This window comes from Clostridium sp. UBA1652, from assembly GCF_002320975.1.
GTDB lineage: Bacteria > Bacillota > Clostridia > Clostridiales > Clostridiaceae > Clostridium_T > Clostridium_T intestinale.
The window spans coordinates 1-55,479 of record NZ_DCLI01000050.1; the positions used below are offsets into that span (position 1 = coordinate 1).

The window sequence follows — 55,479 nt, forward strand, 5'->3', positions numbered from 1 at the left end:
CCTTTATAAAATTTGCATATTTGTTCATTTGCGAACCTCCTTAAAAATCTATATATTTAAGGGGCTTCGCCACATTTTCCTAACTATTTGTCAAGCTTTTTCTATTATTTTGATAAAAATTATTGTACGTAAATTGTTATGCAAAAAAAAGAACAGGTATGTATTTGTAAACATACTCTGTCCATAACTATAATATTTATTTCTTAACTTAATGACATTGCAGTCTAGGCTATCTTTTTTTATTCATAATAATACTAAAAGGGTAAATACTAGAATAGAAAATATTCAAACTTTTAGGAGGTTAGTATGAAAGTTACAAATGTTGAGGAACTAATGGAAAAACTAAGATTAGTTAGGGAAGCACAAAGAAAATTCTCATCTTTTTCTCAGGAAAAGGTTGATGATATTTTTAGGGCAGCAGCTATTGCAGCAAATAATGCAAGAATTAAATTAGCTAAAGCAGCTGTAGAAGAAACTGGAATGGGTATTGTAGAGGATAAGGTTATAAAAAATCATTTTGCATCTGAATACATATACAATCAATACAAAGATATGCACACCTGTGGTATTTTAGAGCATGATGCTTCTTTTGGAATAACTAAGGTAGCTGAGCCTATAGGTGTTGTTGCGGCAATTGTTCCAACAACAAATCCAACTTCAACGGCTATTTTTAAAGCTTTGATTTCATTAAAAACTAGAAACGGAATAATCTTTTCACCTCATCCAAGAGCTAAAAATGCAACTATACAAGCTGCAAAAATAGTTTTAGAAGCAGCTGTAAAGGCAGGAGCACCAGAGAATATAATTGGGTGGATAGATGAACCTTCTGTGGAGCTCTCACAGCTTGTAATGAAGGAAGCTGATATAATACTAGCTACTGGAGGTCCAGCCATGGTAAAGGCAGCTTACTCCTCAGGAAAACCAGCTTTAGGAGTAGGTGCAGGTAATACACCAGCAATAATTGATGAAACAGCACACATCAAAATGGCTGTAAATTCAATACTATTATCTAAAACCTTTGATAATGGAGTTATATGTGCCTCAGAACAATCAATTATAGTTATGGAGTCAATATATGATAAAGTTAAAGCAGAATTAAAGGAACGAGGAGCTTACATATTAAAGGGAGAAGAAGTTGAGAAAGTAAGAAATATAATTTTAAATGATAAAGGTGGATTAAACTCAAACATAGTAGGCCAAAGTGCTTATAAAATAGCAGAAATAGCTGGAGTTAAAGTTCCGGAAGAAGCTAAGGTATTAGTTGGAGAAGTTGAATCTGTAGAAATGGAGGAACCCTTCTCTCATGAAAAGTTATCCCCAATATTAGCTATGTACAAAGTTCAAAATTTTGAAGAGGCATTAATAAAAGGGGCAAGACTTATAGAACTTGGAGGGTTTGGTCATACATCAGTTTTATATACAGATCAGTTAAGATCACAAGACAGAATAGAGAAGTTTGGGATAGCAATGAAAACTGCTAGAACCATAGTAAACATGCCAGCTTCACAAGGAGCTATAGGAGATATATATAACTTTAAACTAGCTCCATCTCTAACTCTAGGCTGTGGTTCGTGGGGAGGAAACTCTGTTTCTGAAAATGTTGGACCTAAGCACCTATTAAATATAAAACATGTGGCTGAGAGGAGAGAAAATATGCTTTGGTTTAGAGTTCCAGATAAGATTTACTTTAAATATGGTTCTCTAGGAGTTGCATTAAGAGAACTTGGAGACATGGGTAAAAAGAGAGCCTTTATAGTTACTGATAAGGTGTTATATGATTTAGGATATACTACTAATCTAGTTAGGATATTAGAAGAAGGTAAAATAGATTATAAAATATTTTTTGATGTTGAGCCAGACCCAACCATAGCTACAGCTAAAAAAGGTGCTGAAGAAATGGAGAGATTTAAACCAGATGTAATAATAGCATTAGGTGGAGGTTCTCCAATGGATGCTGCTAAAATAATGTGGGTATTATATGAGCATCCATCAGTTAAATTTGAAGATTTAGCCATGAGGTTTATGGATATTAGAAAGAGGGTATATAAGTTCCCAACCATGGGTGAAAAAGCTTATTTTGTAGCCATTCCAACCTCAGCAGGAACAGGGTCAGAAGTAACTCCATTTGCAGTTATAACTGATGAAAAAACAGGAGTGAAATATCCTTTAGCAGATTATGAGTTAACACCAGATATGGCTATAATAGATGCAGAACTTATGATGAACATGCCAAGAGGACTTACTGCAGCTTCAGGAGTAGATGCCCTAACTCATGCTATAGAGGCTTATGTGTCTGTATTAGCATCAGAATATACCAATGGATTAGCATTAGAATCCATAAGGCTTATATTTAAGTACCTACCTTTAGCTTATAATGAAGGAAATGATAATGTAAAGGCAAGAGAAAAGATGGCACACGCAGCAACAATAGCTGGCATGGCATTTGCAAATTCCTTTTTAGGAATATGCCATTCAATGGCACATAAACTTGGATCTATGCACCATGTTCCACATGGAGTTGCCAATGCACTGTTAATAAATGAGGTAATTAGATTTAATGCTGTGGATGATCCAAGAAAACAAGCTGCTTTTCCACAATATAAATATCCAAACGTTAAATGGAGATATGGAGTAATAGCAGATTATCTAAACCTTGGAGGAAATACTCAAGAAGAGAAAATAGAGAGACTAATAGAAAAGATAGATGAATTAAAGGCTCAAGTTGGAATGCCAAAAACAATCTCAGAATTTGGAGTGTCAAAAGATAAATTCTACTCAAGCTTAGATGAAATGGTAGAGCAAGCTTTTGATGATCAGTGTACAGGAGCTAATCCAAGATATCCACTTATGAGTGAAATAAAACAGATGTACATAAATGCATTTGAAGGAAAGAAATAATAGTAAAGGGCAGCAATGAGGCTGTCCTTTAATTTAGAATTAAGTTGGTTATATCTTTTTCAAAAGGGTCTAGGCTGTTATATAAGTGATACCTTATTTCACCATTGTCATTAGTTCTAAATAACATAAGATATTTATTAGGATTTCCTAAACTTGGACATACATCTATGTTTTCAATATAAGGTAGGTTATAACATAAAGTTTCGTAGCTAGAGTCTAAGGGATTATAACTAATTATCTTTCCAGAGGAATCATAAGAACTAAAAACTATCTTAGTTCCAGCATAGGTTTTATAACCTGATGCAATAGGAGTTTTAGAGCTTTTTATATTTAAAGAATCTGTAGTATTATCTGAAAAAAGTTTAAGGTTATAAAGGTTGTTTTCTTCTTTAGAAATACTTAATAAACCTCTTGAATAATTATCACTAAATAGCTCTGAAGAATAATATATGTTTTCATGAGCTAAGGTTTCTTTTTCTAGAGGACTAAGAGTATAGCTTGTATTTAGGGGATAGCTATACAGGTTCATACCTCCACTTTCAGGTTTATTATAGTAAATAGTAGTATTGTTTAAAGTATCAATAGAAACTATGTTGTGAATATTCAATATGAAATTATTATCATCTTTTGGAGTAAGTATATATTCTATGTTAAAATCCTTAGAGTTTGATTTCAATATGTTAGGAGAAGATTCATAAACAAAAAAGTTATAATAAGATGTTGGATATAAATCTTTATAAGGTTCATTAAGGGATGACACATTAATATTTCCCGGACTGAAAGTTGGTAAAGTTATAATGTGAGTTGAATTAAATAAATAAATATTAGACATAGGAAAATTAGAAATTCTTATTTTGAAAGGTTTGCCATCAGATATATAACCTAGATTATTATCTAAAGTGTAAGAAGATTTATTAAAATCATAAACTCTAATATTAACATTCTCTTGATCTTCAGTTAAAATCAAAAGTTTTGGCTCTTCTTCTGAATTTATTAGTTTGGTATATACTCTTTTATTATCTATAGTAGAAAATAACATATCGCTATCTAAATATTCATAATTTAGTTGTTTTTGTTTCATTGTATTTGTAGTTATTAACGAAATAATAGAGATAATTAATAATAAGGGCAAAACAAATCTCTTCATAAATTCTCCTTAAGACTATGGTAAATATATGGTATAATAACATTATATACTAAAAAATAGAAATAAAAAAGGATGCTAATTTATGAGTAGATATGTAAAAGAGGGATTTGAAGAGTTAAAGGATAAGATATTATTTATTATTTGTATACCTCTGTTCGTAGATATATTAGGTTTGATATTATATGGAAAAATATTTAATGAAAAATTTGAAAGAAGTATGAATTTCATTAATTTTAAATTTGGAGTTATAGGAGTACCACCTTCTGCATCATATCTAATTGATGGATTTCCAAGTGAACTTGGTATATATTTATCAACTACTTTAAACACAGAGTTTCTTCTTACATATCTAATTTTTATACTCATAATGACATTTATAATAAGTGGATACGGAAGTTTGTTAGTTAATTCTCAAAAGGCATCTATAAAAATGTTTTGTAGAGATGGATTTAAGAATTGGAATAAATTTTTTGTAGTTTATTGTCCTAATTATATCTTTGCAATATTATATATGATTGAAAGCCCATATAAGTGGTTAGCATTAGTAGTATATTTTATATATAATATAGTTATATTTTACATAGTGCCAGTCCTTATACTGGATTATGAAAATATAGCTAAAAGTTATTCTAAGTCTTTTAGAATGTTAATCAATAATTTAAGTAAAACCATAGGGTTGTTATTTGAAATGAGTATATGTTTTTTAGTATTAAACATACCCGTATCAATTTTGGTGAATAGTTTTGAATATATAGGAGTATATATTTCAATAATTCCCATAATAACATTAGGAGTAATATCAAATAAAAGTTTTATTAAGCTATATGAATTACACAAGGGGGATATAAATGATAACTAAACTTAAAAGAGTATTTGGCATATTAGGTGAATTTGAGAAGGGTAGACTTAAGGTTGAACGTATAGGTTTCTTCAAAGCTTTAGGGGTATTATTTATTTGGCAGCTATTTGCCATGCTACCTGAGCTTATTTCAACAGGAATATATGCAATAAAAAAAGAATACTACATGATACCTGTAAGTTTTATACTTCAATTTATATGTAATTTATTTTTTGTATATATAATTTTTAGAATTTTTACTCTGCCTAACACCGAAGAAGTAAGGAAAAAAGCAGTTAAAACAAAAAAAATGATACTTTTTAGTATTTTAATATTATTTGGATATAGAATTTTTTATGTTGGAACCTTAGAACATATAATGAATATACTTCCTATACCACAGTTTATAGAAGACATATTTAATATGCTACAAATAGATGATATTCAAGCCTGGGGATTTTTACTTAGCAGTATATTTATAGCTCCTATAGTTGAAGAGGTTGTATGTAGAGGGATAATATTTAATGGTCTTAGAAAGCGTTACTCAGACCTATGGGCTATATTAATATCATCATTTTTATTTGGGTTTATACACCTTAACTTACAACAAGGAATTAATGCTTTTATTATTGGTGTATTGTTCTCTTGGGTGTATGTTAAAACAAATTCACTATATCTTTGTATAGCCCTTCATGCTTTTAATAATTTCATTATAAACCCTATGTATTATGTAATAGGCGAAGATGAAAAGGGAGTCATTGTATCTATAATATTTGCTGTCTTTGGATTACTGATATCAGTTATAGGTATTAGATATTTTATAAAAGAAACAGACAAAATGAAAGAAGAAGATTCCATAGAAATAATTGAATTTTAGATAAATGAAAAAATCTTGTTATTTTAGCAAGATTTTTTTTGTTTGTAACCTTAGTTACCGAAAATATCTTTTATACCCTCTATAATAAAATTGTCGATAGGGACAAGTGATTATGAAAAAAGAATAATTTATATAAATGGAGGAGTTTTAAAAGATGAGTATGTTTTGTTATCAATGTCAAGAAACAGCAGGATGCAGCGGATGTACAGTAAGAGGAGTTTGTGGTAAATCACCAGAACTTGCAGGTCTACAAGATCTACTAATATATACTACTAGAGGTTTATCAGAAATTACTACAAAAGCTAGAGAACAAGGGATAGAAGTATCTCAAGATGTAAATCACTATATAACAATTAACTTATTTACAACAATTACAAATGCTAACTTTGATAATGAAGTATTTTACGGCAGAGTTAGAGAGACTCTTAAGATAAAAAATGAATTATTAGCTAAATTAGCTAACAAAGAAGGTTTATCAGCAGCAGCATTATGGACAGCTGAAACTAACGAAGAGTTTGAAGCAAAAGCTCCTAGCATAGGTGTATTAGCTACTGAAAATGAAGATGTAAGAAGTTTAAGAGAACTTGTAACTTACGGATTAAAAGGTATGTCAGCATACATGAAACATGCTAACGCATTAAACTACAATAATGAAGAAATAGATGCTTTCCTACAAAAAGCTTTAAGCAAAACTTTAGATGATAGCTTAACAGCAGATGAATTAGTAGCTTTAACTTTAGAAACTGGTAAAGTTGGAGTAGATGCAATGGCATTATTAGATGGTGCTAATACTGGAACTTATGGACATCCAGAATTAACAAAAGTTAATATAGGAGTTGGAACTAACCCTGGAATATTAATTTCTGGACATGATTTAAAAGATATAGAAGAATTATTAAAACAAACAGAAGGAACTGGAGTAGACGTTTATACTCACTCAGAAATGCTACCAGCTCACTACTACCCAGCATTCAAGAAGTATTCACACTTTGTAGGAAACTATGGAAATGCATGGTGGAAACAAAATACAGAATTTGAAAGCTTTAATGGACCAATCCTTATGACAACAAACTGTATAGTACCTCCAAAAGCTTCATACAAAGATAGATTATTTACAACTGGTGCTTCTGGATTTGAAGGATGTAAACACATAGAACAAGGTAAAGATGGAGCAGCTAAAGATTTCTCAGAAATAATTGAATTAGCTAAGAAATGTGCAGCACCAACAGAAATAGAAACTGGAGAAATAATTGGTGGATTTGCACATAACCAAGTATTTGCATTAGCAGATAAGGTTGTAGATGCAGTTAAATCAGGAGCTATAAAGAAATTCTTCGTAATGGCAGGTTGTGATGGAAGAGCTAAATCAAGAAATTACTACACTGACTTTGCAAAAGCAATTCCAAGTGATACAGTAATCCTAACAGCTGGTTGTGCTAAATACAAATACAATAAGTTAGATTTAGGTGATATCGGAGGAATTCCAAGAGTATTAGATGCAGGTCAATGTAACGATTCTTACTCATTAGCATTAATCGCTCTAAAATTAAAAGAAGTATTTGAACTTGAAGATATAAATGAATTACCAATAGCATTCAACATTGCTTGGTATGAGCAAAAAGCTGTAATAGTATTATTAAGCTTATTATACTTAGGAGTGAAGAACATTCACTTAGGACCAACATTACCAGCATTCCTTTCTCCAAATGTAGCTAAAGTTTTAGTTGAAAACTTTGGAATCGGTGGAATAACAAACGTTGAAGATGATGTTAAAATGTTCATGGAAATGTAATTAATATAGAAGGAGCTATCGTAAGGTAGCTCTTTCTTTTATTTTATAGAAAAGCTAAACAGGCTAAAGATTAGGTTAAAATAAGATAAGGCCCAAGATAAGGTGCAAGACAGGGCCCAAGATGAGGCCTAAGAAGAAGATAAAAGGAATTTAATGAGACTTGCACATTCGGTAGGCACGTCTTTCAGCGCCAGTCTAATCCTTTAATAGAAGGAATTTGATGGAGCTTGAGAAGAAGCTCCTACAGTGCAGAAGTGCAGAACATCAGAAACGTACAAAATTAGAAAATTAGAAAGATATTGAAAAGAAGAATTCCTACCGTATAGTGGAGTATAAAATAGGCTGAGTCTCCTTAATAATAAGTTATCATAAAGGAGGCACAGCCTATTTTATTAATAAATTTAATTCGGAGCTGAAGTTATTTCTCCTTAACAGGTATCCAAACTTCACTTATATAATCTTCTGATTTAGCACCACTAGGTTTCTACAGAATAGAAAATAAAAGGGGGTTGATAGAGACACGAATTTATTCTACAGGATTATGGCTTAAATTATACGCAATTGAGCAAAAGACTATAGAAATAAGAAAATACAAGATTAGAAAAACTTAATGAAGTTCTTGAACATTTCAAACTATTGCAATATGCAAAACATATGGTATAGTAATGATTATAGATTAGGGTAGGAATTAAAACTTATATAGATTGAGAGGAAAATATATGGCTACAATTAAAGAAGTGGCAATGGCAGCAGGTGTGTCAGTAGGAACAGTTTCAAATGTTATTAATGGAAAGACAAATAATGCTGAAATAATTGAGAAAGTTGAAAAAGTCATAAGAGAGTTAGGTTTTAGACCTGATGCAAAGGCAAGAAGTCTTAAGAGTACTGAAACTTATCTTATTGGTGTAATTGTAAACAACATGGAAGATAGAAGTATACAACTTATGACTGCTGCAATTGAAAAAGAACTTCGTAGCTTTGGTTATAGTATTGTAATAAAGACCACCGATAATAATGAAGTTTTAGAGAATAAATATATAGAATATTTCATTCAATTAGGTGTGGATGGAATAATTGTTAATACTTCAGTTAAGAGAAAAAAATGGCTTGAAAAACTAAAAGAACTTAAGATACCTGTAGTATTAATGAATAAGTCTGTTCATTTGGAAAGCAGTATGGATATAATTCAGGTAAATTATGAACCTGCATTTATGGAGTGTTTTGAGTGGAGTAGGAATTTAGGATTTAAAAGAATAGGGATTGTTTTAGAAAAAGGTATTATAAATAAGGAGAAACTCAAAGATTTAGTAAGAAAAACTGACATAGATATAATATATAAGTTTGTAGGAGATCACAGTGCAGAGAGCGGGTTTAAAGCAGCTTATGAGATTTTATATGAAAATGAGGATATTGATGTTATAATCATTGGAGGTTATATGCTCTCAAAAGGTGCTAATAAGGCTATTGAGGTATTTGAAGAGGAGAAGAAAATACATAAAGTATGTATAAAGACAGAGAATTGGATTGAAGATGATAACGTATTTGATGCTTTAATAGAGGTTTCAAATTATGAAATTGGTTATATAGCTTCTCACAGGATGATTGAAATTATTGGATTAAAGGGAAGAAGCGGCACAAACATAAATACAGTGAAAGCTTCATTTAAGATAAAAGAAAAAGCTTTTTATAATGGTAGTAAATTTTCCGTAGATAGCAGTAACACTCTTCATGTAGCTATATTAAATGCTGAAACTGCCAATGTGCTTACGAAGCTATCTAAAGTATATGAAAAGGAAAATGGCATAAAGATAGAATATCATAGTATGAAGTATAGAGAGTTGTGGAAATTGGTATCAAATCCTGAAAAGCTAAAAGAAAGCGGGATTGATATCTTTATGTATGACGTAATATGGAAGGAAGTTTTAGCTAATACCAATGCTTTAGAGGATATATCAAATATAAAAGATAAGAATTTAAGTTACTTTTCAGATTTTATAGATGATATAGTAGATAATTACGGAGTTTATGATGGCAAACTGTATGGACTTCCTTTTCTAACAGGAACTCAGCTTTTATTTTATCAGAAAGATTTGTTTGAAGATAATTCTATTAAGCTTCAATTTCAAAGAAGATATGGATATGAATTAAATGTTCCATCAAATTGGAATGAGTTTAATGAGATTGCTGAATTTTTTACTAGAGAATTTAATGATAGATCTCCAGTAAAATATGGAACTGCATTAATAAATCAAGGGAATTTATACAATAGTATTGAATTCTTAAATAGACTATGGTCCTACGAAGGAAAGTTTGTTGAAGATAATAAGATAGCTTTAAAGTCTTTATTAGTTAAGATTGCTATAGAAGACTATAAAAAAAGTTTTAAATACATAAAGAAAGATGAAATTATAGAGAGTTGGGAAGATATAGCTAGTATATTTAAAAGTGGTGAAGTAGCTATGACTATTTTATATGATTCCTATGCCTTTGGAATAAATGATTCCATGGAGTCTAAAGTTGTGGGAAATATAGGAAGCGCAATGATACCAGGGAAATCTCCGGTACTAGGGGGTTGGGGCCTTGGTTTAAACAGTAATAGTGAAACAAAGATTCTAGCACTTGATTTCATGATGTGGGCTTGTGGTAAAAGAATTGGAAATCCCTTTGCTGTACTTTCAGGTATTTCAAGTAGAAAATCTTTTTATTTAAATAAAGATTTAGATGGACTATATCCTTGGAAGAGCAAAGTTCTTGAAAGTTATGCCCAAAGCAAGATTAGAGGACTACTTAAAGGATATGATAAATTAAATATAAACATTAAGTTATATGATGAAATATTAGGAAAATATCTTGGAAAGATAGTAAGAGATGAAATTAATATTGATGAAGCTATAAAAATAATGGGTGATGAAATAAATAACATAATGAAGTAGAGGTCTCGAGAATAAAATCTCGAGATTTTTTTTATTTATTAAAAAGGTATTGATTAACAATTTCTTTAATGATATATTATATATAGATTCATGAAACGATTCATGAAATAATTAAAAGCACAAGGAGAGGTAACCATGATTGATTTTAAAGATAAGAGTCAAGTAGCAAAAGCTATACAATTTACAAATGTAAATCCTAATTTAACTAGAGAAGGACTATTAAAGCATTTAGAAATATGCATGCAGTATAATTTTCAGGCAGCTATGATTGCTCCGTGCTATATAAGGCTTGCAAAAGAAGTTTTAAAAGGTACTGGAATAGAAGTTGCTTCAACTCTAAATTTTCCACAGGCAAATGATACTTTAGGTATGAAGCTTGCTGCTTTAAAAGAAATGATTAAGGAAGGTGTAGATCAATTTGATTTTCCTCCTAATCCAGGCTTATTAATAGGAGGATATGAAAAAGAGTATTTTGAGGAAATGAAGCAAATAGTAGAGATATCTCATGCAAATGGAGTTATAGTAAAATCTATGCTAGAATTTGGTTTTTTAAATGAAGAACAAAAGGTTAAAGCATCAAAATTAGCATGTGAAGCTGGGATAGACTGGGTTAAACAATCAAGTGGATGGGGAATTGGTGGCTGTGCTGCAACTGTTCAAGATGTGAAAATCTTAAAAGAAAATATCTCATTACCTTGTAGAGTAAAGGTTTCAGGCAAAGTAAATTCTTTAGAGAAGATGAGAGAAATGTTTGAAGCTGGAGCTGAATTGGTTGGTACAAGCTCTGGACCTGCTATTGTAGATGGACTTATAGGAGATCCAAATGCATATTAAAATATATTAATGTGGAAAGGGGAGAAGAAAATGAAGGTTTGTATTATAGGTAGCTATGCCAAAGCTTTAGTTATGACAGTTGATAGAATACCTATAGCTGGTGAGACTTTAATAGGATGGGATTATAGAGGAACTTTTGGAGGAAAAGGTTCTGATATGGCTGTACAAGCTACGAGATTAGGGGCAGAGGTAACCTATATAGGAGTAGTGGGAAGTGATTTTCACGGACAAGAGTTTATAGAACTTATGAAAAATGAAGGTATTGATATATCTGGACTTAGAGTAACAGATAAAGAGACAACAGGAACAGGGTTTATTGTAAAGGATGTTAATGCAAAAAATATGATTGTAGTTGCCCCAGGAGCAAATAATCTTTTTAGTAAAGAAGATATTGATATTAATTTAGAATTAATCAATGAGTCTAAAGTAGTATTGGCACAATTAGAAATACCCATAGAAACAGCACTATATTCTCTTAAAAAAGGAAAAGAGTCAGGAAAGATTACTATTTTAAATCCAGCACCAGCAGTTAAGCTTGTAGATAAGGATTTAAGTTTTGTAGATATTCTTACTCCTAATGAAACTGAGGCAAGAATAGTGGCGGGAATACCATTAGGTTCTTCACTTTCTAACCAAGCGGTTGCAGATATAGTATTAAAAACAGGATGTAAAGCTGTAGTTATGACTTTAGGAGATAAGGGTTCAGAAGTATTTACAAAAGAGGGTTCTTATAAAGTCGATTCTTACAAAATAGATGTTGTGGATTCTAATGGAGCAGGTGATTCATTTAATGCCTCTTTAGCTACAGCATTATCAAGGGGAGGTACTTTGGAGGAAGGCGTTAATTATGGAAATGCAGTAGCTGCTCTTTGCTGTACAAAATGGGAAACTGTACCCTCTTATCATAAATCAAAAGAAGTAGAAGAATTTATAAAATCTTATAAAAAGGAGAGTGAGGTTTAAATGAGACCTAATAGAATTTTACATCCAGAACTTGCAAAAGCAATAGCTACTTGTGGGCATACAGATATTATATTGGTTACTGATGCTGGTTTCCCAATACCTAAAGATGCTAACAGAATAGATTTAGGTTTTTATGTAGGGCAAGCTGACGTGTTAGAGATTTTAAAAATGCTTCGTAAAGAAATATTTGTGGAGGAAGTTAGTTTTGCAACAGAAGTAAAAACTCATCATCCAGCTTTGTATGAAGAGGTTCAAAGCATATATACGGGTTCTGGTGCGTTATTTAAGGGTACAACTCATGAAGATCTAGTGGAGAATATTGCACCAAAGGCTAAAGTAGTTATTCGTTCAGGGTCATTAAATGCTTGGGCTAATTTTGCACTTACATGTAGTACAGATCCATTTGCATGGTTTACGGAAGAGGACATTACTATTCTAGATTCTTATGTGGAAAGAAGAAAAAAGATTAGTGATAATGAAGTTCCAGAATTATAATAAATATATAAGGGTTAGAAAGGATGGGATTTATGGACAATATTAGAGAAAAATTAGAAAAAGCTACTTTGCCAGTAATGCCCAAGAGAATGGATTATAAAATAGGAGTTATTGGTGCTGGGTTTATAGTTAGAAATTGTCACTTAGTAGCGTATAGAAAAGCTGGATTTAATCCTTACGCAATTACTTCGTTAAATATGGAGCAAAGTAAGGAGGTTGCTGAACTTCATGGTATAAAAAAAATATATAGAGATTGGCGTGAACTTGTAGATGACGAAGAGATAGAGGTTATAGATATTGCAGTTCCTCCTCATGTACAGCTTGAAATCGTTAAATATATCTGCAGTAAAAAACATATAAAGGGAATACTTTGTCAGAAGCCAATAGCTATGTCAGTTGAGGAAAGCAGGGAAATAGTAAGAATAGGGAAAGAAGCTGGTATACCAATTGCCGTAAACTCAAATATGAGATATGACCAAGCTATGAGGGCCCTTAAATATATATTAGATGAAGGATTAATAGGAAAACCAGTAATAGCAAGCATAGATATGAGAGCTATTCCAGATTGGCAGGCTTTCTTAAAGGAGTACAAAAAACTTGAGATTTATGCAATGGGGGTTCATCATATAGATATATTCCGCTATCTGTTTGGAGATCCAGAAAAAATTACAGCAATTTGCCGTACAGATCCTAGGACAAAGTATGAGCATACAGATGGAATAGTTCAGTATACCTTCAAATATGATGATGGAATGATGGCAACTAGTTTAGATGATGTATGGGCTTGGCCAGAAGAACCCTGTAAAAAAAATAATTATATAAATTGGCGAGTTGAGGGAACGGATGGTTTTGCAGAAGGCGATATAGGATGGCATAAGAGAGAACCTGAATTTGCTGGCAGTACCTTGCGTCTTGCATGTAAAGGTTATCCTAATCAGTGGGTAGAACCTAAATGGGAAACACAATGGTTTCCAGATGCTTTTGTTGGAACCATGTCAAATCTTCTTTGTGCTATAGAAAATGGAACTGATCCTGAAATTAGCGCAGAGGATAATGTAAAAACTCTTGCTTGCGTTGAGGCTTGTTATAAATCCATAAAAGAAGAGAGAACAGTATATTTATCAGAAATATTAGAGGGGGAAAAATAATATGATTTCAGTTGGTATTTTTACTGGTTATTATCCTTATAGTTTGGAGGAAACAATAGAAAAGGCTAAAAAAGATGGAATGAGCTGTGTTCAGCTAGATCTAGAATTTAAAGATATAGATTTAAGCAGAGGAAATATTACAAAAGAAAAGGCAAACAAGGTACGAGATGCCTTTCGTGATGCTAATCTTCCAATTGTGGCTATATCAGCCTATACTAATTTAGTACACCCAGATCCAGTAGAAAGAGAGAAAAATATAAGCTATATAAAAGAAATACTTGCTAATGCTAGAGAATTTGGAACTCCATACGTGGTTAGTGAAACTGGAACGTATAATACAGAAAGTGACTGGTTATATGATCCTAAAAATTCTACAGAAGAAGCTTATCAAGAATTTAAGGCAATAGCTATTGACATTGCAAAATTTGCTTATGAACATGATTCAGTATTCTTGGTGGAAAACTATGTTAATAATATAGTAGGTTCTGTGGATCAAGTTGCAAGGCTTCTTCAAGAGGTTAATCATCCTGGTTTAGGACTGTTATTAGATCCTACAAACTATTTTGATGACTCAAATATTGATGACGTAAACCCAACTATAGAAAAGATGTTCCATGTTCTTGATGATAAGATAAAACTAGCTCATGCAAAAGATTGTAAGAGAGCAGTGGATCAAGGAGAAAAATTTGGAGGTGGGTCAGCAGAGCATAATAGCTTTAGAGGAGCAGGTGCAGTAGAACTTCCAGCAGCTGGGCTTGGAGTTTTAAATTATGAGCTTTATTTAGAAAAACTTGCAAAGAATCATCCTAATATTCCTCTAATAATAGAGCATTTAGATGAAAGTGATATTCCAAGAGCTAAGAAGTTTGTTGATGAAACTTTGAAAAAAGTTGGTTCATAATGTAAAGGATTAAAATAAAGAAAAATGGCTGGGACTCTTTAAGATAGGATATGAAGCTTAAAGAGTCCCAGTTTATATTGTTAGAAAGTTAGATGCTTTGGATTTAATTACTATTTTTCGGATTTTAGTGAGAAGTTTTCTTCTTTATCATTCCATTTTACAGTGAAGTTAATTTGATCTGTATTTCTAAGAGGTAGACCAGTTCCACCACTAATTCCAAGTGGTTCAGCATAGCCTTGATTATTTAGTGTTGCACCGTTAGAGCTGCCTTTTTGACTACCAGCTTCATACTCAAATGTAAGTTCACCAATGTTATTTATATCAGACTTTTTATATTTAAGTGATGGATAGGTAGTACTATAACTATCATAATGAGAAACTCCATTTTCGTCCTCAAACCAATTTTCATAATATTTTACTTTAAAAGTTCCTTCCCAGTTTTCACTTTCACCAGTAAAATTTAGTATTTTACCATCATTTAGATATTTAAAAACAGTATCATCTATTAAGTTTAGGGTTTTAAGTAAACTATTGACCTCATCTTCTGCTTCAGGTATTTTTGAAGGTTTATATACTAAAAAAGAATTATTTGCTTTATAAGAAATAGACTTAAGAGAAGGTATATAATCATTTTTAATATCTTTATTTACTATATTTTGACGTATTATAAAGGAATCAAAAATATATATTAGAAATTTATCAGATGTATTATTTACATTATAAACAGTTGGTTTAATTCCACCTATATAATCTTCATCATCTATAGGGGAATTATCTTTACTTAATATTATACCTTGATTCTGAAAAGTTTTAACTATAGATTTTGATGTTAAAAGCTTATTTTTAGAGTTTTCTCCTATTTTGTATCCAATTGTTCCGATAGCTATAAAAATAGTTAATACTATAGCCACAACAGCTATACTCCACTTCTTAAGCCTTTTTATAAGTAATTTAAATGTATTAGGATTAGGTAGGGTATCTTCAAAACTTCCTATTTTTATTTCTTCTTTTGAATACTCTTGAAGTAATGTGTTACAGTTTTCACACTCATTTAAGTGAGTTTCAATTATTTCTTTTGTTTCATAATTTACAGCATCTTCGATATATAAAGGGAGTAAATCTTCAATTAAATTACAAGGAATTTTATTCATTTATATTACCTCCTTCACTATAGATTTTTTTAAAAGCCACTCTTCCACGGTGTATATTTACTTTTACCCAAGACAGAGAGTGGTTAGTTATTATGGCTATCTCTTCATAGGAAATGCCTTGCCAATCCCTAAGCCAAAGTACTTCACGTTGATTTTTTGGTATTTGTTTCAGACAATTTTCAATCATCTCAGATTGTTCTTTTTTGTTATATTCATCTTCAGGTGTACTTTTGTCAGGAATATTATAAATTTCTTCATTAATAGAACTTGTCTTTAGATTTACTTTTTTATAATGTTGGCTGTAGACATTTCTAGCAATTTTATATATCCAAGTGGACACGTGAGAATCACCTCTAAATCTGTGAAAAGATCTTACAACCTGAAAAAAAGTTTCCTGAGTAAGCTCCTCAGACAAATGGAAATCTAAAGTTAATCCATACAAATATTTAAAAATAAACTTCTCATAAGATTCATAAAGCTCCCTTACCCTCTCCAAAAAATCACCCCCTAAATATATAGTGGAAAAGTCCGGGTAAAAGTTACACACCTTAATCCTGTAGAGGCTTCTTCTCAAGCCTCATTAAATTCTTGTTTAGCCTTATTCCTGTAGGAGCTTCTTCTCAAGCTCCATCAAATTCCTTTTAAACTTATTCCTGTAGGAGCTTCTTCTCAAGCTCCATCAAATTCCTTTTAAACTTATTCCTGTAGAGGACGTTCCTCAGGCCTCATCAAATTCCTTTTCACCCTTAATCCTGTAGAAACTCTATGCACTTGTCCAAATTCACTAATTAACCCATTTTACCTACCTCTATTTTTCTATAAATTGAACCATACCTGCACCATAATTGTCAGTTGGTCTTGTCCAAAAACCAAATTTTTTATAAAACTCTTCTTTACCTTTAACAGACATCAAACCAACCACAGCTTCATTACAAGCATTTTCATATATGTAGTTCATTATTTTTTCCATGATTCTAGCTCCAATTCCCTTTCGTTGGTGATCAGGATGAATAATCACATCTTGTATGTAAAAGCAGGTGCTATTATCACCAACAACGCGTGCAGTACCTACTACATCTCCATTAAGAAGAATACAAACACTGTATAAGGAGTTATCCAAGCCTAGCTTTAGAGAATTTTCATTAATTTCTCCCCATCCAACTAAAGTTCTTAATTGATTTAATTCATTTACTGCAGGAAGTTTTTCTATTAATTGATAGTTTTTCATATTTACATCCCCTTTATTTTAAAGTAATAGATTATTTAAGAAATTATAGCATAAATAATTACAAATATGAGGAAGATTATTGAGATTGAAGCGTTTATCAGCTTAAAGAAATTCAGTAGAACTTGAGATAAAAACCTAAATATAGGTGGATGAATACTTCTTTTTTCTATGGAGAACTATACTTAATAAAGGAAGTGAAGAGAATGAAATTATTAATATCTATGATTATTGCTTTCAATTTAATAACCAATACTAGTACATTAACTGAACCTAACACTACTAAATTTTCTAATCTCATAGATGTATACATATTAGCCTATGATACTATGCTTACAGGGATTAATGAACCTATATTGGATTACATTATATTAGATATGGAGTCGATATACTTTAAGGATATCACCTATGAAGATAGACAAAAAGCCATACAATATTTTCAAAAGTATAATAAGCCAGTTTTAAATGCATCATTATTTAAGTTGCAACAAATTGGTTTGGCAGATAAACTGAGTAATCTTAAACTGAAAGGTACTTTGTTAATGATGACTAATATTGAAGCGAGTGAAAATAATGCAATGATTATAGAAGGGTACAGATATAACAGCCCTACTGGTGCAGCTAGATTTAGAGTAACACTTAAAGTAAAAGATGATAAGTGGAAGGTTGATAAAGTTGATTTAGTATCAGTATCTTAATTTTAGATAATCTTTTTTTAAATTTAGAATATTAAAAGGAAGTGATATTAATGAAACTATTAATCTCTCTAATTACAGCTTTTCAATTAGTAACAATCACAGCGCCAGTTAAGGTATCAAGACAAAATGAGGGAATGGGAATAATTGAACCCCTTATTTTAGCTTACGATGCTATGTATACTGGAAACAAAGAACCTGAGAAAGATTACATTATATTGGATATGGAGTCTTTATTTTTTACTGATACTACAGTAGAAGATAGACAAAAAGCTATACAATATTTTCAAAAGTATAATAAGCCAATTTTAAATGCTTCAGTGGTTACTTTGCAACAAATTGGTTTAGCAGATTCTGTTGGAGAGCTTAAAATAAATGCTCACTTGTTAATGCTATCAAAAGTTGATTCAGTGTCTTTAGGAAATTTAGTTATAGAAGGGTACAAGTGGTTTAGTCCTAATTCATATACTCATTTTAGAGTAGGGATAGAAAAAGTAAATAATAAATGGAAAGTTACAAAGGTGGATATACTTAAATAATTTATCAGAAGAAAAATTTTATACATATTTAAATAATAAGCAAAACTAAAAAGCTACTACTAGATTTTTAGTTTTGCTTTATTTTTTATTGGACTAGTCAATTTCTTAGGAATATATATAGATATATTCTTTTCTATATTTCTATATTTCTATATAACTATATAACTATATATAGTGTTTATGCAGCTTTGGAGGGTTTTATTGGACCTAGGTCAATATCTTGGACACATTTTAAGTCTCAAATTGTCATTCTAAAAAGATCTTCTTTCATTTGCGGAGTTATGTAATCAATAGAACTATGAATTCTTTTACGGTTATACCAAGACTCAATGAAAATAAATAAGTCTAACTTTGCACTTTCATAATCATAATATTGAACATTGTTAACTTGTTCTTTCTTTAAAATAGAATGAAAAGACTCTATACAGGCGTTATCATAAGGGCATGCTTTTCTGCTATTTGAAGCTTTTATTCCATATTTTTTTAGTCTATTAATAAACTCTGTACTTGTGTATTGAACTCCAAGATCAGAGTGGAAAATAAGCGATTCAGTTGGCTTTTGGATTTTATATGCATTATCTAAAGCAGCTATTACTACAGAAGAATCCATAGTTCTTGAAAATGAGTAGCCAACTATCTTTCTCGTATACAAGTCCATAATAGAAGCTAAGTAGCACCAGCCGTCCTTTAATGTATGAATGTAAGTTATATCTCCTACCCATTTTTCATTTAGTTTGGTAGTTTTAAAGTCCTGTTTGAGTAAGTTTACTCTTTCCAATACTTTCTTAGTAGATTTCGTTGGTCTAAATTTTTTAATTACTATAGAACGAATATTTAGCTCCTTCTTTAATCTCTGAACTCGTTTAATACTTATATAAGTACCTGACTTTTCAAGAGTTTTTTGTATTTTGGGAGCACCATATCTACATTTGTTTTCATTATAAATTTGTAGTATTCTTTCTTTCAATATTATGTTTTCCGATTCCCTCCGGGACGGAGTATGGTGATGAGATTGGTAGTAAGTACTCTTAGGCATATTCAGTAATTTACACATGAGTCTTACTGGATAAATTCCATGATTATCATCAATAAATTTAATTATATCTCTTGGTCCTTTGAGAATATGGCGATAGCTTTTTTTAATATTTCAAGTTCCATTTTAATTCGTTCATTTTCTTTCTTTAATTTTGCGAACTCTTTAGAGTCTTCTTTACTCTTTTCTTCAGTAGCTTTACTCTTTTTAGCTATAATAGGCTTTTTCGAGATTTTCTCTTTCACTTGAACACTATTAGTCCAGTTATTCAGAGTAGCTGTTGACACGCCATATTCTTCACATATCTCTTTAATTGGTTTTCCAGTATTGTATACTTCAATTACCATCTTCTTAAAATCATCTGTATAAGTTTTTCTTCTCACTTGAACACACCTCTCTTAACTTTATTATAAATAATTATTAAAATGTGTCCATAAAACTATACTAGCACCATATCAATAAAAGCGAACACTACATGGATGGAGTGAATACTATGTAGTGAGTAGTAATAATAATATTGATAAAGGTTGTGATAAGCAATAGTATCTTAAAGGAAGCTATAAGAGAGTGATTTCCTAGGCTGAAAGAAATTATTAGTAAAATTTAAGGGAATGCAGCTTTGAACTCTAAGCTGAAATTTTAGTAAGCAAAAGCAGGAGTGCCTGTTATAGCACTAGAGCATTAATGTGCTTTAAATGGAGATAAACTTATCACTGGATAGGTTTAAGAAGAGTGGAATCGTGGACTTACTGCCTCTTTAAGGTAGGAGGTCTTTTTTTATTTCTTTATTAATGAATGACTGTGTCTAGAGAAGAGGCACAAGATAAATTTTAATTTTATAGGAGGAAATCATATGAAAAAAGATTCTTTAGTTATACATGGGGGAGAGACAATAGATAAATTTACTGGAGCTGTTAATGTTCCTGTATATCTATCATCAACTTTTAAACAACCAGAGTTTGGAGTGAGTTTGGGATATGAATATGCAAGAACCAATAACCCTACAAGGGAAGCTTTAGAAAAATTAATTGCAGATTTAGAAGGTGGTAGTAGAGGGTTTGGATTTTCTTCTGGTATGGCCGCTATATCAACCATCTTAAATCTTTTTAAATCAGGAGATAAAATACTTATAAATAATAATGTGTATGGAGGAACTTTTAGGGTAATAAGTAAGGTGTTTTCTAACTATACCCTAAATTATGATATTATAGAGGACTTTAATGAACTTGATTTTTCTAAATTAAGTGAAGCGGTTAAAGGCATATTTATTGAGACTCCCACAAATCCATTATTATCAATAACTGATATAGAAAAAATCTCAGAAGAGGCCCATAAGAAAAATATTTTAGTTATAGTTGACAATACCTTTATGAGTCCATATTTTCAAAATCCATTAAACCTAGGAGCAGATATAGTAATTCATTCAGCTACTAAGTATTTGGCAGGACATTCTGATATTGTAGCTGGACTTGCAGTTGTAAAAGATAAGGAGTTAGGTGAAAAAATAGGTTTTTTACAAAATGCTATTGGAGCTATATTATCTCCATTTGATTCTTATATGTTAATAAGAGGAATTAAAACCTTAAGCGTAAGATTAGAAAAACATGAGGAGAATGCTAAAAAGATAGCCAGGTATTTAAATAATCATGAACTAATTGAAAAAGTTTATTATCCTGGACTAAAAGAACACTTAAATCATGAAATTCAAAAGAAACAGGCTAGTGGGTTTGGTGGAATAATTTCCTTTAAATTAAAAGAAGGTTGTGACTTTAAAAAGTTTATAAACTCATTAAACCTAATAACTTTTGGAGAAAGTTTAGGAGGAGTTGAGTCCCTTTTATGTCATCCAGCAACAATGACTCACGCATCGCTGCCTAAGGATTTAAGGGATAGGATTGGCATTGATGAAAGACTACTGAGACTTTCTGTAGGAATAGAAAATTCGGAGGATTTGATAGAGGAAATAGGAAGAGCTTTAATTATTAGCAAAGGAGAGGATTAATTTGAAATATGCTAATGGAATTAGAGAGTTAATTGGAAATACCCCTATTATAAAGCTGAATAATTTTGAGGTGAAAAGTGGGATAAATATATTTGGAAAATTAGAAGGACAAAATCCAGGTGGAAGTTGCAAAGATAGAATCGGCTTATATATGGTAGAAAAAGCAGAAAGGCAAGGTAACTTAAAAAAAGGATCAACTATAATAGAAGCAACTGCAGGTAATACAGGGATAGGGATAGCCTTGGCAAGTTTAAATAAAGGTTATAGAGTTATATTTGTTATTCCTGAAAAATTTTCTACAGAAAAGCAAACTTTATTAAAGGCATTAGGAGCAGAACTTATAATAACACCTAAAGAAAAGGGAATGATGGGGGCTTGTGATAAGGCAGAGGAGCTTTTAAAAACTATTCCAGATAGTATATCACTAAAGCAGTTTGAAAATAACGCTAATCCCTTGGCCCATTATGAAACTACAGGAAAAGAGATATACGAGCAATTAGATGGGGAGATTGATTATATTGTTGCAGGTGCTGGAAGTGGAGGAACTATTACAGGCGTTTTAAAGTATTTAAAAGAGCGGAATTCTAAGATAAAAGGTGTACTTGGTGATCCATATGGGTCTACTATTGGTGGAGGTATAGAAAGCTGTTATAAAATAGAGGGTATAGGGAATAACTTTATACCTAAGACTATGGACTTAAGCTATATAGATATAGTAAAAAAGGTTAAGGATGAGGAAGCTTTTTATTATGTTAAAGAACTTGCAAGAAGAGAGGGGATAGTGGTTGGTTCTTCATCTGGTGCAGCTATGGCAGCTGCTATTGCTTTAAGTAAGGATATAGATAGTGGAAATATAGTTGTTATTTTCCCTGATAGAGGTGAACGATATTTTTCTAAGAATATATTTGATTAGACGAATTTAACTCTTAATTAAAAACTGTCCAATAAGAGAATTTAAAACCCTATTGGACAGTTTCATTATTTCTTAATAGTTTTCATCTAATAATCTAAAGTATTTTTTATCATGAAGGCAAGCTGGGCATTTTTCTGGAGCTTTAGTTCCTTCAAATAAGAATCCACAGTTACCACATTTCCAGATAACAACTTCATCTCTTTCAAAAACTTTATTAGTTTCAATATTCTCTAATAATTTTTTATATCTTTTTTCATGGAAGCTTTCAACCTTAGCTATATTTTCAAAAGCAGCAGCTATTTGTGGGAAACCTTCTTTTCTAGCTGTTTCAGCAGCTTGTGGATAAAGTTCAGTCCATTCTTCATTTTCACCTTCAGCGGCATATTTAAGGTTGTCCATAGTTTCGTCAGAAAGGGCCACTGGATAAGAAGCTGTGATTTCTATAGCTTCATTCTTAAATTCTTCTTTTAAAAATTTATAGAATCTTTTAGCATGTTCTTTTTCTTGCTCTGCAGTTTCTAAGAATATTTCAGCTACTTGTAAGTATCCTTGTTTCTTAGCAACACTTGAATAATAAGTGTATCTTGTTCTTGCTTGAGATTCACCTGCAAAAGAAGCAAGTAGATTTTTTGCTGTTTCAGTTCCTCTTAATGATGGCATAAAAATTCCTCCTCTTAAATAAATGGTATATTTTATAACACTAATTATTGTAACATAATAAATGGTAAATTTCAAAGAGCAATTATCTTTTAATAATGCTTCTAAAGACTGCTTTTAGGGTTTCATATTAACCTATTTTATTTTATAATTAGTCTGATATAAAATAAATAAAGGAGTAAAAATGAAAAAGAGATTAAACAAAAGCCAAAAACTAAAAATAACACTATTTATAATATATTGCATATTTATGATTTATTCCTTTTTTATAAATTTAAATAAGTTAATAAGTATACTTATGTTTATATTATTTAGTGGAATTTATGTACTATATAAGAAAAGAAGAGAAAATAATCTTAAGAATTCTACCATTAAGAAGATAGATAACATGTCAGGTGAGGAGTTTGAAGAGTTTTTACAAGTTGTTTTTAAGAATAAGGGCTATAAAACAATGTTAACACCAATAACAGGAGATTATGGAGCTGATTTAATAGTTAAAAAAGGGGGAGTTAAAACTGTAATTCAAGCTAAGAGATGGAAAAATACAATTGGGGTGGAAGCTGTACAACAAGTAGTTGCATCAATGAAGTATTATAAAGCAACAGATGCAATGGTTATTACTAATAACTATTATAGTCAAAATGCAATTAATCTTGCAAAAGTTAATAATGTTACGCTATGGTATAGGGGAGATGTTATAAAATTAATAAAAAGTGGAGAGTGTCCTAAATGTGGGGCAGATTTATTAGTAAGAAAAGGACCGTATAGTGAGTTTTTAGGATGTTCAAATTATCCTAGATGTAAATATACAGAAAAAATTAATTAAGGAGAGAAAAAATGGAAGTGAAAGTTTTTTTGATAGGAAAAGTAGATCCAATAATATATAAGGCTGATAGAATTGATGTTTTAGATTTTGAACTTAATGGAATTAAATATAAGCAGATAAGATGTTTTAAAGGAGGATTTAGCAAAAGTGAGTTGTTAAAATTAGACCTTATTAAAGAAATAAGGTAGTTATAAACAAATTTTAGTGAAAAAGTTACCAAAAAGTAATATCTTAAGAAAGTTTTAATAAATTTCTTCGCTAAAAGTATGAAATCTCTAGTAGAATTAAATTACAGGAATTGTTAAGAGGTGAGAGAATGAGAAAAAAAGTGTCGATATTATTTATATTTCTATTTATCTTTTCGATGTTACTACCTTACAAAGCTGTAAAGGCTGCAAAAGGTGCAGAGGAAGTAATAACAGTTAAACCGACATTTGGAGTTGACGGTGTTTATAAATCATACAGAGAGATGCCTATAACTTTAGAAGTGGAAAGTTTAGGGAAAGACATACAGGGAGAGCTAGACGTTATTTACCCAATACAAGATGGAAGAGGAATGGATATTTCTCAAGAAATTAGTATTGCTTCTGGTGATAAAAAGACATTAGTTTTAAGTATTCCAGTATGGGATAGTCTAAATAAGATAGTGGTAAGAATAAATCAAAAGGATAAAGTTATATATGAACAAGAGTTCCAATTAGGCAATAGTAGAAGAATTTCAGAGAATAAGCTAATAGTAGGAGCTTTATCTGAAGATAGCGAAAGTCTGTCCTATATGAACTCATTAAGTTTAAGTCAGAGTCAAAATAATGCTTCTAAAGTTAGTGGGATTAATTTTGAGACTACAGTTATGGCGGTTCCAGTGGAATTTTTGAAGGAAAATTCTAAGATATTAGATATTTATGATGTAATAGTAATTGATAACTTTGATACTTCTAAATTATCTAAGGGACAGATTACAGCAATAAAGCAATGGGTAGAAAAAGGAAAATTACTTATTGTAGGAACTGGAGTATATAGTAACAAGACATTATCCATGTTCAAGGACGGTTATCTAGGAGTAAGTACAGATACGCTAAAAACTATAAATGGTTATCAACTTTTACCTTTTACTATAAAAAATGGGGAAAAAATTGTTGATGATCAAGGATATTTTCAAAAAGAAACTAAAAACTCTGGAGCTATAGTAGTTTCTTCATATGCCTTAGGCTCAGAACCCTTTAAAACTCAAATAGGTAAAAGTAGTATGACTAAAGCTCTTGAAGACTCAATAAGTTCAGATATGTTAGAGGCAAATTACCAATATGGTGATATAGATAGCAGAGTTCAAACAATGGTTGGTAACGTAGTTGATATTAAGTTACCAAATTTAAAAGTAATCTTTGGGTTATTGATACTTTATGCATTAATAGTTGGGCCAATAATGTTTATAGTATTTAAGAAATTAAAAAAAAGCAGTGCATTATGGATTGCTATTCCAGCTATGGGACTAGTATTTACGGTAATTATATCATTGGTAGGAGGAACTACGAGACTTAGAAATCCTATAATAAACATAAAAAACTTTATACAAGTAGATGATGCTGGGGAAGGTAAACTTAACTCTGTAGTTGGAATTATGTTTCCTTATAAAAGCGATTTATCTGTTGAAGAACCAGAAAATTCTAAACTTGATAATTTACTTATTAATCAATGGTATGGACAGGGAGATAAGGATTCATTTAAGAAAAATATAGCTCAAAAAGTATCTTATATTGATGGCAAAAGAATATATAAAAATAATGGTATGTCTCCATTTTCACCAGCTTATTTTTCGCTAGCAGGAGAAAATAAGAAAATAGGTAAAATAGATAGTAATATTTACTTTAGAGAAGGAAAAATAGAAGGAAACCTAAAAAATACTTTAGATTTCGAACTTGAAAGCAGCTATCTATTAACTGCTTCTGGGATTTATGATTTAGGGGATTTAGAAAAGGGTCAGTCGATTAATTTATCTGAAGTAAAGGTTAGCTATAAGAATCTTAATGATTTTAATTCGGCAATTAATAATTTTAGTGGAGCTCAAACACCACAAGATATGGAAGAGAGATTAAGAAACACTATAAAATATTCAGATTTAGAATACTTTACTAATAAGTATCTAAAAATCTATGGAGGTAATACTATAACCATAGGAAAAAACTACCTAATTGGATATATTGATGGAGTAATGGCTGAGAACTTAAATATCGGTGTAGCTAAAGTTGACAAAAAAGAGAAGACATTAGTAGCTATTCCCCTAAATTTAAGTTATGAGAATAATGGCGTTATAGAATATCCATTTGGATTAATTTCTCCAGAACTTAATTCTAAAAGTACTGTACGTGGTTTTGATAGTTATAATGGGTATATTTATGAAAATGGAGATGCTTATCTCGACTACACTGTGGAAAAAAATTTAAATGTTGAAACCATATATTTTATGCAAGATACTAGTTCAAATAATAATTATGGAGGAACTCTTCAAAAGATAAGTAAATTTGAAGTTTATAATTATAAAACTAATTCTTATGAGGAACTTAATATAGATTTAGGAAAAGTAGAAGTAAAGGGAGACTCTTATTCAAAAGATGGTAAAATAATGACTAAGGCAACTATAAATAATGCTAATAATGGACCAGTAGCTACACCTCAAATAGCAGTTAAGGGGAGGGCTAAATAATGTTAGAAATTAAAGATTTAGAAAAATCATATGGTAAATTTAAAGCGCTAAATGGTCTTAGTATGGAGATAAATAGAGGAGAGATATTTGGATTTGTTGGACCTAATGGAGCAGGAAAAACAACTACCATGAAGATAATATCAGGACTTTTATACCCAGATAGTGGTGATGTTTTTTTAGATGGTGTGGATGCAGTAAAAAATAATAAGTTATTAAAAGATAAGATTGGATATATGCCTGATTTCTTTGGAGTTTATGATAATTTATCAGCAATAGAATATTTAGAGTTTTATGCTTCTATTTATGGAATATTAGGTGATAAAGGAAGAAAGCTTGGTTATGACTTACTAGAATTAGTTAACTTAAGTGATAAAAGTGATTCAAATGTAAATGGTCTTTCTAGAGGAATGAAGCAAAGGCTTTGCTTAGCAAGGTGTCTTGTTCATAATCCAGATTTATTAATATTAGATGAACCAGCCTCAGGAATGGACCCAAGAGCTCGTTTTGAAATGAAAAATATTTTAAAAAATCTTAAAGATATGGGAAAAACAATATTAATATCATCTCATATACTACCTGAATTAGCTGAGTTATGTACTAATTTAGCAATTGTAGAAAGAGGCAGGGTAATAGTTCAAGGAACTGTAGATGAAATAATGGTTAATATGAATCATGTAAGACCAATAAAGGTAAGAGTACTTACTAAGGTAGAAGAGGCTTTAAAAGTTTTAGGAGAAATACCAGGATTAGATAAACCGATATTAAATGAAAAAGAATTGGTATTTGGATTTAGTGGTAGTGAAGAAGAATCACATGGTATATTAAGGACGTTAATTGAAAAGAAAATAGATGTAGTTTCATTTACCCAAGGTAGTGGAAATTTAGAAGAAGTATTTATGAAAATTACTGAAATGAGTGGAGGAGGAGAGAAAAAATGAAAATTAATCCTGTGTGGAGAAAAGAACTAATGCTGTCTATGAGAAGCATTAAGTTTCCGTTAACTCTATCCATTTCAATTGGTGTTTTAAGTGGGTTACTTATACTAGTTTTTGATGGCATTTTATCAAGTGTAAGATATAGGGGAAATTTAAGTGGACTTGTAGGACTTTATTTTACAGTTACTTTAATAGAGTTCATATTAATAGGGATGATTAGTCCTACACTTACAGCTTCAGCTATATGTGGGGAAAGAGAAAGAGGTACATTAGATATATTACTATCTACTAAAATGTCGCCTTTATCCATAATATTAGGTAAACTGTTGGCATCTTTAAGCAAAGTAGTATTACTTATAATTGCATCTACACCTGTATTTGCAATAACTCTATCTTTAGGTGGAGTTAGTATAATAAATATAATTCAAATGATACTTTTATATATAATGACAGCTATATTCTGTGGTAGTGTTGGGTTGTTTTTTTCATCAGTCCTAAAAAGTACAAAATCCTCCACAGCAGCATCCTATGGATTATTGATATTTTTAGCTATAGGAACCTTGATTATAACTGTTTTATATTATTCAATCAAATCAAGAGCTGCAAGTATGGCAGGACAAATATTTGAACCTAATATACCTTTTTGGTTATATCTAAATCCTGGACTTGGATATGGATCAGTAGTTTATAATCAGTTAGGAATAGGAGCAACAAGTATAATAAATGGATTAAACCAATTTAAAGCTATAGGAAACGCTTGGATATATAATATAGCTGTTGAAATTGTGTTAACTATATTACTTTTATGGGGTGCGGCTGTTAAGCTAAATCCATTAAAGAAAAGGAGAAAGAAAAAATAATGGAAGATAAAGAAAGGCAGATATTAGGGTATATAAAAAAAGCAGGCAAAAGAATTAAAGTACAAATACTTATTGATAAGACTTTACTTGGAATTTTTGTAGGCGCTCTTTTAGGAGCAGTTCTAACTTTATTAGCCCTTTTTACGCCTTTTTATGAAGGTATCTTCTTAGGTATATTTTTTCTGACATCAGGTTTAGTAGGAGGGCTAGTTATAGCCCTTTTTACATTTCCTAATATAAAAAAGCAGGCTTTAATATTAGATTCAAAGGGGCTAAATGAAAGAGTTACTACTTCTTTAGAACTTATGGGTCAAGAAGAGGGATACGCTAGGCTTCAAAAAGAGGATACAATAGAGGCACTTAAAAAATTAGATATTAAAAAAATATTTCCTATAAAAGTTAATAAAAAAATGATAACCTACCTATTAATTGTGTTAACTTTATTTTCTTTAGGTGTATTTTTACCTACAAGTGCAAAGAGTCAAGGCAGGGAATTATGGAATTTAAAAAAAGAACAAAAGGAATTAACTAAAAAAATAGAAGAAGAAAAAAAGAAGGTAGAAGAAAATAAAAAACTAACAGAAGAAGAAAAGACAAAACTTAAAGAGATTTTAGAAAAAAATAAGATGGAAATAGCTAAAGCTCAAAATAAGGAAGAGCTTAAAAAAACTATGGAAAGAATAGATAAAAAATTATCTCAAGAAAAAAAGGAAAGTAAAAATGAAGAGGTTAAAAAAAGTCTAGACTCCATAAGAAACTCTTTAAATCCTAAAGCAGAAGAAGAGCGAAAAAAGAATAATGAAAAAGACTTAGAAGCATTAAAAGAAGCTTTAAGTAAAAATAAAGATACAAAAGAACTTGCAAAGGCGTTAGAAAGTAAAAATCAAGAGGATATAGATAATGAACTAAACAAATTAAGCGACGCACTAAAGAACATGGGGGATTTAGAAAGAGGAGAAATTTCTAATACCTTAGGTGAAGCTAGTTCAGAAGTATCTGATGAAGATTTGAAAGAGTTACTAGAAAATTTATCGAATGAAGCTAGACAAGGACAGCTAAGTGATAAAAACAAAAAGGCTACTGCAAAAGCTATTAAAGATGCTCAGGATGGAAGCTTATCTGAATCTAATGGTTCTTCAGAAGGTGAAGGAGAAGGTAGTGGGAACGGACAGGGAAATGGTCAAGGAAACGGTTCAGGCTCAGGTCAAGGGTCAGGAAGTGGTTCTGGAGCTGGTCAGGGCTCAGGATCAGGCCAAGGATGGAATTATGGAAGTAAAAATGGGAATCAGGGAGATTCATCGGATAAATCTGGAGAGCAGGTATATATACCAGGCAGAAATGAAGGAGGAGATGAAAATCTCACTGGAGAAAAAGGTCAAACAGGAAACTCTCAAACAGGATATTCTAATAATGGAATTAATGAAAGAGGTGGATCTGTTAACTTAGATAGTATAATAGGGGATTATTCTAAGGAAGCAATAGAAGGATTAGAAGGAAATTCTATACCTGATTATTTAAAAGACATAATAAAAGAGTATTTTAAAGAATTACAGTAGTGGAGGGTAAATATGGACGTAGATAACATAAAAGGTGTATTAGAAAAAATAGAGGAATGTAAAAGAGAAATAGGTAAGGGAATAGTTGGCCAAAAAGATATAATAGATGGAGTTTTAATGGGGATATTTGCAGGCGGAAATATCCTTTTAGAAGGAGTACCTGGACTTGGAAAAACCCAGTTAGTTAAGACTTTATCTAAAGTTTTAAATCTTTCTTTCTCAAGAATACAGTTTACTCCTGATTTGATGCCAGCAGATGTTGTTGGAACAAATATCATAGTTAATGAAGAAGGAGTAAATAAATTCAAATTTGAAAAAGGACCTGTTTTTACAAATCTTTTATTGGCAGATGAAATAAATAGAGCAACTCCTAAAACTCAGTCTGCGCTATTAGAAGCTATGCAGGAGAGGACAGTAACTGTTGGTAATAATACCTATAAGCTTTCAGAGCCATTTATGGTTTTAGCAACTCAAAATCCTATAGAAATGGAGGGTACTTATCCTCTACCTGAAGCACAGTTAGATAGATTTTTATTTAAACTACAAGTGAAATTTCCAAACCTTGATGAGCTTATGCAAATAATGGATATAACAGTAACAAACAAAAAAGTGGAGTTAACTGAGATAATATCCGGTGAAGATATATTAAATATAAGAAGTTTAGTTAAGGATTTACCTATGGCAGAAGGGGTTAAGGAGTATGCCTTAAAGCTTGTACTTGCCACTCATCCAGAGCTAGAAGATTCTCCAGAAATAACTAAAAAATATGTGGCTATAGGTTCAAGTCCAAGAGGAGCTCAAGGGATATTTAATGCATCTAGAGTTAGGGCTTTGATGGAAGGGCGATATAATGTAAGTTTTGATGATATTAAAAACGTAGCTTATCCAATTTTAAGACATAGGATACTCCTTAACTTTGAAGGGGTTTCAGAAGGTATAACTCCAGATTATATAATAGATAAAATTATAGAAGAAATTAAGGTCATATAGCTATGGAGGAGAAAATTTTTGACAAAGATTTTTTTAATCAGCTTAAAAATCTAAAAATTATCATGAAAACTCCTATTAATTCTGCCTATGCAGGTGGAAGAAGGTCAAAAGAAAAAGGAGTTAGTGTAGAGTTTTCTGATTTTAGAGAATATAGCCCAGGTGATGACTTTAGAAGAGTGGATTGGAATGCTTATGGAAGGTTTAATAAGTTATATCTTAAGATATTTATGGAGGAGAGAGAAGCCTTATTTAATATTTTTATAGATACAAGTAAATCTATGCATTTTGGTGCTCTTAATAAGGGGACTTTTTCTTTAAGACTAGCAGGAGCTATAAGTCATATTGTATTAAATGGAAATGATAGAGTTAAATTATTCACTTTTAATAGTGAAGAAAATAAAGAAGGTATAACTATTTCAGGAAGAGCAGGTATAAACAGAATACTTAAATACTTAGAAGCTATAGAATTTAATGGGACTACTAATTTTGGTAGAAATATTAAAACTTTGCCTATCAAGGGGAAAGGCATTAGTGTAATTTTATCTGATTTTTATAATTTAGAGGAATTAAAAGAAACTTTGATTTTTTTAAAACATAAGGGTCAGGAAATAATATTAGTTCAGGTATTGAGTCAAGAGGAGCTTGAACCAACCTTAAGAGGTGATTTAAAGCTAAATGATATAGAAGAAGATAATAAAATGGATATAAGTCTCTATGGAAGAGCTATAGAAATATATAAAGATAAGCTTGATGAGTTTATTACGGATATAAAAACCTTGAGTAGAAAATATGGAGCTACTTATATTTTGGCTAATACTAAAGATAATTTAGAAAAAATAATATTCAAAGAATTTACCTCTAGGGGAATAATTAATAGAAAATAAGGAGGAGAATATGAGCTTTGTAAGACTATGGCCATTGTTATTTTCTCTAAGTATAGCAGGTGTTATCTTATTATATATGCTAAAACAGAAGAGAAAAAATGAAGATGTTCCCTCCTTAGCTCTTTGGAGGGAAGTATTTAGAGATGTAAAAGCAAAAACCCCTTGGGAAAAGCTAAGAAAAAATATTCTTATGTTTTTGCAAATTTTAATATTAATTTTTTTAATATTTTCTTTTTTAGAGCCACTAACCCTTTTTGGAGGTAGAGAATTTAGGAATCTAATTTTAGTATTTGATACTACTGGTAGTATGAAAGGGAAAATAGGAGAGCTAACAAAGTTTGAACAAGGAAGAGAAGAGATAAAAAAGCTTATTAATTCAACTAAAGAAGGCGCAAATATCACTATAATAACCTCAGGAAAAGAAAGTAAAGTTGAACTTTCAAATGGAAGAGATAAAAATGAAATTATAAAGAAAATAGATGATCTTAAAGTTACAGATAGCTCAGGTAATATAGAAGATTCATTATCTTTAGTAAGAAGTCTAAGCAATTCAGGAGAAGGTAGTGAGGCTATATTCGTAACTGATAAAGAATTTTCTTTAGAGGATGTTAAAGGGAGTATATATAATTTAGCCAAGAAAGGGAAAAATACGTCAATTGATTTAGTAAGCTATAAGTTAGAAAAAGACAATATTTCTGTTGTTGCTAGGATTAGTAATAGGGGAGCAGAGAATTATGAGGGAGATTTCTCACTTTATGGAGATGATAAAATTCTTGAAGTAAAGTCTTTAAACTTATCTTCAGGAGAAAGTGTCAATGTTTCATTTAAGGTTGCTGACAGGAATATATCTATATTTAAGGGAGAACTATCAGAAAAAGACGATCTCATGGAGGACAATGTATATTATTCATTGGTTAGAACAGAGAAAAGTCAAAAGATATTATTGCTTTCAGAAAAAAATATTTTCATGGAAAAAGCATTAGCTACTGTCCAAGGAATAGAGGTATTTAAAGTTAATTCTTTAGATAATTACAATGAAAAAGATGAATATGATATTTATATATTTGATGGAATTGTTCCAGATTCACTACCTGCAAAAGGAAATTTAATATTTATAAATACTCCTACAAATGATTTGTTTACAGTAGGAGAAGATGTTGAAGGTGGGGAAGGTAAGGTAACAGAAAGTAACACTATAACGGAGAATATAAAAAATATTAAGTTTGGGGTAAGAAGTTTTAAGGATATACAAAAAGCAAGTTATTTAAAAAGCTTTTTAAACATAGGGGAAAAAGAAGCAGCCTTTTATGGTGAAAAGGATGGAAGAAAATTAATAGTACTTCCATTTAAGTTAAATGACAGTGATATAGTATTAAAACCTCAGTTTCCTATTATGGTTCATAATATGATTAATTACTTGAGTCTTAGTGGAATATTAGAAAAGGGAGATTATATAGCCGGAGAAGAAGTAGAGCTTACCCCTAATATTAACGGAGAGGATATAAGAATATACACTCCTGACAACGAGGAAAAAGTAATGGCACTAAGATTTCCTATGAAAAATTATGATGGTACATTAAATACTGGGATATATAAGGTAAAACAAAAGGTTTTGGAAGAGGAAAAAGAAGAAATTTTAGCTGTAAACTTCCCTTCTCAACTAGAGTCTGATATGAAGGAAGAGGGCGTAACATCTGAAGGTAAAGAAGAATTTAAAATTAAAGGTGGAAGAAATCTGACACCTATACTTATTATTCTGTCCATTATAATTCTTATGATAGAATGGTATATCTATGGGAAAAGGAGCTGAGGTAATTAATTATGAGTATAGAGTTTTTAGCACCGTTATATCTTTTATTAATACCTTTGTGTCTGATTTTCCTTATATATTTTAGTAAAAACATAGGAGAGACAAAGGATAGAAAACTTTTAATTGTTATAACAAGATGTTTAGTTGTACTATTTTTAATATTATCTTTAGTTAATATTAGAATAAGTAAGATTACAAAGGATACCGCTACAGTTTTTCTTTTAGATTTATCTTATTCTAATGAAGAATTTAAAGATAGTGGAGAAACTTTTATAAAAGATGCACTTAAGGAAATGGGAACAAGAGATTATTCTGGAGTAGTTGTTTTTGGAGAAGATGCTAAGGTTGAAAAATTTATTTCAAATAGCAAAGGGATAAACTCTATAGAGTCAAAACCAAAGGCTGTTGCAACTAATATTCAAAATGCAATAAATACCTCCCTTTCCCTTTTCCCAGCAGATAAGGGAAAAAGAATTGTTCTTATAACTGATGGAGAAGAAAACCTAGGAGAGCTAGAGAAGACCGTTCCATCAATAATAGAACAAAACATAGATATGAAAGTATTTAAGGTTGAAAAAGCAGTAAAAAATGAGGTTTATGTAGATGCTTTAAAACTTCCTGAGAAAATAACTATGGGTGATGAATTTTCTATAGGAGTTAACATATACTCGAATATTCAAACTAAATCTAAGGTGTTTTTATATGCTGGAAGAAATCTTAAAGGAGAAACTGAAGTAAATCTTCAAAAAGGTAACAATAGCTTTGTATTTAAAGATGTGCAAACCACAGGTGGTTTTAAAAATTATAGAGTAGTAATACAACCAGAGGAAGATACGGAGCTTAAAAACAATGAATATATAGGGTTTACTAACGTTGTATCAAAAGAAAAAGTATTTATAGCTGAAGGAACTAAAGGAGAAGCTGATAATTTAGTTAATATGTTATCGTCTTTAGGTTATAGTTATGATAGAGGGTTAGCCAGTGAAGCTCCAAGTGACTTAAAAGAGATGTTAGAGTATAAAGGTATAATATCTGTTAACTCACATGTGGACGACATTCCTAAAGGATTTAAAAACTCCCTAGAAACATATGTTAAGGAGTATGGGGGAGCTTTTATAACCACAGGTGGAGAGAATTCCTATGCATTAGGAGGTTACATGGACACTCCACTAGAGAATGTTCTTCCTGTATACATGGATATGAGAGGAAAAAAGGAAATCCCGAAGATGAGTATAACGCTTGTCATAGATCACTCTGGTAGTATGAGTGGAGGAAATGGTCAAGTTTCTAAGCTTACTCTTGCAAAAGAAGCAGCTCAAAAGGCTGTTGACACTATTAGAGAAGGGGATGAAATAAACGTTATAGCCTTTGATGATAAATATGAGTGGGTAGTTAAAGGTGGTAGTGGATCTAATAAAGAAGAAGTTAAAGAAAAGATAAGTGGAATTCAAATACAAGGTGGAACAAGTATATATCCAGCATTAAAGGAAGCTTATGAATATGAAAAAACAGCTGATGCGAAAATAAAACATATTATATTATTAACAGATGGGCAAGACGGATTTAGAGAGTATACAGATATATTAAGTGGACTTGAAGAAAACAAGATAACTTTGTCAACTGTATCTGTTGGGGAAGATGCCGATAAAAATCTGCTTCAAAGATTAGCAGAGGTAGGTAAAGGAAGAAGTTACCATACTGATATTTATACAGATATACCTAGAATATTTGCCAAGGAAATATTTATGGCAGCAAGGGTATATGTTAATAATAGAGAATTTACTCCAAAACTTGTAAGCTCTCATGAGGTTGTAGAAGGAGTATTTAATAATAATACAGCTCCAAATCTTCTTGGGTATATAGGAACATCCCAGAAGGAGCAAGCAACGGTAATTCTCAATTCTGATGAAGATGATCCAATTTTAGCCTTATGGCAATTTGGACTTGGAAGAACTGTAGCATGGACTCCAGACGTTTCAGGCAAATGGGATGGGAATTATACTAGTTGGGAAGGATACAAAAAGCTCTGGAATAATATTCTTAACTGGAGCCTTGAAGATTATTCTTCTGAAGGCGGAAACTTAAATATAGCTGTAAGTGGAAATGAAGCTAAAATTGAGTATAAAACTAAAGAGCTTCCTGATAGTAGTAAGGTAACAGGAATATATACAAAAGAAGATGGTACTCAAGGAGAGTTTGAACTTGAGATTAAGGCGCCAGGAGTATATGAAAAGACTGTTAACTTAGATGAAACTGGATTTTATTCTATAAGTGTTAGAGAAGAGCTTGATGGAAAAATAAATGCAACTAAAAATGGAGTAATAGCTCTTCAATATCCAATAGAATACAAAATTGTTGAAGATAGTAGTGTATTGGAGAGATATGTTGAGGAAACATCAGGAACATTTATAAAACTTCCTAAAGAAGTATTTACAGGAGAAGTTAAAAAGGTAATGGGAGGAGTAAATTTATCATTGCCATTATCAATATTAGCGATGTTGTTATTATTATTTGAAATAGCTTATAGAAGACTAGACTTTAATATAAATATTAATTTCTTAAAAAAGTCTATAAGTAAAAAATCAACAAAAAACACACCTTTGGGAAAGAAGGAAGTTAAGATAAAAGAAGAGGTTTCTAAGGAATTGCCCCCAGAACCAAAAAAGAAAGCAATTCCTAAAAAGGAAAAAAGTAAAGAGAAAGATAAAAAGGATGCTCTAGATACCTCTTCATTATTAAAGAAAAAACAAGATAGAAACAATAATAAATTTTAAAAATAACAGCAGATAGGATTACAAGACCTATCTGCTGTTATTTTAAGATAATTTAAAAGTATTAACTCGATTAATCATTTCTTGAGTTATTTCAGTTAGTTTTTGTGAGGATAAAGCAACTTCATAAGAAGACTTATTCATTTCACTAATTGAAGCTGATATTTCTTCAGCTGAGGCAGAATTTTCTTCAGATATTGATGAAGCTGAGTCTACATTCGTAATTATTGAGTTTCTTTCTGTATCTATAATAGAAGCTTGATTTGCTATGCTTTTAATTTCAGGTAGCATATTTGAAAAAGAATCAATTATAGACTTAAAAGAATCAGTTGATTTTTTTACTATAGTTAATTGTTCTTTTAAAGTTGAATTGACATTGTTTGTTGTATTAATTACTAAATCCGCTTCATTAGAAACTGAACCAACTAAGTCATTAATATTTTTAGAAGAAGTTTTTGTTTGTTCAGCAAGTTTTCGAATTTCATCAGCTACCACTGCAAACCCTCTTCCTGCCTCACCTGCTCTTGCGGATTCTATCATAGCATTTAGTGATAAAAGATTAGTTTGATCTGCTATATCTTGGATAATGTCCGTAATTTTGTTTATTTGACTAATATCATTACCTAAAGCAAGAATTTTTTTGGAAACCTCATTAAATTCAAAAGTAATTTTATGTATGGAATTTAGTAAAATACTTAGGTCTTCATTACTAAGAGAAATCTCTTTGTTTATTACAGAGGCCTTTTCATCTACGTTATGAATAGAAGTTAAAATAGAATTCATATTGTTTGAAAAATTATTTAAAAGTTCTGAGGTATTCATAAGCTCCTGAGATTGATTAGTTGCACCATCTGCAACCCCTTCTATCGCTGAAGAGACCTGTTCTGCTGAAGAGTTCATTTCTTCAGAGATAGCTGATAGAGAACTACTTTGGTCAAAAACCTCGCTTGAGATAGCCTTTATTTTATTTAACATTTGAGATATAGATTCTATTGATTTGTGAAGCTCTCTACTAACTAACCCAAACTCATTATTAGAGTGTGTATCAAATCGAACTGTGAAATCTCCACTAGATAAAATCTTTACTTTTTCATATATATTTTTAGACATATGTTGTACTAGTTTTCTAAAAACTACTGTTGTTAAATATCCAATGATTACAATTATTACAAGTAAGATTAGATAAGCATTTGAAGTTCTTTTATATGTAGCTTCTCCATTTTTATTAAGTTCGTCAGCTGAATTAATCTCATAGTTTTTAAGATTTTTAATATTTTCAAGTATGTTATCTTCTGCTGATGTAATTTGATTAATTTCATCTTGATTTACTTCTTTAGAGTTTTTTAATTGATTAATTGAATTATTTATTGATAAAAAATAACTATCTATTGATTGAGTTAAGCTTGCATATAGTTTATTTTCTGTTTCATTCATTTTAATATTTTTTGAGAAAGTATCCATATTTTTAGTTATATTTGATTGAAGAGTAGAGAGTTCTGATTCTTTAACAATAGTATAATTACTTAAAATTTCCTTTGACGCTATCTTAGCTTTTAAAATGGAACTTTCAATATTTTGTATGGAGGTAATAGGAATTAGATTGTTGTTATATATTTCATTTTGATATTTATTAATTTTTTGAATATTAGTGTATCCTATAAATCCTATAATAAGTATAAAAATTACAGCAATTGTTGAGATACTTCTTAATATGGTTTTTATGCTAAGGATTTCTAAAGAATTGTAAAATTTATTTTCTTTAGTTTTTAAAAGATTGCTTGTACTGTTTTTAGATCTTTCAAATTTATTTTTTTTATTAGATATTTTATGCTTATCTCTCATTTTTTCTCCTTAATTTATATTGTGAATATTTCCATTTTTTATATAAAGCAAAACTGGTAATAAATCCAAATTATATCAACAGTATAATTAAATAAATATCTTTATGTCAAGCTTCATTAGGATATTTAATCTAGTTTTAATAAAGTTATAAAGTTGAAGTAAAAAACAAATTGAATAAAATACATATTAGTGTAGAAACTACATTTTAGATACTTGATGGAGGTGAGATTATGGCTAAAAAGGATCAACAATCTTCATGGAATAGTAAGAGGTTTGAAACACCTAAAAAGAACACTGTAGAACCAGTTCCAGAAATTCAAAACAAAAGAAATAAACACTAAAATAAAAACTGGGAACTATTCTCAGTTTTTTTATGTTATAATAGGAATTAATGAAAGGAAGAGTGAAATGTCAGGAATAAATTTGGAAAATATAATATTAGTAATAGTTGCAATTATATTAGTATACATAGCTGCAAAATTTATTAAAGGAATTATAAAATTTATTATATTAGTTATACTTATATTGACTCTAGGGGTTAGCGCGTACAATATACTAATTACTAAAAAATCTATAAGTTATGAAATAAATAGATATAAGGTTGACTATGGATATTTTAAAAATATAACTTCAATATCTAAAGAATCAATAAATCTTGTAAATGATATTAAAGAAGGTAAAAACGTTAAAGAAAATACAGATAGATTAGTAGAAATTAAAAGTGAGGTCGGAAAATTAGAACATAGCAGTGAAATAAATCTTATAAATGATAGATATTTAAATGCATTAGATACAGCAATAATAGTTGGAAAAGGTTATGAGACAGCCAATAATGTAAAAGAACAAACTAAAAAATTAGATGAGGTTACAAAATCTCTTGACTTAAGTTTGAAAGATATATTAAATTAATACTTGATTAAAAGCAGATATGAATGTATAATTAACGAAAAGTAATAGTTTTGAGATAGAGGCGCGATGTTTAATAGTATCATTATGGAGGTAAGCACTGAGAAGTAATGAGAAAGGAACCATCGCCGAAGTATGTAACCTACGCTTTAAGGGTTATATCGCTGGTCTTGCATAAAATATATGTAAGATTGTCACAATTTTTTGTGGAGAGCTATCCAATGGATTTTATTCTTATTTTGTATGAGTAAGAAGCCTTGGATTTTTTCCAGGGCTTTATTTATTTTAAATTTAATTTAATGCTTTAGGAGGGTAATATATTATGTCATTAAGAGGAGTATTTGTTCCATTAATCACGCCATTTAAAAACGATGAGGTGGATTTTAATTCTTATAAAAAAATGGTGGACAACTATTTAACAAAAGGAATTCATGGATTCATACCACTTGGAACTACTGGTGAAAGTCCAGTAATATCAGACAGAGAATATGAAGAGATAGTTGAAAAAACTATGGAATATGTAGATGGAAAAGTTCCTGTTTATATAGGATTAGGCGGTAATAATACTAAGAAGTTAATTGAAAAACTTAAAGTTGTTGAAAAATATAAAGTAGATGGGATATTATCAGTATCTCCATATTATTCAAGACCAGATCAAAGAGGGATATATGAGCATTTTAGAACTATATCTGAAGCAACTTATTTAGATATAATCTTATATAATATACCATATAGAACAGGAAGAAATATCGAAAATGAAACTATTCACAAGTTAGCAGAACTTAAAAATATAGTAGCTATTAAAGACTCTTGTGGGGATATGAAACAGAGTACAGATTTATTATTAGATCCTCCGAAAGATTTATCTATATTAACAGGAGAAGATGCTTCTTTTTTCTCAACTCTTGCATTAGGTGGAGATGGAGGAATATTAGCTTCTTCACATATGAGAACAGAAGAATTTGTTAAAGTATATAATGATATTAAAAACAATGATCATTTAGCTGCTTTAGAAACTTGGAAAGAATTATATAGTTTTGTTCCACTTTTATTTAAGGAACCAAACCCAACACCTTTAAAATATTGCCTATATAAATTAGGTCTAATAGAGTCGTCAGAAGTGAGACTTCCACTACTTGAAATAACAGATGAACTTAAAAAAGAATTAGATAAAGTTTTTAAATTTTAGTAAAAGCTACAAAACTAGTTGATGATTAGTTTTGTAGTTTTTTTGTTAAAAAAATACATACTTAATATATTATCTCTTAATTACCTGTAAAAAAGTATTATGAATAACCTTAAAAAGCTCACAATAATTGTAGGAGGTGAAGTAATGAAAAAATTTATTTCTTTAATTATGAGTGCTATGCTTTTAGGTTTGCCTTTATATGGATGTAATAAAGCTAATAATCCTAATGATGTTACAGAAGAGACAACACCAGAAACTATAGAAAATCCAACTAATGAAAATGCAACTGAAGTACCTGGAACACCAGATTCTAATCTACCTGCTCCTGGAGTGACAGGTGACGGAACAGCAGCACCAGGAACGGGAACAACTACTCCAGGAACTGGTACAGCAACACCAGGAACCGGTACAACACAACCATCAACAAATAACAACACGCAAACTCCAGCTGCTGGGGACACTAATAAGGATGTAAATCAAGCATCAGGAGATCTTGTAACAGACATATTAAACAGCACTAATGCAGAGAGACAAAAACAAGGGCTTCAACCATTAAAGTTAAATAGTGAGGTATCTAAGCTTGCAGCTATGAAATCCAAGGATATGCATGACAAAAATTATTTTTCACATACATCTCCAACCTATGGAGATCCAGGAAAAATGTTAACTGATAATGGTTTAAGATATTCTGCAATGGGAGAGAATATATATACGTCAACAGGAATGACTCCTACTGGTGCATATACAGTTAATCAATGGATGAACTCACCAGGACATAGAGCTAATATACTTTCTAATAATTATGATGAAATAGGTATAGGAGTCTACTATAATAATGGAAAGTATTACGCTACACAAATATTTTATAAAGCTTAATTATAAAGCTTAATTTTTGGAGGTTTTTTTATCTATGAAAGAAGGAACAATAAAATGGTTTAATTCAGAAAAAGGTTTTGGATTTATTGAAATTGAGGGTGGAAAAGATGTATTTGTACATTTTTCTGCAATTAAAGGAGATGGCTACAAAACTCTTCAAGAAGGTCAAAGAGTAAGTTTTGACGTGGTTGAAGGAAACAGAGGACCACAAGCTGAGAATGTATCTATAATGTAAAAATGCAACAAAAAAGCTGTTNNAACAGCTTTTTTGTTGCATTTAATTATACACTGAACTACATAAAAGAGTATTAGCTTCTTCTTCAGTTAGACCTTTAGCTAAAGATATTTCGCTAAGTAAAAGTTTTTTTGCACTGTTTAACATTTGTTTTTCACTGCTATTAAGTGCTTTCCCTTTTTCTAAAATCATTAAATCATGGATAACTTCTGAACTTTGAATAAGATCACCAGATTTAATTTTGGTCATATTAATAGTGTATCTTTCTTTGTATGTAAGAGATTCGTTTGTATATAAATCAACACTACGAAGATTTGAAAGTACAGTTTCTAAGGTGTTAGAATCAGTTACAAAGCGTATCCCTATAGCAGATATTTTCTCGGATGGTATCATAATTTGCATATTATTAAGTAAGTTTATTATATAATAGTTCTGTTTTTCTCCGAATAAGTCCTTTTCTTCTATAGCAGTTACAGTACCAGCACCTTGCATTGGATAAACAATATTATCACCAATCTTAAACAAATAATCACGCTCCAATTGTATAATTTATATATAGTATACCACATATCGATAAAAATAACAAATTTATAGAATAACATAGACTTTATAGAGGTGTCAATATAAAAATACAGAAAAGTAGGGATAAGGTAATGAGTTTTAAGTTATGGTATAATAATTTTAATTTAGTTGGGGAGGAAAACATATGAGTACTATAATTGATACAAAATTTGATGATTTTAAATTAAGATTTGCAGAAGAAAAGGATACAGAAATAATATTAGGTTTTATTAAAGAACTAGCAGAGTATGAAAATTTATTAAATGAGGTTTTGGCTACAGAGGAGATATTAAAGAAATCTATTTTTGAGCGTAAAGTAGCTGAGGTTGTTATTGGAGAATATCAGGGGAAAGCAGTTGGATTCATATTGTTTTTCTATAACTTCTCTACGTTTATTGGAAAACCAGGAATATACTTAGAAGATTTATATATACAACCACATATGAGGGGAAAGGGCTTTGGAAAAGTATTTTTAAGCTTTTTAGCAAAGTTAGCAGTAGAAAGAGATTGCGGTAGACTTGAATGGTCTTGTCTTGATTGGAATGAACCTTCTATTAAGTTTTATAAAAGCTTAGGAGCTATTCCGATGGATGAGTGGACAGTTTATAGATTGCATAAAGATTCTCTTAATTCTTTGGCAGAAAAGTTTTAGTAATTAAATGTCCGAACATTCGAATGTTCGGACATTTAGCATAATAAGGATTTTATTTAGTAATTTTAAGTTATTTTCTTATAATTCTCAAATATTAAGTTAAAACTAAATAAAATAAATATAGAACACTGGTACAGAGGTTTTGAGATAGAGTATTCTTGGGAAATATTATGATAATTATGCTATAATATATTAAAGTTTAAATATTAGCAAAGTGAAAAAATAACATATATTAAAAAAACTACTTTTTAAGTAGTTTTTTATTACATAGGAGATAGGATGATAAATAATCTGGTAAAAATAAAGTTTACTCCTGTTAGGATATTAGCAATTGGATTTGGATTAATAATATTAAGTGGAGCAATGCTACTTACCCTTCCAATAGCATCAGCTTTAGGAGAAAAGACTCCGTTTATAGATGCATTATTTATGTCAGCCTCTGCTGTATGTGTAACTGGATTAACTACACTTGATACAGGAGTATATTGGAGCTATTTTGGTAAGACGATTATAATAGTACTTATTCAGATAGGCGGCTTAGGATTTATGTCTTTTGCTACCTTAATTGCCGTAATGTTAGGGAAAAAAATAACCTTAAGAGAGCGCTTGGTTATGCAGGAGGCTATGAGCTCTTTTGGACTTCAAGGATTAATTAAACTTGCACGATATATAATAATTTTTACATTTGTAATAGAAGGTATAGGAGCAACACTTTTAGCTACAAGATTTATACCTGAATTTGGTTTTAAAAAAGGTGTTTATTATAGTATATTTCATGCTATAGCAGCTTTTTGTAACTCAGGAGTAGATTTATTGGGTGATTTTAAAAGTTTGATGCCTTATTATGATGATATTACAATAATATTGACTATAAGTGCTCTTATAATTGTTGGAGGACTTGGATTCCCTGTATGGCATGAGATATATGTTAATAAGAGATTAAAAAGAATGTCTTTACATAGTAAGGTAGCTTTACTTACTACTGTGACTCTTATTGTTTTGGGAACTATTCTGATATTTTTATTTGAATATAATAATTTAGGTACTATGGGAAGTATGAATATTAAAGACAAACTACTGTCATCATTTTTCTCATCTGTAAGCTTAAGAACTGCCGGATATAGTTCCATTTCTGTTAGAGATATGACTATGGCTGGGATATTTTTAACAACTATTTTGATGTTTATTGGAGGATCGCCGGGATCAACTGCTGGAGGAATAAAAACTACAACATTAGCAACTATATTATTTACTATAGTTAGCTTTATCAAAGGAAAAGACGATACTGAAATTTTAAAGAAAAGAGTAGCTAAAGATTCTGTTCATAAAGCTTTTATAGTTTCTATATTAGGTTTTATATTAGTAACTGTTGTAACCATGATACTTTCCTTGACAGAAAAAGGTGTTTCTTTTCAATATCTGCTTTATGAAGCTACTTCAGCATTTGGAACTACTGGATTAACTTTAGGATTAACTACGGAATTATCCTTTATAGGCAAGTGTATTATATTGATTACTATGTATTTAGGAAGACTTGGACCAATAATGGTGGTTTTATCAGTTTCTAGAAACACAAAAGCAAACCCTATAAAATATCCTGAGGATAAAATATTGATTGGATAACATGGTTTCCTCCTAATTGTAATGAATAGTAGATTTTGATATAATTTTGATTGGATAGGGTTTATAAATGACGTTATTATAGAGGAATTATAAAGGGGGATTAATATAGTGGAGTATGAAAAAAATTATAGAAATGATGACTATATTAATATAGAAAATTTCTCTAGAAAAATAGGAGAAAAGATTGGCATAGGAACCTCTATAGTTAAGGATTATATATTGGCTAAAGTAAGTATAGGTCTAGCTTCTAATAGTGATGCAAGAATTAAGATAGATGAAATATATAATAAAGATAATGATAAATATTATGGTGCCTCAATAAAATCTTCAACTATAAATTATATTTTGATGAATCAAGGTGATTTAGAAGAAGAGATATATGCAAGAAAAGTTCTTGGTATTTTATTAATAGCTGAATATGATTTTAATCTGAGAAACAGCATTATAAAGATTTTAAGACTTTACTATCCAGAAGTCTTTAATTCAGTTAAAAAGGTAGACAAGAAAAAATTAGTTAATAAGTATTCAAAGATGGATAAGATAACCAGAGAAATTGAGGCTAAGTTAGATTCAGCAGTATATTTTTACATAACCATATATAAATCCCCAAATTGGTTAGATGAGGGCTTTATAACAGCTATTATAGATGACATAATGGATTTTGAGTTTGAGGACTTTATTTCAGTAGATATCCAAGAAGAGATAAGAACTAAAAGCAGTAAAATTTATAAAATCAAAGAAGAATTTCACAAAAAATATGGTAAGATTAATGACTATAAGGATTTTATAGCTTTTATTAATAAATATGATGAAGAAAAGTTAAGTATTTTAAAGAATATATTTAAAGTAAATAAATTAGATATAGATTATTTATTTAAGAATGATGAGTTTAACATTGATAAAATAATTTTAGCTTACATAAAAGCAGATAAAGCAGCATTTAAGTTAGAAGATATTCTTATAAATAGTGTTATAATGCAGCTTTTAATTGATAAATATAAAGAATCTAAGGAAATTTATTTTAATAACAATGAGGAGACTGTAAATTTCAAGTTAAAGGATTTAAAAAGTGTAGTAAATGAGGTTAGGGATAAAAATAGAAATTTAAATCTTGAGGTTAAAGATCTTGAAGAATATAAAAATCAAACAGAAAATATATTACATAATGAAAGAAATAGATTAATCAAAGAACATAATATAGAAATAAATTATCTTAAAAATAGAATAAAAGAGCTAGAAAATAATCTATATGAAGAACAAAAGTATAAAATGGAATTGAATGCTTTAAGAGAGTATGTATTTGAAAAAGATAATAACTATATACCAGAAGAAGAGGATAAAAGTTTAGTTGATCATATAAATGGTAAAAAGATCATAATCATTGGTGGAGCTAAAGAGTGGAGAAGAAAATTTAGAGAAAAGTACCCAGAAATAAGAAGTCTTAATGGGTTTAATGAAAACTTTGATGTTACAGTTTTAGGTATGGTTGATTATATATTCTTTTTTACTGGACATATGAGTCATGCAACTTATTATAAAGCTATAAACTATATAAGATTAAATCAGATCCCTTTTGGTTATATAGGTAAAACTAATTTGGATTTAGTTGAACTTGAGCTTATAGATGAACTAGAAAAATATAAAGCTTAGAGGAGAACCGTATGGTAAATGAGTTTAATGTAGAAAAATTCCTAGATACATATCCAACTATTGAAGAGGAAATAAAAGAGGATGATATTGATACAAATATTTTAAAAGATATATATGAGGATTATGTTTTATATGTAGATACCTATGAAACACAATCAGAGTTTATATCAACCATTCTTAGAACCCATTCTAAAGTTCATTCTGTTAAGTCCAGGGTAAAAAGACCATATAGGCTAATAGAAAAGATTATAAGGAAAACACCTGAGAGAAGAGAGATATATGGGGAGAGCTTTAGATTTTCTCTAGAAAATTATAGAGATGAAATAAATGACCTTATAGGTATTCGAGCTATTCATATTTTTAAACAGGATTGGGAGAGTATTCATGAATTTATATTAAATACTTGGAAAGTGGTTGAAATTACAGCTAATGTAAGAGATGGGGACGATACTAGACGATTTGAAGAGCTTGATATACAGATTAAGTCAAGAAAATCAGGATATAGGTCAGTGCATTATTTAATAGAATTTTATCCAACCAGTCAGAAGGTTATAGCAGAAATACAGGTTAGAACAATTTTTGAAGAAGGTTATGGAGAAATAGATCATCAGCTTAGATATTCTCATAATAAAATACCAGAGGTATTAGAGTCCAATCTACTACTATTTAATAGAATATCAGGAAGTGCAGATGAAATGGCATCATTGATACATCTTCTTAATAAAAATCTTTGTGATATGGACAATAAGTATAAAGAGATAATAGAACAAAAAGATGAAGAGATAAAAAGACTAAAAGAGAATCTCATATAAATATTAAACCTAGATGCATTGGTTCATCTAGGTTTTCTAGGTTGTAAAGGTTCTGAAATGATTTGTAATGGTTTTGTTGGTAACGATATAGAAGGTGCTTGTGGTAAAATTTATGATATTGAATGTTTTCTATAAACAAGGAGGGAATATTATGGATGCTAGAATAATAATTGTTTTAGTGATGAATTTTATAATTTCTTTAATCGGTACTTTAGCTTATTCTGTGAGACTCGTTGGGGTTAGAACTGGTAAGATAGCAATATCTTTTGCTTTATTTAACGTACTTATGCTTGTATCTAGATTGGCAGTTACTATACAAAATCCTATATTATCAAAGTTTGTAGAAACAGGTGCTGAAAATATAAATATAGTTAATTCCTTTAATTTAATTATAATAATTTCAGGAGTAGCTTCTATAGTGGGCGCTTTTCTTATTCCATCTTTTCAAAGAATATTAGGAAAAGGGGTGGAATCTTTTTCAGAGCAAAGATCCTTTCAAAAATTAATTATTCATAGTTTCTCTAAATCTGGAATAAAGTATGTTAAAAATTCTATAGCAATTCCAGTAAAAGAAAGCATTACATCTATAGATTTTAGAAAATTTCCAAAGAGAATAATAGTACTTAATATAATAATTGTAGCTGCATCTACGGTAGGGGCACTTGCACCTATATATGCAGGAAGCCTACAACCAGACCTTGGGAAAACATGCATGTCTTTATCAGCATTAATAAATGGGGTAGCTACAATATTAATGACCTTAGTAACAGATCCCCAGCTATCTATGATGACGGATGATGTTATGGAAGGAAAGTGCACTGAAGAGGATTTTAGAACTTGTGTTATTGGTATGGTTGGAAGTAAAGCAATAGGAACATTTTTAGCATTATTTCTATTAATACCAGCGTCTTATATAATAATATTTGTAGCTAAGATAATATAAATTTAGATTTGAGGTAGTAGAATGAAATTTTGCATAGTTTCAGATATACATGGAAATCTTAGGGCTTTAGAGTATATAATTAATTATGCCGACAAAGAAAATATTAAAACCATTCTTAATTTAGGAGATATCTTTGGAGGGGAAAACGATAAAGAGGTTTTCTTAAAGATAATAAATGATAAAAGATTTATAAATATAAGAGGGAATCATGATGACAATATATCAGAGTATATTGATGATATTCTTCTTAAAGAATGTATACTTATGTATAAAAATATACCTCTAAAACGAGTAGTAACTCTTGAGGAGAGAAAGTTTCTTATGGTACATTCAAGAGAAACTTCAAACAGAGATATTCCTATTATTTATAATGGAGGTTCCATAGAAGAGTTTATAGATGATTATTCTGAGGAGGTTGATTATGTTTTGATGGGACATACTCATCTTCAAATGTTGTTAACTTATTATGGAAAAAAGACTATAATAAATCCAGGATCTTTGGGATTATCTTACGATAATTCAATATATTTTTGTGTAGGGTATGTATCTGACAATGAAGTGAATTTTGATTTTAAGAAAATTAATTTAAACTCTTAGAATTTTTTAACAAAAAATTACTCATACTAAAAGTGAAATATTTAGTAGAAGGAGTGATTTTTTTTGAAAAAAGTATTTATAGCAGTTGTTATAGCAGGTATGGCAATATCTAAACCTGTATTTGCGACAGAAATTAATGTTTTGACTAGAAGTGAAATAACAATACAAGCTGATGAAGGACAAGATAAATTTAAAGAATTCAAAGAGGCAAATAAGGCTGATTTTGAAGAGGTATTAAGTGAAAAAAGAGCAATTAGGAAAGAAATGCAACAGCTTTATGAAAAAAGGCTAGGAATGAAAAAAGAATCAAAGGAAGAAATGAGAACTTTTATAAAAGATATAAAAGATAGAGTTGACAAAGGTGAATTAACTAAAGAAGAAGGAATTCAGATAATTAAAGATAAGAGAATCAGTGATCAAGAGTATTTAAAGAATTTTAGCGAAGAAGGCAAAAAAGAGCTAAAAGCTATAGATGAAAAGATTAATGAACATTCTCAAGAGGTAAAGAAGTTAAAAAAGGAATTAGAATCAAGTATAGAGGAAAAAGACTCAAAGAAAATGGAGTCGGCGAAGAAAAAGTATATTGATGCTATGAAAGACCATAATAAACTTCTAAAGCAAAAATTAGAGGTTATAAAGAAGTATTCAAAGAAATAGAAACGTTAAAAGAGGGAGAGGTTAATATTGAATATTAGAGAGAAAATCAAACAGTTACCTAAAGTTGAACTTCATCTTCATTTAGATGGAAGTGTTAGAGAAGAGACTGTTTGGGAGTTACTAAATAAGCAGGGAAAAAATACTAATTATAAATCATTTGAAGAGTTCTCAAAAATATTAAGTGTTGATGGTAAATGTGAATCACTTAAAGAATACTTAAAGGCTTTTGATTATCCAATTATGGTAATGCAAAATAAAGAAAATTTAAAAAGAATTTCTAGGGAACTTATAGAGGATTTAAGTAAAGAAGGAGTAGTATATGGGGAAATACGATTTGCACCTATATTACACACCTCTAAAGGATTAACAATTGAAGAGGTTATAGAGGCTGCCATCGATGGAATAAAAGAAGGCGAGAAGTTATATGGAGTAAAGAGTAATTTAATTTTATGTGCAATGAGAGGATTTCCCTTAGAAGATAATATAAATGTTATTAGAAAAGGGGCAATATATTTAAATAAAGGTGTAGTTTCAGCAGATTTAGCTGGAAATGAGCATGACTTTCCTCCAGAAGAAAGTAAAGAGGTTTTTGATTTAGCTAAGTCATTAGGCTATCATATAACCATTCATGCAGGTGAAACTGGGAGAGAAGAGAATATAATTAAATCTATAGATATAACGCATGCTGAACGTATAGGTCATGGAATGTATGCTTATAAAAATCCTAAGATATATGATGTACTTAAGGAGAAAAATATTACCCTTGAAATGTGTCCTACTAGTAACTTAAACACCAGTGCTGTTGATAGACTTGAGGATCACCCTATAAGGAAATATTTTGATGAAGGAATTAAAGTAACTGTAAACACTGATAATATGACAGTATCAAGAATTACTTTAGAGGAAGAATTATATAATTTAAATGAAAAACTAGGATTTTCATATGAAGAGATTGTAGAATTAATGAAAAATGCTATTGAAGCATCTTTTTGTGACGATGAAACTAAAAAGTGGATAAAAAATAAATTTTAAAAACCTAATATTATTAGTATAAATGAATGAATAATAGATGATACTATCAGGGAAATTAAAAACAGAGTTTTGCCATAACCCTTTATAAGTATCCTCAAAAAACTCCTATATTATAGGGGTTTTTTATTTATGGATTTTAAGATAATATATTAATATAAGAAAATGAAAGAATAGGAGAAGAATTATGGAAGAACTTAAAAGTACAGAAAATGTAGAAGAATCTTTAGGATTTATGGTTTATTCGTGTAAGGAACAATTACAGGATGAAAAAGATATTATAGCTAATTTATCAAATATATCAGCTATAATTAAATTCTATTTAGATAGATGTAACTGGGCAGGATTTTATTTAATGAAGGATGGAGAATTGGTTTTAGGACCATTTCAAGGACTACCAGCTTGTATTAGAATACCTTTAGGAAAAGGTGTGTGTGGTAATGCTGCAGATGAAAAAAAGGTTCTTATAGTAGATAATGTTCATGAATTTCCAGGACATATAGCTTGTGATGGAGCATCGAATTCTGAGATAGTAATACCTATAATAAAAGATGGAGAAGTTTATGGTGTGCTTGATATAGACAGTCCAGAGCTTTCTAGATTTACAGAAGTGGAAGAAAAATATTTAACTGAAGTTGTTAAATATATAGAAGCTTCAATATAATAATTAAAACCACCCTAAAATAAGGGTGGTTTTAATTAGACAAAGGAGGTGTAATGTCTAATTCAGCTTTAATTAAAATGAAATCAATTCAGGTATATTGCCTAGAAGAATTATGATTAAATAATTCTAAAGAGGATAGATTAATAGTAATTTTATATAATCCAGTATCTTTCAAATAATCCTTTAAAGGTTCCCCATTAATATCCTTTAAAAGAAACGTTGCATTTGAAGGAATTGGTATATAAAATTGCTATTAATTACTGCAAAATGATCTCAAGTAAGTGCACTTACAATAATATAATATTGAATAATTGAATGTATTGTTACAATTATTTGAAAAAATAAGTAGGTATTTAGGAGGAAATTTATGAACAGGGAAGAAATATTTAATAGAGATGTTTTTATACTTATAAGTATTGTGAATATGAAACTTAGAGATTCTTATGGAAGCTTAGAGGATTATTGTTATGAGGAGGAAGTTGATAGGGATGCCCTTGTAGAAAGATTTAGTGAAGAGGGGTATGTTTATAATAGTGAAACTAATTCATTTACAAAAGCTTAGTTGGTAATTATAATTAAAATATATTATTGGCGTTATTTACTATATGATAGGAGTGAGTGAGATGAAACCAATAGGTAAAGGGAGAATTGCTGTAGTACTAGTAGCAACTGCGGCTTTAGTAGCAAGTATAATAAAAGATAAAAAAGATAAATGAAAATATAATTAGAATAGAGGGCGTACTATTATCCATGTGGAGGGAGCATTTTGAAAAGTAGGGTTGTAATTATTAGGGGAATAATAGCAATAGGCGTTATATTAGCTATAAATGTTTATGCAAGATACAGTACATATGGGAATGTCATAAGTAATGTTTTATTAGTAGGGATAAGTGCGTTCTATTTAAAACTATATCTTGAAAAAGAGGCGTTTAAAAGTAAAAATGAGGTTTTAGAATCAGAACAAAAAACGTTAAAAGACAAGGAATCGGCGCTAGATGAAATTGAACGTAGACATAAATTAGCTATAGAAGGTTCAATAGATACTATTAAAGAAAAAGAATTGAAGATAAGGTATATGAGTTATTATGATTCCGTAACGGGATTATATAACAGACATTATTTAAAAAAATCAATAAATAAATACATTGAGATTCACAAAAAGGAAAAAAATAGAGCCGCATTGATTTTTATAGATTTAGACAATTTTAAGTATATAAATGATTCTTTTGGACATGAGTATGGGGATATACTTTTAAAAACATTGTCTGATAAATTAAAAAAAACTATCAATGAAAAAGATTTGTTAGGTAGATTTGGCGGCGATGAATTTATAATATTTTTACCTAATATTGAAAAGATATCACAAGTTGAGGATGTATTAAAAGGGGTAACGAATGTATTTAAGTATCCAAAAAACATATTAGGAAACTATATATATACTTCAGGAAGTGTAGGTATATCAATGTTTCCAGACGATGCAGCTGACTTTGCTACGCTTCTAAAAAATGCTGATGCAGCTATGTATAGAGCTAAAAGCAATGGTAAAGATACATATCAATTTTTTAATGATCAGATTGCAAATGAGATAATAAGACTATATGAAATAGAAGAAGGTCTTAGGGAAGCTTTGGATAATAATGAGCTTTATGTGGAGTTTCAACCCAAGGTTGTGTTAACAGACAACAAAATTATGGGATTCGAAGCTTTAGCTAGATGGAAAAATAAGAGATTAGGATTTGTCTCGCCAGCAGAATTTATTCCTATAGCTGAAAATAATAGGATGATATTAAAAATAGGAAGTTTTGTTTTAGAAGAAATCTTTATTAAGTGCAAGCAGTTTATAGAATTAGGACATGATAATTTTAAAATAGCTGTAAACTTATCGGAAGTACAACTAAGAGAAGGCGACATTGTTGAAGAGTTTAAACAACTAATTGCACAATACGAGATATCTCCTAAATTTATAGAAATAGAGATAACTGAGAGTATGTTAATGAAGTCATTTGATAATAATATAAAAATACTTATGGCTTTAAAAGATTTAGATGTTAGTATAGCACTAGATGATTTTGGAACTGGTTATTCTTCTTTAAATTATCTAACTAAGCTGCCTATAGATATATTAAAAATAGATAGAAGTTTTTTATTAGATATAATGGAGAATAGTAAAAGTAAATTTGTAGTAGAAAATATAATCCAGCTTTCGCACAAATTGGGAATAGAAGTTGTAGCTGAAGGGGTGGAAGTAAAGGAACAAGTTGATTATCTAAGAAGTATATTCTGTGATTTTGTTCAAGGATATTATTTTTCTAGGCCACAAAGCTTTGAAAATGCAGCTATTATGATGAAGGATAGATATATAGCTGTTTAGTTTATTAAATAATATAGTTAAGGATGTTTACTAAAAAAATTAGCTATAGTAATTGTATAGCTAGAAAGTAAATATCCTTTTATTAGTTCTGGAGGACAGGTTTTGAATAAAAATATAGATTTAACAAAAGGAAAAATATTAAGTGTATTATTGAAGTTAGCGCTACCTATAATGGGGACATCATTTATTCAGATGTTTTATAATATGGTAGATATGTTATGGATAGGAAGGCTTGGAAGTGGAGCAGTAGCAGCTATAGGAACGGCGGGTTTTTTTAGCTGGTTTGGAGGATCTTTTATTTTAATATCTAAGGTTGGTGCAGAGGTTGGAGTTGCTCAATCTGTTGGACTAAAAGATGATGAAGGTGTTAAAAAATACATATCAAATAGTATAATAATCAACATCATACTTGCTTTTGTATATGGAATGGTATTGATTATTTTTAGAAACCCAATAATAGACTTTTTTGATTTAGGAGATGAAGGAATAATAAGGGATGCAATTATATATTTAGTTATTATAGCATTAGGAACTGCTTTTAACTTTATAAACCCTATATTTACTTCTATATTTAACGGAACTGGAGATTCAAAAACACCATTTATAATAAATACAGTAGGATTAGTGTTTAACATAGTATTTGACCCTGTATTAATATTTGGCTTTGGACCATTTCCTGCTTTAGGTGTAGCAGGAGCTGCAATAGCTACAGTACTTGCACAAGTTGTGGTAACAGTAATATTTATATATCATATCCTTAAAATGAATCACTATTATTTTAGATTTAATTATTTTAAATATTGGGATAGAGAGTACGTATATAAGATTAGTAAAATGGGATTTCCAGTGGCAGTTCAAAATGGACTTTTTTCATTTTTCTCTATGGTATTAGCAAAAATAATAGCTGGCTTTGGACCTACGCCTATAGCAGTACAAAAGGTAGGCTCCCAGATAGAAGCAATTTCATGGATGACAGCTGGAGGGTTTTCTACAGCAATAGGAACTTTTATAGGGCAAAATTATGGAGCAAAGAAGTGGGATAGAATAAAAAAAGGCTATATAGCGGTTATGGGAATGGCAATAATAACAGGTTTAGCTGCGACAATATTATTAGTGTTTTTAGGAGGGGAGATTTTTTCATTATTTTTACCTAATGAAGACGCTATAAGACTAGGGGAAACCTATTTAAAAATATTAGGTTACTCTCAGTTATTTATGTGCGTAGAAATAACTGCTGCAGGAGCCTTTAATGGGTTTGGGAAAACTACAATTCCATCTGTAGTAAGTATTGTTTTTACAGCTCTTAGAATTCCATTAGCATTATTTTTATCTAAATCAACAGCGTTAGGTTTAGATGGAGTATGGTGGAGTATTAGTTTAAGTTCTTTTGTTAAAGGTATATTAGTAACTCTTCTATTTTGGCTTTTAATTCTAAGACCTATGATAAATAATCAAATAGCAAAATATAAATAATTATTGACAACAATTTGTATATAGTATAATATTATATAAAATAAAGATATATAATAATCCTGAGATAAGGAAGAGTAGTTTTAGATGTATGGTTCTAGAGAGTTGAGAATGGTGGGATCTCAATACCAAAGTTTATTATGAATGGGCCTTTGAGGAATAAAGTGAAATCTTTTTGGAGAGTAGCCTAATCGTAAATCCCACGTTATAGGGATAAAGATATGTTAGTATCTTTAAGAGTGGCGTATTTACGCAATTTAGGTGGCACCACGGATTATAGTCTCCGTCCTATTATTTTATAATAGGACGGAGTTTTTATTTTACCTTAAAATAGTAAGTTTATTTCTTTAATAAGGGGGCAGAACCATGAAATGAAAGGCAGCTTTAGAAAATCCATAGAAAATATATAAAAATATAAAAACTTAGGGGGCAATTTATTATGAAAACAAAAAAATTAGTATTAAACTCAATATTATTAGCTATAGGACTTATGTTACATCAATTTACACCAGCATTAGGTTTTCCGATGCAACCAGATTTTGCGCTTGCAACATTATTTATCATTATGATTTTAAATAAAGATTATAAAACTGTTTTAATAGCAGGAATAGTTACAGGAATATTCACAGCAATGACAACTAAGTTCCCAGGTGGACAAATTCCTAATATAATAGATAAAATAGTCACTGTTACTATAGTTTATGGAATTTTATATATAATAAGAGAGAGATTGAATAAGAACATTGTTTTAGGGATAATACTTCCTATAGGAACTTTAATAAGTGGAACAATATTCTTGGGGTCTGCATCCATACTAGTAGGGCTACCAGGAGGAGCATCATTTGGGGTATTATTTATGGGAGTTGTTTTACCAGCTGTTATAATTAATTTAATTGCAGGTTTTGCATTGTTTAAAGTATTTGAAACATCTTTAAGAAGAAGTGGTCTTACAAGAGATTTTAATATATAGTTAAAAAGTCATGGGGAAGTTTCTCATGACTTTTTTGTTGTCTAGAAAACCTCCGGCT

Annotated in this window: 49 protein-coding genes, 1 riboswitch and 1 other annotated feature; of the genes, 41 read left to right on the top strand and 8 right to left on the bottom strand. The window is 30.1% G+C overall.

The annotated features are described in order from the left end of the window. Nucleotides 1–306 precede the first annotated feature (306 nt). Nucleotides 307–2,898 carry a bifunctional acetaldehyde-CoA/alcohol dehydrogenase gene (gene adhE, locus B3N22_RS09415; RefSeq protein ID WP_286906556.1) on the top strand — a complete coding sequence of 864 codons (2,592 nt, stop codon included), beginning with the start codon at nt 307–309 and terminating at the stop codon, nt 2,896–2,898. A gap of 28 nt (nt 2,899–2,926) precedes the next feature. Here adhE and B3N22_RS09420 read toward each other — a convergent pair whose 3' ends face one another. Beyond that, nucleotides 2,927–4,045, bottom strand: coding sequence for a hypothetical protein (locus tag B3N22_RS09420; protein WP_286906558.1), 1,119 nt, complete (start codon nt 4,043–4,045; stop codon nt 2,927–2,929). An 82-nt stretch (nt 4,046–4,127) separates the two neighbouring features. Between B3N22_RS09420 and B3N22_RS09425 the strand changes: the two genes are divergently transcribed. From B3N22_RS09425 to B3N22_RS09465, 9 genes are all read left to right on the top strand, one after another. Then, entirely contained in the window at nt 4,128–4,904 is a 777-nt protein-coding gene (locus B3N22_RS09425) for a hypothetical protein (RefSeq protein ID WP_286906560.1), read from the top strand. Then, a complete protein-coding gene (locus tag B3N22_RS09430) occupies nt 4,894–5,760 on the top strand; it encodes a CPBP family intramembrane glutamic endopeptidase (RefSeq protein ID WP_286906561.1) in 867 nt (288 codons plus the stop codon). Before B3N22_RS09425 ends, B3N22_RS09430 begins: the two co-directional genes overlap by 11 nt. A gap of 160 nt (nt 5,761–5,920) precedes the next feature. After that, the gene (hcp, locus tag B3N22_RS09435; protein WP_286906640.1) at nt 5,921–7,552 is read left to right on the top strand and encodes a hydroxylamine reductase; all 1,632 of its coding nucleotides are present in this window, start codon (nt 5,921–5,923) and stop codon (nt 7,550–7,552) included. 719 nt (nt 7,553–8,271) lie between these two features. Further along, nucleotides 8,272–10,485, top strand: a complete 2,214-nt coding sequence (locus tag B3N22_RS09440; protein WP_286906563.1) for an extracellular solute-binding protein — start codon at nt 8,272–8,274, stop codon at nt 10,483–10,485. 135 nt (nt 10,486–10,620) lie between these two features. After that, a complete protein-coding gene (gene deoC, locus B3N22_RS09445; protein ID WP_286906565.1) occupies nt 10,621–11,319 on the top strand; it encodes a deoxyribose-phosphate aldolase in 699 nt (232 codons plus the stop codon). A gap of 30 nt (nt 11,320–11,349) precedes the next feature. After that, on the top strand, nt 11,350–12,282 hold the full coding sequence (locus tag B3N22_RS09450) for a ribokinase (RefSeq protein WP_286906567.1): 933 nt from the start codon (nt 11,350–11,352) through the stop codon (nt 12,280–12,282). Next, complete coding sequence (gene rbsD / locus B3N22_RS09455; protein WP_286906569.1) at nt 12,283–12,777, top strand: D-ribose pyranase; 495 nt, start codon at nt 12,283–12,285, stop codon at nt 12,775–12,777. Between the two features lie 32 nt (nt 12,778–12,809). After that, nucleotides 12,810–13,925, top strand: coding sequence for a Gfo/Idh/MocA family protein (locus tag B3N22_RS09460; RefSeq protein ID WP_286906571.1), 1,116 nt, complete (start codon nt 12,810–12,812; stop codon nt 13,923–13,925). Between the two features lies 1 nt (nt 13,926). After that, entirely contained in the window at nt 13,927–14,826 is a 900-nt protein-coding gene (locus tag B3N22_RS09465) for a sugar phosphate isomerase/epimerase family protein (protein ID WP_286906573.1), read from the top strand. Between the two features lie 110 nt (nt 14,827–14,936). Here B3N22_RS09465 and B3N22_RS09470 read toward each other — a convergent pair whose 3' ends face one another. The 3 genes from B3N22_RS09470 to B3N22_RS09480 form a co-directional block, all read right to left on the bottom strand. Further along, nucleotides 14,937–15,977: a zf-HC2 domain-containing protein gene (locus tag B3N22_RS09470; protein WP_286906575.1), complete on the bottom strand. Its 1,041-nt coding sequence runs from the start codon at nt 15,975–15,977 to the stop codon at nt 14,937–14,939. Then, nucleotides 15,970–16,473: an RNA polymerase sigma factor gene (locus B3N22_RS09475; RefSeq protein WP_286906577.1), complete on the bottom strand. Its 504-nt coding sequence runs from the start codon at nt 16,471–16,473 to the stop codon at nt 15,970–15,972. Before B3N22_RS09475 ends, B3N22_RS09470 begins: the two co-directional genes overlap by 8 nt. Nucleotides 16,474–16,785: 312 nt before the next feature. Continuing rightward, the gene (locus tag B3N22_RS09480) at nt 16,786–17,205 is read right to left on the bottom strand and encodes a GNAT family N-acetyltransferase (protein ID WP_286906579.1); all 420 of its coding nucleotides are present in this window, start codon (nt 17,203–17,205) and stop codon (nt 16,786–16,788) included. A 203-nt stretch (nt 17,206–17,408) separates the two neighbouring features. Between B3N22_RS09480 and B3N22_RS09485 the strand changes: the two genes are divergently transcribed. Continuing rightward, nucleotides 17,409–17,900, top strand: a complete 492-nt coding sequence (locus tag B3N22_RS09485; protein WP_286906581.1) for a hypothetical protein — start codon at nt 17,409–17,411, stop codon at nt 17,898–17,900. Between the two features lie 50 nt (nt 17,901–17,950). After that, entirely contained in the window at nt 17,951–18,436 is a 486-nt protein-coding gene (locus B3N22_RS09490; RefSeq protein WP_286906583.1) for a hypothetical protein, read from the top strand. A gap of 238 nt (nt 18,437–18,674) precedes the next feature. Here the strand turns inward: B3N22_RS09490 and B3N22_RS09495 are convergent. Next, nucleotides 18,675–19,852 (bottom strand): IS3 family transposase gene (locus B3N22_RS09495; protein WP_286906586.1). Its coding sequence is split into 2 segments (ribosomal slippage): nt 18,675–19,579 and nt 19,579–19,852, totalling 1,179 coding nucleotides; the frame shifts between segments, so codons are not numbered across the junction. Between the two features lie 470 nt (nt 19,853–20,322). Here B3N22_RS09495 and B3N22_RS09500 point away from each other — a divergent pair. Next, entirely contained in the window at nt 20,323–21,471 is a 1,149-nt protein-coding gene (locus B3N22_RS09500; protein WP_286906587.1) for a trans-sulfuration enzyme family protein, read from the top strand. 1 nt (nt 21,472) lies between these two features. After that, nucleotides 21,473–22,384 carry a PLP-dependent cysteine synthase family protein gene (locus B3N22_RS09505; protein WP_286906588.1) on the top strand — a complete coding sequence of 304 codons (912 nt, stop codon included), beginning with the start codon at nt 21,473–21,475 and terminating at the stop codon, nt 22,382–22,384. A 72-nt stretch (nt 22,385–22,456) separates the two neighbouring features. Here B3N22_RS09505 and rbr read toward each other — a convergent pair whose 3' ends face one another. Next, nucleotides 22,457–23,044 carry a rubrerythrin gene (gene rbr, locus B3N22_RS09510; RefSeq protein ID WP_286906591.1) on the bottom strand — a complete coding sequence of 196 codons (588 nt, stop codon included), beginning with the start codon at nt 23,042–23,044 and terminating at the stop codon, nt 22,457–22,459. A gap of 181 nt (nt 23,045–23,225) precedes the next feature. Here rbr and B3N22_RS09515 point away from each other — a divergent pair, with 181 nt between their 5' ends. The 10 genes from B3N22_RS09515 to B3N22_RS09560 all read left to right on the top strand — a co-directional run bounded on the left by B3N22_RS09515 (nt 23,226) and on the right by B3N22_RS09560 (nt 36,377). Beyond that, nucleotides 23,226–23,867: a restriction endonuclease gene (locus B3N22_RS09515; RefSeq protein WP_286906593.1), complete on the top strand. Its 642-nt coding sequence runs from the start codon at nt 23,226–23,228 to the stop codon at nt 23,865–23,867. Between the two features lie 11 nt (nt 23,868–23,878). Continuing rightward, on the top strand, nt 23,879–24,055 hold the full coding sequence (locus tag B3N22_RS09520) for a hypothetical protein (protein ID WP_286906595.1): 177 nt from the start codon (nt 23,879–23,881) through the stop codon (nt 24,053–24,055). 128 nt (nt 24,056–24,183) lie between these two features. After that, a complete protein-coding gene (locus tag B3N22_RS09525) occupies nt 24,184–26,568 on the top strand; it encodes a hypothetical protein (RefSeq protein ID WP_286906597.1) in 2,385 nt (794 codons plus the stop codon). After that, a complete protein-coding gene (locus tag B3N22_RS09530) occupies nt 26,568–27,506 on the top strand; it encodes an ABC transporter ATP-binding protein (protein ID WP_286906599.1) in 939 nt (312 codons plus the stop codon). Before B3N22_RS09525 ends, B3N22_RS09530 begins: the two co-directional genes overlap by 1 nt. Then, nucleotides 27,503–28,363, top strand: a complete 861-nt coding sequence (locus B3N22_RS09535) for an ABC transporter permease (RefSeq protein ID WP_286906601.1) — start codon at nt 27,503–27,505, stop codon at nt 28,361–28,363. Before B3N22_RS09530 ends, B3N22_RS09535 begins: the two co-directional genes overlap by 4 nt. Next, on the top strand, nt 28,363–29,919 hold the full coding sequence (locus tag B3N22_RS09540) for a pectinesterase (protein WP_286906603.1): 1,557 nt from the start codon (nt 28,363–28,365) through the stop codon (nt 29,917–29,919). Before B3N22_RS09535 ends, B3N22_RS09540 begins: the two co-directional genes overlap by 1 nt. A gap of 12 nt (nt 29,920–29,931) precedes the next feature. Then, the gene (locus B3N22_RS09545; protein WP_286906605.1) at nt 29,932–30,909 is read left to right on the top strand and encodes an AAA family ATPase; all 978 of its coding nucleotides are present in this window, start codon (nt 29,932–29,934) and stop codon (nt 30,907–30,909) included. A gap of 2 nt (nt 30,910–30,911) precedes the next feature. Beyond that, nucleotides 30,912–31,793: a DUF58 domain-containing protein gene (locus tag B3N22_RS09550; protein WP_286906607.1), complete on the top strand. Its 882-nt coding sequence runs from the start codon at nt 30,912–30,914 to the stop codon at nt 31,791–31,793. A 10-nt stretch (nt 31,794–31,803) separates the two neighbouring features. Then, nucleotides 31,804–33,603, top strand: coding sequence for a vWA domain-containing protein (locus B3N22_RS09555; protein ID WP_286906609.1), 1,800 nt, complete (start codon nt 31,804–31,806; stop codon nt 33,601–33,603). Nucleotides 33,604–33,614: 11 nt separating this feature from the next. Further along, the gene (locus tag B3N22_RS09560; protein WP_286906611.1) at nt 33,615–36,377 is read left to right on the top strand and encodes a VWA domain-containing protein; all 2,763 of its coding nucleotides are present in this window, start codon (nt 33,615–33,617) and stop codon (nt 36,375–36,377) included. Between the two features lie 42 nt (nt 36,378–36,419). Here the strand turns inward: B3N22_RS09560 and B3N22_RS09565 are convergent, their stop codons facing one another. Further along, complete coding sequence (locus tag B3N22_RS09565) at nt 36,420–38,216, bottom strand: methyl-accepting chemotaxis protein (RefSeq protein ID WP_286906613.1); 1,797 nt, start codon at nt 38,214–38,216, stop codon at nt 36,420–36,422. Nucleotides 38,217–38,624: 408 nt separating this feature from the next. Between B3N22_RS09565 and B3N22_RS09570 the strand changes: the two genes are divergently transcribed. The 4 genes from B3N22_RS09570 to B3N22_RS09585 all read left to right on the top strand — a co-directional run bounded on the left by B3N22_RS09570 (nt 38,625) and on the right by B3N22_RS09585 (nt 41,422). Further along, nucleotides 38,625–39,125 carry a hypothetical protein gene (locus B3N22_RS09570; RefSeq protein ID WP_286906615.1) on the top strand — a complete coding sequence of 167 codons (501 nt, stop codon included), beginning with the start codon at nt 38,625–38,627 and terminating at the stop codon, nt 39,123–39,125. Between the two features lie 48 nt (nt 39,126–39,173). Beyond that, a riboswitch (Lysine riboswitch) is annotated at nt 39,174–39,347 on the top strand. Nucleotides 39,348–39,444: 97 nt separating this feature from the next. Beyond that, nucleotides 39,445–40,311, top strand: a complete 867-nt coding sequence (dapA, locus tag B3N22_RS09575) for a 4-hydroxy-tetrahydrodipicolinate synthase (protein ID WP_238903178.1) — start codon at nt 39,445–39,447, stop codon at nt 40,309–40,311. Between the two features lie 144 nt (nt 40,312–40,455). Then, nucleotides 40,456–41,187 (top strand): CAP domain-containing protein, encoded by a 732-nt coding sequence (locus B3N22_RS09580; protein WP_286906618.1) that lies wholly within the window; start codon nt 40,456–40,458, stop codon nt 41,185–41,187. A gap of 34 nt (nt 41,188–41,221) precedes the next feature. Next, nucleotides 41,222–41,422, top strand: a complete 201-nt coding sequence (locus tag B3N22_RS09585; protein WP_021802977.1) for a cold-shock protein — start codon at nt 41,222–41,224, stop codon at nt 41,420–41,422. 42 nt (nt 41,423–41,464) lie between these two features. Here the strand turns inward: B3N22_RS09585 and B3N22_RS09590 are convergent, their stop codons facing one another. Beyond that, nucleotides 41,465–41,947 (bottom strand): CarD family transcriptional regulator, encoded by a 483-nt coding sequence (locus B3N22_RS09590; protein ID WP_207650354.1) that lies wholly within the window; start codon nt 41,945–41,947, stop codon nt 41,465–41,467. A gap of 181 nt (nt 41,948–42,128) precedes the next feature. On the opposite strand from B3N22_RS09590, the gene B3N22_RS09595 reads away from it, so the two are divergent. The 13 genes from B3N22_RS09595 to B3N22_RS09655 all read left to right on the top strand — a co-directional run bounded on the left by B3N22_RS09595 (nt 42,129) and on the right by B3N22_RS09655 (nt 55,421). Beyond that, the gene (locus B3N22_RS09595) at nt 42,129–42,635 is read left to right on the top strand and encodes a GNAT family N-acetyltransferase (RefSeq protein WP_073020970.1); all 507 of its coding nucleotides are present in this window, start codon (nt 42,129–42,131) and stop codon (nt 42,633–42,635) included. A 279-nt stretch (nt 42,636–42,914) separates the two neighbouring features. Continuing rightward, nucleotides 42,915–44,258, top strand: a complete 1,344-nt coding sequence (locus B3N22_RS09600) for a TrkH family potassium uptake protein (protein WP_286906624.1) — start codon at nt 42,915–42,917, stop codon at nt 44,256–44,258. A 108-nt stretch (nt 44,259–44,366) separates the two neighbouring features. Continuing rightward, entirely contained in the window at nt 44,367–45,908 is a 1,542-nt protein-coding gene (locus B3N22_RS09605; RefSeq protein WP_286906626.1) for a hypothetical protein, read from the top strand. 11 nt (nt 45,909–45,919) lie between these two features. Further along, nucleotides 45,920–46,720, top strand: a complete 801-nt coding sequence (locus tag B3N22_RS09610) for a RelA/SpoT domain-containing protein (RefSeq protein WP_286906628.1) — start codon at nt 45,920–45,922, stop codon at nt 46,718–46,720. A 151-nt stretch (nt 46,721–46,871) separates the two neighbouring features. Next, the gene (locus tag B3N22_RS09615) at nt 46,872–47,663 is read left to right on the top strand and encodes a lipid II flippase Amj family protein (protein ID WP_073020982.1); all 792 of its coding nucleotides are present in this window, start codon (nt 46,872–46,874) and stop codon (nt 47,661–47,663) included. Between the two features lie 21 nt (nt 47,664–47,684). Further along, complete coding sequence (locus B3N22_RS09620) at nt 47,685–48,260, top strand: metallophosphoesterase family protein (protein ID WP_286906631.1); 576 nt, start codon at nt 47,685–47,687, stop codon at nt 48,258–48,260. A gap of 63 nt (nt 48,261–48,323) precedes the next feature. Further along, entirely contained in the window at nt 48,324–48,917 is a 594-nt protein-coding gene (locus tag B3N22_RS09625) for a hypothetical protein (protein ID WP_286906634.1), read from the top strand. Between the two features lie 27 nt (nt 48,918–48,944). Further along, nucleotides 48,945–49,949, top strand: coding sequence for an adenosine deaminase (add, locus tag B3N22_RS09630; RefSeq protein ID WP_073020991.1), 1,005 nt, complete (start codon nt 48,945–48,947; stop codon nt 49,947–49,949). A gap of 184 nt (nt 49,950–50,133) precedes the next feature. After that, a complete protein-coding gene (locus tag B3N22_RS09635) occupies nt 50,134–50,610 on the top strand; it encodes a GAF domain-containing protein (protein ID WP_414632229.1) in 477 nt (158 codons plus the stop codon). Between the two features lie 367 nt (nt 50,611–50,977). Beyond that, nucleotides 50,978–51,172: a DUF4250 domain-containing protein gene (locus B3N22_RS09640; protein WP_073020998.1), complete on the top strand. Its 195-nt coding sequence runs from the start codon at nt 50,978–50,980 to the stop codon at nt 51,170–51,172. A gap of 204 nt (nt 51,173–51,376) precedes the next feature. Then, nucleotides 51,377–52,981, top strand: coding sequence for a putative bifunctional diguanylate cyclase/phosphodiesterase (locus B3N22_RS09645; protein ID WP_073021000.1), 1,605 nt, complete (start codon nt 51,377–51,379; stop codon nt 52,979–52,981). Nucleotides 52,982–53,083: 102 nt separating this feature from the next. After that, nucleotides 53,084–54,454 (top strand): MATE family efflux transporter, encoded by a 1,371-nt coding sequence (locus tag B3N22_RS09650; RefSeq protein ID WP_286906639.1) that lies wholly within the window; start codon nt 53,084–53,086, stop codon nt 54,452–54,454. 52 nt (nt 54,455–54,506) lie between these two features. Next, nucleotides 54,507–54,745: a binding site (T-box leader), on the top strand. 145 nt (nt 54,746–54,890) lie between these two features. Next, nucleotides 54,891–55,421 carry a tryptophan transporter gene (locus B3N22_RS09655; protein WP_073021002.1) on the top strand — a complete coding sequence of 177 codons (531 nt, stop codon included), beginning with the start codon at nt 54,891–54,893 and terminating at the stop codon, nt 55,419–55,421. Nucleotides 55,422–55,479: the final 58 nt, after the last annotated feature.

What these genes read in the sequence shown, in the direction of transcription:
- adhE (WP_286906556.1), top strand. Translation starts at nt 307, where the DNA reads ATGAAAGTTACAAATGTTGAGGAACTAATGGAAAAACTAAGATTAGTT.
- B3N22_RS09420 (WP_286906558.1), bottom strand. Translation starts at nt 4,045, where the DNA reads ATGAAGAGATTTGTTTTGCCCTTATTATTAATTATCTCTATTATTTCG.
- B3N22_RS09425 (WP_286906560.1), top strand. Translation starts at nt 4,128, where the DNA reads ATGAGTAGATATGTAAAAGAGGGATTTGAAGAGTTAAAGGATAAGATA.
- B3N22_RS09430 (WP_286906561.1), top strand. Translation starts at nt 4,894, where the DNA reads ATGATAACTAAACTTAAAAGAGTATTTGGCATATTAGGTGAATTTGAG.
- hcp (WP_286906640.1), top strand. Translation starts at nt 5,921, where the DNA reads ATGTTTTGTTATCAATGTCAAGAAACAGCAGGATGCAGCGGATGTACA.
- B3N22_RS09440 (WP_286906563.1), top strand. Translation starts at nt 8,272, where the DNA reads ATGGCTACAATTAAAGAAGTGGCAATGGCAGCAGGTGTGTCAGTAGGA.
- deoC (WP_286906565.1), top strand. Translation starts at nt 10,621, where the DNA reads ATGATTGATTTTAAAGATAAGAGTCAAGTAGCAAAAGCTATACAATTT.
- B3N22_RS09450 (WP_286906567.1), top strand. Translation starts at nt 11,350, where the DNA reads ATGAAGGTTTGTATTATAGGTAGCTATGCCAAAGCTTTAGTTATGACA.
- rbsD (WP_286906569.1), top strand. Translation starts at nt 12,283, where the DNA reads ATGAGACCTAATAGAATTTTACATCCAGAACTTGCAAAAGCAATAGCT.
- B3N22_RS09460 (WP_286906571.1), top strand. Translation starts at nt 12,810, where the DNA reads ATGGACAATATTAGAGAAAAATTAGAAAAAGCTACTTTGCCAGTAATG.
- B3N22_RS09465 (WP_286906573.1), top strand. Translation starts at nt 13,927, where the DNA reads ATGATTTCAGTTGGTATTTTTACTGGTTATTATCCTTATAGTTTGGAG.
- B3N22_RS09470 (WP_286906575.1), bottom strand. Translation starts at nt 15,977, where the DNA reads ATGAATAAAATTCCTTGTAATTTAATTGAAGATTTACTCCCTTTATAT.
- B3N22_RS09480 (WP_286906579.1), bottom strand. Translation starts at nt 17,205, where the DNA reads ATGAAAAACTATCAATTAATAGAAAAACTTCCTGCAGTAAATGAATTA.
- B3N22_RS09485 (WP_286906581.1), top strand. Translation starts at nt 17,409, where the DNA reads ATGAAATTATTAATATCTATGATTATTGCTTTCAATTTAATAACCAAT.
- B3N22_RS09490 (WP_286906583.1), top strand. Translation starts at nt 17,951, where the DNA reads ATGAAACTATTAATCTCTCTAATTACAGCTTTTCAATTAGTAACAATC.
- B3N22_RS09500 (WP_286906587.1), top strand. Translation starts at nt 20,323, where the DNA reads ATGAAAAAAGATTCTTTAGTTATACATGGGGGAGAGACAATAGATAAA.
- rbr (WP_286906591.1), bottom strand. Translation starts at nt 23,044, where the DNA reads ATGCCATCATTAAGAGGAACTGAAACAGCAAAAAATCTACTTGCTTCT.
- B3N22_RS09515 (WP_286906593.1), top strand. Translation starts at nt 23,226, where the DNA reads ATGAAAAAGAGATTAAACAAAAGCCAAAAACTAAAAATAACACTATTT.
- B3N22_RS09520 (WP_286906595.1), top strand. Translation starts at nt 23,879, where the DNA reads ATGGAAGTGAAAGTTTTTTTGATAGGAAAAGTAGATCCAATAATATAT.
- B3N22_RS09525 (WP_286906597.1), top strand. Translation starts at nt 24,184, where the DNA reads ATGAGAAAAAAAGTGTCGATATTATTTATATTTCTATTTATCTTTTCG.
- B3N22_RS09530 (WP_286906599.1), top strand. Translation starts at nt 26,568, where the DNA reads ATGTTAGAAATTAAAGATTTAGAAAAATCATATGGTAAATTTAAAGCG.
- B3N22_RS09535 (WP_286906601.1), top strand. Translation starts at nt 27,503, where the DNA reads ATGAAAATTAATCCTGTGTGGAGAAAAGAACTAATGCTGTCTATGAGA.
- B3N22_RS09540 (WP_286906603.1), top strand. Translation starts at nt 28,363, where the DNA reads ATGGAAGATAAAGAAAGGCAGATATTAGGGTATATAAAAAAAGCAGGC.
- B3N22_RS09545 (WP_286906605.1), top strand. Translation starts at nt 29,932, where the DNA reads ATGGACGTAGATAACATAAAAGGTGTATTAGAAAAAATAGAGGAATGT.
- B3N22_RS09550 (WP_286906607.1), top strand. Translation starts at nt 30,912, where the DNA reads ATGGAGGAGAAAATTTTTGACAAAGATTTTTTTAATCAGCTTAAAAAT.
- B3N22_RS09555 (WP_286906609.1), top strand. Translation starts at nt 31,804, where the DNA reads ATGAGCTTTGTAAGACTATGGCCATTGTTATTTTCTCTAAGTATAGCA.
- B3N22_RS09560 (WP_286906611.1), top strand. Translation starts at nt 33,615, where the DNA reads ATGAGTATAGAGTTTTTAGCACCGTTATATCTTTTATTAATACCTTTG.
- B3N22_RS09565 (WP_286906613.1), bottom strand. Translation starts at nt 38,216, where the DNA reads ATGAGAGATAAGCATAAAATATCTAATAAAAAAAATAAATTTGAAAGA.
- B3N22_RS09570 (WP_286906615.1), top strand. Translation starts at nt 38,625, where the DNA reads ATGTCAGGAATAAATTTGGAAAATATAATATTAGTAATAGTTGCAATT.
- dapA (WP_238903178.1), top strand. Translation starts at nt 39,445, where the DNA reads ATGTCATTAAGAGGAGTATTTGTTCCATTAATCACGCCATTTAAAAAC.
- B3N22_RS09580 (WP_286906618.1), top strand. Translation starts at nt 40,456, where the DNA reads ATGAAAAAATTTATTTCTTTAATTATGAGTGCTATGCTTTTAGGTTTG.
- B3N22_RS09585 (WP_021802977.1), top strand. Translation starts at nt 41,222, where the DNA reads ATGAAAGAAGGAACAATAAAATGGTTTAATTCAGAAAAAGGTTTTGGA.
- B3N22_RS09595 (WP_073020970.1), top strand. Translation starts at nt 42,129, where the DNA reads ATGAGTACTATAATTGATACAAAATTTGATGATTTTAAATTAAGATTT.
- B3N22_RS09600 (WP_286906624.1), top strand. Translation starts at nt 42,915, where the DNA reads ATGATAAATAATCTGGTAAAAATAAAGTTTACTCCTGTTAGGATATTA.
- B3N22_RS09610 (WP_286906628.1), top strand. Translation starts at nt 45,920, where the DNA reads ATGGTAAATGAGTTTAATGTAGAAAAATTCCTAGATACATATCCAACT.
- B3N22_RS09615 (WP_073020982.1), top strand. Translation starts at nt 46,872, where the DNA reads ATGGATGCTAGAATAATAATTGTTTTAGTGATGAATTTTATAATTTCT.
- B3N22_RS09620 (WP_286906631.1), top strand. Translation starts at nt 47,685, where the DNA reads ATGAAATTTTGCATAGTTTCAGATATACATGGAAATCTTAGGGCTTTA.
- B3N22_RS09635 (WP_414632229.1), top strand. Translation starts at nt 50,134, where the DNA reads ATGGAAGAACTTAAAAGTACAGAAAATGTAGAAGAATCTTTAGGATTT.
- B3N22_RS09640 (WP_073020998.1), top strand. Translation starts at nt 50,978, where the DNA reads ATGAACAGGGAAGAAATATTTAATAGAGATGTTTTTATACTTATAAGT.
- B3N22_RS09655 (WP_073021002.1), top strand. Translation starts at nt 54,891, where the DNA reads ATGAAAACAAAAAAATTAGTATTAAACTCAATATTATTAGCTATAGGA.